The organism is Nocardioides ginkgobilobae (assembly GCF_054781275.1).
Genome location: NZ_BAAGUS010000014.1, coordinates 1 through 55,686 on the forward strand (window position 1 = coordinate 1; position 55,686 = coordinate 55,686).

Annotated in this window: 53 protein-coding genes, 1 tRNA gene and 1 pseudogene (1 of these 55 only partly in view); 29 read left to right on the forward strand and 26 right to left on the reverse strand. The window is 73.6% G+C overall.

Going from position 1 to position 55,686, the window contains the following annotated elements; translation table 11 throughout:
- Positions 1–342: 342 nt before the first annotated feature.
- Positions 343–822 (forward strand): hypothetical protein, encoded by a 480-nt coding sequence (locus ACYVID_RS13305; RefSeq protein WP_460737790.1) that lies wholly within the window; start codon positions 343–345, stop codon positions 820–822.
- 94 nt (positions 823–916) lie between these two features.
- The gene (locus ACYVID_RS13310; protein ID WP_460737792.1) at positions 917–1,420 is read left to right on the forward strand and encodes a hypothetical protein; all 504 of its coding nucleotides are present in this window, start codon (positions 917–919) and stop codon (positions 1,418–1,420) included.
- Positions 1,421–1,511: 91 nt separating this feature from the next.
- Here ACYVID_RS13310 and ACYVID_RS13315 read toward each other — a convergent pair.
- Together ACYVID_RS13315 and ACYVID_RS13320 are read right to left on the reverse strand one after the other, a co-directional pair.
- Positions 1,512–1,682 (reverse strand): annotated as a pseudogene (locus ACYVID_RS13315) (transposase); the annotation flags it as partial.
- A 170-nt stretch (positions 1,683–1,852) separates the two neighbouring features.
- The gene (locus ACYVID_RS13320) at positions 1,853–2,308 is read right to left on the reverse strand and encodes a cell division protein CrgA (RefSeq protein ID WP_460737794.1); all 456 of its coding nucleotides are present in this window, start codon (positions 2,306–2,308) and stop codon (positions 1,853–1,855) included.
- Positions 2,309–2,414: 106 nt separating this feature from the next.
- Between ACYVID_RS13320 and ACYVID_RS13325 the strand changes: the two genes are divergently transcribed.
- Entirely contained in the window at positions 2,415–3,278 is an 864-nt protein-coding gene (locus ACYVID_RS13325) for a DUF881 domain-containing protein (protein WP_460737796.1), read from the forward strand.
- 47 nt (positions 3,279–3,325) lie between these two features.
- Here ACYVID_RS13325 and pknB read toward each other — a convergent pair whose 3' ends face one another.
- From pknB to ACYVID_RS13360, 7 genes are read right to left on the reverse strand one after another with little or no spacing between them, the layout of a single operon-like run.
- On the reverse strand, positions 3,326–5,143 hold the full coding sequence (gene pknB / locus ACYVID_RS13330; RefSeq protein WP_460737798.1) for a Stk1 family PASTA domain-containing Ser/Thr kinase: 1,818 nt from the start codon (positions 5,141–5,143) through the stop codon (positions 3,326–3,328).
- Complete coding sequence (locus tag ACYVID_RS13335) at positions 5,140–6,705, reverse strand: serine/threonine-protein kinase (protein ID WP_460737800.1); 1,566 nt, start codon at positions 6,703–6,705, stop codon at positions 5,140–5,142. The genes pknB and ACYVID_RS13335 overlap by 4 nt, the downstream gene beginning before the upstream one ends.
- Positions 6,702–8,204 carry a peptidoglycan D,D-transpeptidase FtsI family protein gene (locus tag ACYVID_RS13340; protein WP_460737802.1) on the reverse strand — a complete coding sequence of 501 codons (1,503 nt, stop codon included), beginning with the start codon at positions 8,202–8,204 and terminating at the stop codon, positions 6,702–6,704. Before ACYVID_RS13340 ends, ACYVID_RS13335 begins: the two co-directional genes overlap by 4 nt.
- Positions 8,201–9,598, reverse strand: coding sequence for an FtsW/RodA/SpoVE family cell cycle protein (locus tag ACYVID_RS13345; protein ID WP_460737804.1), 1,398 nt, complete (start codon positions 9,596–9,598; stop codon positions 8,201–8,203). The genes ACYVID_RS13340 and ACYVID_RS13345 overlap by 4 nt, the downstream gene beginning before the upstream one ends.
- A 5-nt stretch (positions 9,599–9,603) precedes the next feature.
- Positions 9,604–11,016 (reverse strand): PP2C family protein-serine/threonine phosphatase, encoded by a 1,413-nt coding sequence (locus ACYVID_RS13350; protein WP_460737806.1) that lies wholly within the window; start codon positions 11,014–11,016, stop codon positions 9,604–9,606.
- The gene (locus ACYVID_RS13355; protein WP_460737808.1) at positions 11,013–11,486 is read right to left on the reverse strand and encodes an FHA domain-containing protein FhaB/FipA; all 474 of its coding nucleotides are present in this window, start codon (positions 11,484–11,486) and stop codon (positions 11,013–11,015) included. Before ACYVID_RS13355 ends, ACYVID_RS13350 begins: the two co-directional genes overlap by 4 nt.
- Positions 11,479–12,186 carry an FhaA domain-containing protein gene (locus ACYVID_RS13360; RefSeq protein ID WP_460737810.1) on the reverse strand — a complete coding sequence of 236 codons (708 nt, stop codon included), beginning with the start codon at positions 12,184–12,186 and terminating at the stop codon, positions 11,479–11,481. The genes ACYVID_RS13355 and ACYVID_RS13360 overlap by 8 nt, the downstream gene beginning before the upstream one ends.
- 382 nt (positions 12,187–12,568) lie before the next feature.
- Here ACYVID_RS13360 and ACYVID_RS13365 point away from each other — a divergent pair.
- Positions 12,569–12,652, forward strand: a tRNA-Leu gene (locus ACYVID_RS13365).
- 66 nt (positions 12,653–12,718) lie between these two features.
- Here the strand turns inward: ACYVID_RS13365 and ACYVID_RS13370 are convergent.
- From ACYVID_RS13370 to ACYVID_RS13380, 3 genes are all read right to left on the reverse strand, one after another.
- Positions 12,719–12,910, reverse strand: coding sequence for a hypothetical protein (locus ACYVID_RS13370; protein WP_300640051.1), 192 nt, complete (start codon positions 12,908–12,910; stop codon positions 12,719–12,721).
- Between the two features lie 592 nt (positions 12,911–13,502).
- Positions 13,503–13,670 (reverse strand): hypothetical protein, encoded by a 168-nt coding sequence (locus tag ACYVID_RS13375; RefSeq protein ID WP_460737812.1) that lies wholly within the window; start codon positions 13,668–13,670, stop codon positions 13,503–13,505.
- A gap of 121 nt (positions 13,671–13,791) precedes the next feature.
- Positions 13,792–14,067, reverse strand: coding sequence for an MGMT family protein (locus ACYVID_RS13380; RefSeq protein ID WP_460737814.1), 276 nt, complete (start codon positions 14,065–14,067; stop codon positions 13,792–13,794).
- A 144-nt stretch (positions 14,068–14,211) separates the two neighbouring features.
- On the opposite strand from ACYVID_RS13380, the gene ACYVID_RS13385 reads away from it, so the two are divergent.
- Positions 14,212–14,973: an SDR family oxidoreductase gene (locus ACYVID_RS13385; RefSeq protein WP_460737816.1), complete on the forward strand. Its 762-nt coding sequence runs from the start codon at positions 14,212–14,214 to the stop codon at positions 14,971–14,973.
- A gap of 132 nt (positions 14,974–15,105) precedes the next feature.
- Here ACYVID_RS13385 and ACYVID_RS13390 read toward each other — a convergent pair whose 3' ends face one another.
- The 3 genes from ACYVID_RS13390 to ACYVID_RS13400 form a co-directional block, all read right to left on the reverse strand.
- Complete coding sequence (locus ACYVID_RS13390; RefSeq protein ID WP_460737818.1) at positions 15,106–15,555, reverse strand: DUF5994 family protein; 450 nt, start codon at positions 15,553–15,555, stop codon at positions 15,106–15,108.
- Between the two features lie 146 nt (positions 15,556–15,701).
- The gene (locus tag ACYVID_RS13395) at positions 15,702–16,148 is read right to left on the reverse strand and encodes a DUF5994 family protein (protein ID WP_460737820.1); all 447 of its coding nucleotides are present in this window, start codon (positions 16,146–16,148) and stop codon (positions 15,702–15,704) included.
- A gap of 158 nt (positions 16,149–16,306) precedes the next feature.
- Positions 16,307–17,794 (reverse strand): MDR family MFS transporter, encoded by a 1,488-nt coding sequence (locus ACYVID_RS13400; RefSeq protein WP_460737821.1) that lies wholly within the window; start codon positions 17,792–17,794, stop codon positions 16,307–16,309.
- A gap of 180 nt (positions 17,795–17,974) precedes the next feature.
- Between ACYVID_RS13400 and ACYVID_RS13405 the strand changes: the two genes are divergently transcribed.
- From ACYVID_RS13405 to ACYVID_RS13425, 5 genes are all read left to right on the forward strand, one after another.
- The gene (locus ACYVID_RS13405) at positions 17,975–18,958 is read left to right on the forward strand and encodes an SDR family NAD(P)-dependent oxidoreductase (RefSeq protein WP_460737823.1); all 984 of its coding nucleotides are present in this window, start codon (positions 17,975–17,977) and stop codon (positions 18,956–18,958) included.
- Positions 18,959–19,010: 52 nt separating this feature from the next.
- A complete protein-coding gene (locus ACYVID_RS13410; protein WP_460737825.1) occupies positions 19,011–19,751 on the forward strand; it encodes a DUF429 domain-containing protein in 741 nt (246 codons plus the stop codon).
- A gap of 204 nt (positions 19,752–19,955) precedes the next feature.
- On the forward strand, positions 19,956–20,639 hold the full coding sequence (locus ACYVID_RS13415; RefSeq protein ID WP_460737827.1) for a hypothetical protein: 684 nt from the start codon (positions 19,956–19,958) through the stop codon (positions 20,637–20,639).
- Between the two features lie 58 nt (positions 20,640–20,697).
- Entirely contained in the window at positions 20,698–21,180 is a 483-nt protein-coding gene (locus ACYVID_RS13420) for a glutathione peroxidase (protein ID WP_460737829.1), read from the forward strand.
- Positions 21,177–21,650, forward strand: coding sequence for an SRPBCC family protein (locus ACYVID_RS13425; protein WP_460737831.1), 474 nt, complete (start codon positions 21,177–21,179; stop codon positions 21,648–21,650). The genes ACYVID_RS13420 and ACYVID_RS13425 overlap by 4 nt, the downstream gene beginning before the upstream one ends.
- Positions 21,651–21,788: 138 nt before the next feature.
- Here the strand turns inward: ACYVID_RS13425 and ACYVID_RS13430 are convergent, their stop codons facing one another.
- Positions 21,789–24,167: an MMPL family transporter gene (locus tag ACYVID_RS13430; RefSeq protein WP_460737832.1), complete on the reverse strand. Its 2,379-nt coding sequence runs from the start codon at positions 24,165–24,167 to the stop codon at positions 21,789–21,791.
- A 121-nt stretch (positions 24,168–24,288) separates the two neighbouring features.
- A complete protein-coding gene (locus tag ACYVID_RS13435; RefSeq protein WP_460737834.1) occupies positions 24,289–24,912 on the reverse strand; it encodes a TetR/AcrR family transcriptional regulator in 624 nt (207 codons plus the stop codon).
- A 228-nt stretch (positions 24,913–25,140) separates the two neighbouring features.
- Between ACYVID_RS13435 and ACYVID_RS13440 the strand changes: the two genes are divergently transcribed.
- Positions 25,141–26,481, forward strand: a complete 1,341-nt coding sequence (locus tag ACYVID_RS13440) for a malic enzyme-like NAD(P)-binding protein (protein ID WP_460738003.1) — start codon at positions 25,141–25,143, stop codon at positions 26,479–26,481.
- A gap of 18 nt (positions 26,482–26,499) precedes the next feature.
- Here the strand turns inward: ACYVID_RS13440 and ACYVID_RS13445 are convergent, their stop codons facing one another.
- Both ACYVID_RS13445 and ppgK read right to left on the reverse strand, forming a co-directional pair.
- Positions 26,500–27,198, reverse strand: a complete 699-nt coding sequence (locus ACYVID_RS13445) for a hypothetical protein (protein WP_460737836.1) — start codon at positions 27,196–27,198, stop codon at positions 26,500–26,502.
- A gap of 5 nt (positions 27,199–27,203) precedes the next feature.
- Positions 27,204–27,980, reverse strand: coding sequence for a polyphosphate--glucose phosphotransferase (ppgK, locus tag ACYVID_RS13450; protein ID WP_460737838.1), 777 nt, complete (start codon positions 27,978–27,980; stop codon positions 27,204–27,206).
- A 132-nt stretch (positions 27,981–28,112) separates the two neighbouring features.
- On the opposite strand from ppgK, the gene ACYVID_RS13455 reads away from it, so the two are divergent.
- The 4 genes from ACYVID_RS13455 to ACYVID_RS13470 all read left to right on the forward strand — a co-directional run bounded on the left by ACYVID_RS13455 (position 28,113) and on the right by ACYVID_RS13470 (position 30,920).
- Complete coding sequence (locus ACYVID_RS13455; RefSeq protein WP_460737840.1) at positions 28,113–28,490, forward strand: hypothetical protein; 378 nt, start codon at positions 28,113–28,115, stop codon at positions 28,488–28,490.
- A gap of 116 nt (positions 28,491–28,606) precedes the next feature.
- Positions 28,607–30,058 (forward strand): fatty acid desaturase, encoded by a 1,452-nt coding sequence (locus ACYVID_RS13460; protein WP_460737842.1) that lies wholly within the window; start codon positions 28,607–28,609, stop codon positions 30,056–30,058.
- Positions 30,058–30,264 carry a ferredoxin gene (locus ACYVID_RS13465; RefSeq protein ID WP_460737844.1) on the forward strand — a complete coding sequence of 69 codons (207 nt, stop codon included), beginning with the start codon at positions 30,058–30,060 and terminating at the stop codon, positions 30,262–30,264. The genes ACYVID_RS13460 and ACYVID_RS13465 overlap by 1 nt, the downstream gene beginning before the upstream one ends.
- Positions 30,265–30,350: 86 nt before the next feature.
- Positions 30,351–30,920 carry a TetR family transcriptional regulator gene (locus ACYVID_RS13470; RefSeq protein WP_460737846.1) on the forward strand — a complete coding sequence of 190 codons (570 nt, stop codon included), beginning with the start codon at positions 30,351–30,353 and terminating at the stop codon, positions 30,918–30,920.
- 105 nt (positions 30,921–31,025) lie between these two features.
- Here ACYVID_RS13470 and ACYVID_RS13475 read toward each other — a convergent pair whose 3' ends face one another.
- The gene (locus ACYVID_RS13475; protein ID WP_460737848.1) at positions 31,026–31,877 is read right to left on the reverse strand and encodes a GTP-binding protein LepA; all 852 of its coding nucleotides are present in this window, start codon (positions 31,875–31,877) and stop codon (positions 31,026–31,028) included.
- A gap of 107 nt (positions 31,878–31,984) precedes the next feature.
- Between ACYVID_RS13475 and ACYVID_RS13480 the strand changes: the two genes are divergently transcribed.
- Positions 31,985–33,247, forward strand: a complete 1,263-nt coding sequence (locus ACYVID_RS13480) for a M15 family metallopeptidase (RefSeq protein WP_460737850.1) — start codon at positions 31,985–31,987, stop codon at positions 33,245–33,247.
- Here ACYVID_RS13480 and ACYVID_RS13485 read toward each other — a convergent pair.
- Positions 33,234–34,052, reverse strand: coding sequence for an alpha/beta hydrolase (locus ACYVID_RS13485; RefSeq protein ID WP_460737852.1), 819 nt, complete (start codon positions 34,050–34,052; stop codon positions 33,234–33,236). The two genes, ACYVID_RS13480 and ACYVID_RS13485, sit on opposite strands and share 14 nt — an antisense overlap.
- 73 nt (positions 34,053–34,125) lie before the next feature.
- Between ACYVID_RS13485 and ACYVID_RS13490 the strand changes: the two genes are divergently transcribed.
- From ACYVID_RS13490 to ACYVID_RS13500, 3 genes are read left to right on the forward strand one after another with little or no spacing between them, the layout of a single operon-like run.
- On the forward strand, positions 34,126–35,109 hold the full coding sequence (locus ACYVID_RS13490; RefSeq protein WP_460737854.1) for an NADPH:quinone oxidoreductase family protein: 984 nt from the start codon (positions 34,126–34,128) through the stop codon (positions 35,107–35,109).
- Entirely contained in the window at positions 35,106–35,483 is a 378-nt protein-coding gene (locus ACYVID_RS13495) for a hypothetical protein (RefSeq protein WP_460737856.1), read from the forward strand. Before ACYVID_RS13490 ends, ACYVID_RS13495 begins: the two co-directional genes overlap by 4 nt.
- A 41-nt stretch (positions 35,484–35,524) precedes the next feature.
- On the forward strand, positions 35,525–37,495 hold the full coding sequence (locus ACYVID_RS13500; protein ID WP_460737858.1) for a M13 family metallopeptidase: 1,971 nt from the start codon (positions 35,525–35,527) through the stop codon (positions 37,493–37,495).
- Between the two features lie 99 nt (positions 37,496–37,594).
- Here the strand turns inward: ACYVID_RS13500 and ACYVID_RS13505 are convergent, their stop codons facing one another.
- Both ACYVID_RS13505 and ACYVID_RS13510 read right to left on the reverse strand, forming a co-directional pair.
- A complete protein-coding gene (locus ACYVID_RS13505; RefSeq protein WP_460737860.1) occupies positions 37,595–38,035 on the reverse strand; it encodes a hypothetical protein in 441 nt (146 codons plus the stop codon).
- A 37-nt stretch (positions 38,036–38,072) separates the two neighbouring features.
- Entirely contained in the window at positions 38,073–38,501 is a 429-nt protein-coding gene (locus ACYVID_RS13510; protein WP_460737862.1) for a Crp/Fnr family transcriptional regulator, read from the reverse strand.
- Positions 38,502–38,668: 167 nt separating this feature from the next.
- Here ACYVID_RS13510 and ACYVID_RS13515 point away from each other — a divergent pair, with 167 nt between their 5' ends.
- The 3 genes from ACYVID_RS13515 to ACYVID_RS13525 are packed head-to-tail and all read left to right on the forward strand — an operon-like array spanning position 38,669 to position 42,626.
- Positions 38,669–40,810, forward strand: a complete 2,142-nt coding sequence (locus tag ACYVID_RS13515) for a RecQ family ATP-dependent DNA helicase (protein WP_460737864.1) — start codon at positions 38,669–38,671, stop codon at positions 40,808–40,810.
- Between the two features lie 47 nt (positions 40,811–40,857).
- Positions 40,858–41,538 carry a hypothetical protein gene (locus tag ACYVID_RS13520; protein ID WP_460737866.1) on the forward strand — a complete coding sequence of 227 codons (681 nt, stop codon included), beginning with the start codon at positions 40,858–40,860 and terminating at the stop codon, positions 41,536–41,538.
- Positions 41,539–41,570: 32 nt separating this feature from the next.
- On the forward strand, positions 41,571–42,626 hold the full coding sequence (locus ACYVID_RS13525) for an NAD(P)H-dependent amine dehydrogenase family protein (RefSeq protein ID WP_460737868.1): 1,056 nt from the start codon (positions 41,571–41,573) through the stop codon (positions 42,624–42,626).
- Positions 42,627–42,764: 138 nt separating this feature from the next.
- Here the strand turns inward: ACYVID_RS13525 and ACYVID_RS13530 are convergent, their stop codons facing one another.
- Positions 42,765–43,262, reverse strand: a complete 498-nt coding sequence (locus ACYVID_RS13530) for a glutathione peroxidase (RefSeq protein WP_460737870.1) — start codon at positions 43,260–43,262, stop codon at positions 42,765–42,767.
- Positions 43,263–43,339: 77 nt separating this feature from the next.
- On the opposite strand from ACYVID_RS13530, the gene ACYVID_RS13535 reads away from it, so the two are divergent.
- The 4 genes from ACYVID_RS13535 to ACYVID_RS13550 all read left to right on the forward strand — a co-directional run bounded on the left by ACYVID_RS13535 (position 43,340) and on the right by ACYVID_RS13550 (position 50,193).
- Positions 43,340–44,734, forward strand: a complete 1,395-nt coding sequence (locus tag ACYVID_RS13535; RefSeq protein ID WP_460737872.1) for a NupC/NupG family nucleoside CNT transporter — start codon at positions 43,340–43,342, stop codon at positions 44,732–44,734.
- 118 nt (positions 44,735–44,852) lie between these two features.
- The gene (locus ACYVID_RS13540) at positions 44,853–47,735 is read left to right on the forward strand and encodes a DEAD/DEAH box helicase (protein WP_460737874.1); all 2,883 of its coding nucleotides are present in this window, start codon (positions 44,853–44,855) and stop codon (positions 47,733–47,735) included.
- Positions 47,736–47,740: 5 nt separating this feature from the next.
- The gene (locus tag ACYVID_RS13545) at positions 47,741–48,448 is read left to right on the forward strand and encodes an SWIM zinc finger family protein (RefSeq protein WP_460737876.1); all 708 of its coding nucleotides are present in this window, start codon (positions 47,741–47,743) and stop codon (positions 48,446–48,448) included.
- Between the two features lie 203 nt (positions 48,449–48,651).
- On the forward strand, positions 48,652–50,193 hold the full coding sequence (locus ACYVID_RS13550) for a protein adenylyltransferase SelO (RefSeq protein ID WP_460737878.1): 1,542 nt from the start codon (positions 48,652–48,654) through the stop codon (positions 50,191–50,193).
- A 62-nt stretch (positions 50,194–50,255) separates the two neighbouring features.
- Here ACYVID_RS13550 and ACYVID_RS13555 read toward each other — a convergent pair whose 3' ends face one another.
- On the reverse strand, positions 50,256–50,828 hold the full coding sequence (locus ACYVID_RS13555; RefSeq protein WP_460737880.1) for an SACE_7040 family transcriptional regulator: 573 nt from the start codon (positions 50,826–50,828) through the stop codon (positions 50,256–50,258).
- A 33-nt stretch (positions 50,829–50,861) separates the two neighbouring features.
- Positions 50,862–51,041: a hypothetical protein gene (locus ACYVID_RS13560; protein WP_460737882.1), complete on the reverse strand. Its 180-nt coding sequence runs from the start codon at positions 51,039–51,041 to the stop codon at positions 50,862–50,864.
- A gap of 167 nt (positions 51,042–51,208) precedes the next feature.
- Here ACYVID_RS13560 and ACYVID_RS13565 point away from each other — a divergent pair, with 167 nt between their 5' ends.
- From ACYVID_RS13565 to ACYVID_RS13575, 3 genes are all read left to right on the forward strand, one after another.
- Positions 51,209–52,459: a glycosyl hydrolase gene (locus ACYVID_RS13565; RefSeq protein WP_460737884.1), complete on the forward strand. Its 1,251-nt coding sequence runs from the start codon at positions 51,209–51,211 to the stop codon at positions 52,457–52,459.
- Positions 52,460–52,568: 109 nt separating this feature from the next.
- Positions 52,569–54,122 carry a carboxyl transferase domain-containing protein gene (locus ACYVID_RS13570; protein ID WP_460737886.1) on the forward strand — a complete coding sequence of 518 codons (1,554 nt, stop codon included), beginning with the start codon at positions 52,569–52,571 and terminating at the stop codon, positions 54,120–54,122.
- A 4-nt stretch (positions 54,123–54,126) separates the two neighbouring features.
- A protein-coding gene (locus ACYVID_RS13575; RefSeq protein WP_460737888.1) for an acetyl/propionyl/methylcrotonyl-CoA carboxylase subunit alpha crosses the window boundary here: on the forward strand, positions 54,127–55,686 show its 5' portion. The gene runs 387 nt beyond the window's last position; 1,560 of the gene's 1,947 nt are visible here — the first part of the coding sequence; it begins with the start codon at positions 54,127–54,129; its stop codon lies beyond the right edge, outside the window.

A 55,686-nucleotide genomic window follows, 5' to 3' on the forward strand; every position in this document is an offset into this window, starting at 1 on the left:
TCAACCTAGCTGCGCGAGAGGCGCAACCGAGCGAATCCGAGACGACATGCTTGCTCGGATCGCCGCCGTCTTGGATGCCGCCGGCAGGACACCGCGGCCGGAGCGCGAGTACGTCGCCACCAGTCGCTTCCCGATATAGCGGCAACCTTCGACGAGCGGGTCGGGGCTGTTGTGCCGTCGTCGAGCTGGAGCGGGTCCCGGCGTGCACGGACTCCGAAATCTGCACGCTCGCCCGTCCGCGCCGAAGCCGGCAGCGTGACGACTGCCAACGACACGCACCACCGATCAGTCTGACACCTCCCGGCGTGTCCGGAGGCTCCCATCGTTGGGAGGATCCAGAACATGGCACGACCGAGTGACAAGCAAGTCGGCAAGTGGGCCCGCAACAAGGTCAACTACCAAGACTTCTATATGCGCTTCTGCCCTGGCCCGGGCGGCATTGAGCGCACCGAGAGACGCCCCACCAGCCAACACTCAATCCTGGTGAAGTCCGCGAAGGGCCAGCGGCCGTTCTTCGCCACCGCCGACTGCCAACCGGTCGGCACCAACTACGCCAAGACCAAGAATGAAGTCAGCAACGCAGCGGTCAGCGCAGGGGTCAACCTCGGGGTCGTCAGCGTCTCCGCCCAGTCCGGATTCTCGGACGGATCGTCCTGGTCTGTCGACGTGTCGCGTCGTTCGAAGGTGTGCTTCAGCAACATCGAAGGCCCCGTGCAGTCCCGCTACGTGCGGTTCATGAAGCGCGGCAACAAGGCCTCGGGCAGTTGCCGACCCGCCCGCACCACCAGCGAAACTGGTCAACGTGGCTGCACCACCCCCTAGCGGCGCCAGCTTGAACCGGCGCCCGTCGCAGCGCCCGCCCCGGAAACGCAGCCCGGGGGCCGTCCTCCTCGCAGTCCTCGGTGCGAGCCTTGCCGTGAGCGCCTGCACCCAGGAAACGGCGAGTGACCCAAGGCGTGTCCAGGTCGGCGACGCTATCGAGGTGAAGTTCAGCGGCGGATCGGAGATGCAGTCCTTCGATGAGGTCCAAGCCGGCCGAGGAGCCTCCTTCCCCCTCCCGTACGTGTGTGCCCTCGCCGACGACCCCGTCCGCATCACCGGCATCGACCTCCAGGCACCAGAACCGGGGCTTTCGGTGACGGGCTTTCTTGTCGCCGACGAACCCGGTGCCCCCGGCGCCATCGTGAGTCGCCCACTCAACGAGACCCCGCAGGGCAGGCACGCAGCGCCCGACGGGCTCATCGCAGCCCGATGCCGGTCCGATGAGTCCGTCCAGGTGTGGGTAGAAGTCACCCTGGAACGACCAGGAGCTGCACAGGCCCCAGCGGTTCGCTACCGGTATCGCGTCGACGGCGAGGACGAGCAGGCCACCGACTGGTTCCCGACAGGGGTAGCTCTCTCCACCGCGGCTGCCCGCTGACCCGTCGTGGCACCGCACGCGTACGCATCGCGCAGGGTGTCGACCAAGATGCGCATGCCCCCGCAGTCCCCCAAGGGTGGACACGCCCGATACCGACGCGGGTGTCGAGGTCGCGCTGACGGTAGCCGTTGCGGGAGTTGACCCGCTCCGAGGAGCGTTCGCCGTAGCCGGCACCGCACACCGCGTCGGCCTGCGCCGACAGCAGGGCATTGATGAAGGTGGTGAGCAGGTCCCGCATCATGTCGGGGCTCGCTTGGGACAGCTGCTCTTACACCTTTCTGCTGGACCCCCCTGTTGACCTGCGGCTTTGCACAATGCGCAGGCAAAGGCCTTGCAGAACAGATGTCGCTGGGCGTGAAACCTTTGCAGGTTGCCTGCGCCGCGGCAGGTGACGGGCGGTCCGGACGGGTCAGCGGGTCCGCTGGCGCGGGCTCATTCCCAGCGCGTGGCGTAGGCGAAGCCGACCGCCATGAAGGCGATGCCGACGAACAGGTTGGACTGCTGCAGGTCGTTCAGGATCGGCACGTCGTTGAGCGTGCCGTCGGCCAGGACGTAGAAGGTGCAGATCCACAGCAGGCCGAGGACGAAGCAGCCCAGCATGCCGACGACCACGCCGCGGCCGCGGCCCAGCGGCGTCGAGGGGTGCGCGGCGACGGCCAGGCCGAGGAAGAACAGCCCGAAGCCGATGACGTAGTTCCACCGCACCAGGTCGGCCATGAAGGCGGGGGAGCCGGGGGTGGCGTCGAGCACCGTGGGGTCGGGGCGCACCGCGACGTAGTAGTAGACGATCCACGCGATGCCCAGGGCTATCAGCAGCAGGGCGATGCCGAACCGCACCGAGAGCACCGGGCCCCGGGGTCGGTCGTCGAAGGGGTCGATGTCCTTCACGGCAGGGTGCTCCTCGAGGTTCCGGGTCAGGCGGGGCCGCACCGCACCGACTGCGGTGCACGTGCGGGGGCCGGGCGGGCTGGCCCAGGCGCCTACCCTAGTGGGCGTGAGCACCGGTTCCCACGCGAGGCCGCCCGCGGGTCCGGGGGAGACCCCCGACGCCCCCCGGGCGGGCCTGCCTGCGCGGGTGCTCCAGGCCCTGCGCCGTGGCCGGGGCGGCGACACCCCCGACGGCGAGGGCGGCGGGCGCCGCCCGCGCAGCCCCTGGCGGGTGGGTACGCCGCTGATGGTGCTGCTCAGCGGCTCGCTCTTCGCCGTGAGCGCGGTCAACAGCGAGGGCACCGACCTGCGGGCCGGGCGCTACACCGACCTCGCCTCGCTGGTGCAGGCCGAGGCCGAGGCCTACGAGGAGCTGCGCGCCCGGGTCGAGGACCTCACCGGCCAGGTCAACGACCTGAGCGCCCAGGTCGGCAGCCGCGACGTGCAGCGCGTCCAGGCGCGCGTCGAGGAGCTGCGCGACCCGTCGGGCCTGACCCCCCGCGAGGGTGAGGGCGTGCGGATCGTGCTCTCGGACTCCCCGCTCCAGGCCGAGGACACCACCCAGCCGCTGAAGTTCCTCATCGTCCACCAGCAGGACCTCCAGGCCGTCGTCAACGCCATGTGGCGCGGTGGCGCCAGCGCCGTGACCGTCCAGGGTCAGCGGATCGTCTCCACCACCGGCATCAAGTGCGAGGCCAACTCGGTGACGCTCCAGGGCGTGCCCTACCCCCAGCCCTACGTCATCGAGGCGGTCGGCGACCCGGAGGTCCTCGCCGCGTCGGTCGACGGCGACCCCTACCTCTCCTTCTACCGCCAGCAGTCGCTCACCGAGGACATCCAGATCGGCTGGGAGATGAGCGTCGAGGAGGAGGTCGAGGCCCCGGCGTACGACGGCCTGCTCGACCTCTCCTACGCCGAGCCGCTCGCGTAGCCGGTCGCTGGGGTCACCGGGTCACGAGACCCCGCAGCGCCCGGGGGTCAGCGGGTGCGGCGGCGGCCGGCCGGGGACGACGGGCCACCCGACCCGCGCCCGCCCCCGAGCAGCGCCGAGGGGGACTCGGTCGGCGACGGCTCATCGGTCGGCAGGTCGGTCGGGTCGTCCGTGGGCTCCTCCGACGGCTCCTCGGTGGGCTCGACGAAGGTCGAGACGAAGAGCTGGATGTCGGTGCCCTGCGGCTGGGTCGAGCCGCCGGCCGGGGCCTGGTCCACCACGGTGCCCGCGGGCTCGGTGGAGGTGGGGTCCTCGCGGACGACCGGGTTGAACCCGGCGTCGCGGATCGCCCGCTCGGCGGCCGCCTGCTGCTGGCCCCGCACGTCGGGCACCTCCTCGGGCCCGTCGCTGACGGTGAGGGTGACGGTGCTGCCCTCGGCGACCTCGGCCCCGGCCTCGGGGGCCTGGGAGAGCACCTGGTTGCGCGGGTCGTCGGTGTCGGAGCGCACGACCTCGACCTCGAACCCCTGCGCCTCCAGGGTGGCCTTGGCCTGCCCGAGCAGCTGGCTGGTCACGTTCGGCACGGCCACCTCCGGCGGCCCGCTGCTCACGGTGATCGTGACCACCGAGCCGGGCGCCACGAAGCTGTCGCCGGAGGGGTCCTGGTCGATGACCCGTCCGGCGGGTCGGTCGGAGGTGGCGAACTCGGTGGGGGCGACCTCGAAGCCGGCTTCGCCGAGCAACCGGCGTGCCTGGTTCTCGGCACGACCCACCACGTCGGGGACGGCCACCTCGTCGGGGGCGGACGGGAAGAGCCGCGGCCACAGCAGAGCCCCGGCCACGACCAGGCCGATCACGAGCAGCCCCAGCAGCACGAGGAAGCCCACGGGGGTGCGGCGCTCGTCCTCGGCCTGCGGGACGGGCGGACCGGCGACGGGGGCGGCGATCGGACGACCCGCGACCTGGGTCGCGCCGGTCGCGGGACCGGGGACGACCGGCGGCACGGCGGCGGCCTGCACGGGCCGGCCGGCGAGGTAGCGCTCGATGTCGCTGCGCATGGCGGCGGCGGACTGGTAGCGGTCCTCGACCCGCTTGGCGAGCGACTTCATGACGATGGCGTCGAGCTCGGGCGGCAGGTCGGTGTCGTGGTCGCTGGGTGGCGCGGCCTGCTCCCGCACGTGCTGGTAGGCGACCGCCACCGGGGAGTCGCCGATGAAGGGCGGCCGGCCGGTGAGCAGCTCGTAGAGCAGGCAGCCGGCGGAGTAGACGTCGGAGCGGGAGTCAACGGTCTCGCCGCGGGCCTGCTCGGGGGAGAGGTACTGCGCGGTGCCGACCACGGCCGCGGTCTGGGTCATCGTGGAGGAGGCGTCCGAGATCGCCCGGGCGATCCCGAAGTCCATCACCTTGACGTCGCCGCTCGGCGTGAGCATGACGTTGCCCGGCTTGATGTCGCGGTGGATGATCCCCGCGCGGTGGGAGTAGTCCAGGGCCGACAGCACGCCGCTGGTGATCTCCAGGGCCCGCTCGGGCAGGATCTTGCGCCCCTCGCGCAGGATGTCGCGCAGCGTCCGCCCGGCGACGTACTCCATCACGATGTAGGGCTGGGCGATGCCGCTGCCGTCGGCGCCCGGCTCCTCGCCGGTGTCGTAGACGGCCACGATCGAGGGGTGGTTGAGCGAGGCCGAGGACTGCGCCTCCCGGCGGAAGCGTGCCTGGAAGGTCGCGTCGCTGGCCAGGTCCGTGCGCAGCCGCTTGACCGCGACCACGCGACCCAGCCGCGTGTCGGTGCCCTTGCGGACCTCGGCCATGCCGCCGCGGCCCAGCAGCTCACCGAGCTCGTAGCGTCCGCCGACCGTCTCGCTCACTGCTGCGCCTCCTCGCTGGCCTCGGGGAGCAGCCCTGCGTCCGAGCTGCTCTCGCTCGGCGAGGGAGTGGCCTCGCTGGGTGTCGGGGTCGGGGTCGGCGTCTCGGGCCGTGGGCCCCAGTAGGAGATGGTGATCTGGTCGCCCTCGGTCAGGGTGCCGGTCGGGTTGACGCCGTCGACGATGCCCGGCTCCTGGTTGCCGTCGTTGCTCAGCTCGTTGAGGACCGGGCTCAGCCCCAGGTCGGAGAGCCGCTCCTGCACCTCGCGGTAGTCGCGCCCGGTGTAGTCGGACTCGGTGATCTCCACCGTCGCCGGCGCCGACGGGGTGGTCGGCTCCTCGGTCGGCTCCTGGCTCTGCGACCTCGGGGGCGTCCGCGTCGGGTCCTCCTCGGGCTCCTCGTCACCGTCGGAGGTGAGCAGCAGCACCACGACGAGCACGACCACGGACACCAGTGCGACCACCAGCAGCAGGGTCGCCCACGGGAAGGCCTTGCGGTCCTGCTGATGCGCGGCCGGCACGGTGCCGGTCGCCGCGGTCGCAGGAGCGGCGGCCGCGCCGAGGCCGGGCAGCACGGCGGTGGCCGGGTCGTCGGTGGCTCCCAGCGGCGGCCCCACCGGAGGTACGACGGAGGTCGGCGCGTCCGCCGCGGCAGCGGCGCCGGCCCCGGCGGCACCCGCGGCGGCCGCGCCGCCGGGCGCACCCGAGCCTGCCGGGTCGCGCAGGGCGGCGGCGAGGGCTCCGGCCCCGGCGTACCGCTCGGCCGGGTCCTTGGCCAGGGCGCGCATGACGACCGCTGCGAGGGGGGCGGGGACGCTCGCGGGGAGGGCCGGCGGCTCCTGGTTGAGGTGCGCGAGCGCGGTCGCGACCGGGGAGCCGGCGTCGAAGGGGCGTCGCCCGGCCAGGCACTCGTAGGCCACGACGCCCAGGGAGTAGACGTCGGAGGCTTCGGTGGCCGTGCTGCCGCGGGCCTGCTCGGGCGAGAGGTACTGCGGGGTGCCCATGACCTGGCCGGTCTGGGTGAGGCTGACGCTGTCGGCGGCCCGGGCGATGCCGAAGTCGGTGACCTTGACCTGCCGGTCGGGGGTGACGAGCAGGTTCGCCGGCTTGACGTCGCGGTGGACGATCCCGGCGGCGTGCGCGGCCGCGATGGCGTCCGCGGCCTGGGCCATGAGGGCTGCTGCGGCGCCGGGGTCCATGGGGGAACCGGGGCGCAGCAGCGCGGAGAGCGGCTGGCCCTCGACCAGCTCCATGACGAGGTAGGGCCGGGGGACGCCGGACCCGTCGACGGACTGCGCCTCGCCGAAGTCGTAGACCGCGGCGATGCCGGGGTGGTGCAGGGAGGCGGCGTGCCGGGCCTCGGTCTCGAACCGGCTGCGGAAGGAGGGGTCGTCGGCGAACTCGCGCTTGAGCACCTTGACCGCGACGGTCCGGCCCAGGGTGGTGTCCCGGGCGCGCCAGACCTCGCCCATGCCGCCGGTGGCGATCCGCGACTCCAGGAGGTAGCGCCGGGCGTCGTCGGCGAACTCGCCGGCGTCGCCGAGGGGGCTGTCGGGCGGGGTCACCGGTTGATCACCGCTTCCATGATGGCCTTCGCGATCGGGCCGCCGAGCAGGCCGCCCGCGATCTCGCCCCGCTCGATGCCCGGCGCCTCCTGGATCATCACCGCGACGGCGACCTCCGGGTCGTCGGCCGGGGCGAAGGAGACGAACCAGGCGTAGGGCGGCACGTCGTCCTGGCCGCTCTGGGCCGTGCCGGTCTTGCCGGCCACCTGGACGCCGGGGATGGCCGCCGGGCTGGCGGTGCCCTCGTCGACGGTGGCGACCAGCAGGTCGGTCAGCTGGGAGGCGGTGGAGGAGGAGACCGCGTCGGAGAGCGCCTCGGGGTCGGTCTGCTCGATCTGCTCGAACTCCGGGCTCTGCACCTCGTCGACGAGGTAGGGCTTCATGACCGTGCCGCCGTTGGCGATCCCGGCCACGACCATCGCCATCTGCAGCGGGGTCGCTGCGACGTCGAACTGGCCGATGCCGGTCTGGCCGGTCTGCGGCTCGTTGGCCTCCTCGGGGAAGCGGGAGACCGCCTGGGGCAGCAGGTCGTCGAAGTACTCCTGGTTGAAGCCGAACGCCTCGGCCTGCTCCTCCATCCGCTCCGCGCCGACCTCGACGGCCAGCCGCGCGAACGTGGTGTTGCAGGACTGGGCCATGGCCTGGGCGAAGGGGACGGTGCTCGCCCCGCAGGAGCGGCCCTGGTTGTCGATGAGGCCGGTGTCGCCGGTGGTCTGCGGCAGCTGGAAGGTGGGCCCGCCGGGGACGTCGTCACCCACCTCGTAGAGGCCGTTCTCGATCGCTGCGGCCGCCGTCACGACCTTGAACGTCGAGCCCGGGGGCAGCGTGGTCTGGATGGCGCGGTTGAGCAAGGGCTGTGCCGGGTCCTCTTCGAGCTCCTCCCCCGCACTGCTGACCACGGAGAGGTCGTGGCTGGCCAGCCGGTTGGGGTCGAAGGTCGGCAGGGAGACCATCGCCAGCACCTTGCCGGTGCGCGGCTCGAGGGCCACGACCGCGCCCTGGCCCTCGGGGCCGAGCACCTCGCGCAGGCCGTCGAAGGCGGCGCGCTGGGCCACGGGGTCGAGGGTGAGGGCGACGTTGCCGCCCTCGGAGGTCTCGTTGCTGAGCAGGTCGACGAGGCGGGTGACGAAGAGCCGGTCGTCCTCGCCGCTCAGCAGGTCGTCCTGGGTCTGCTCGATCCGTCGCTGGCAGGTGCTGCAGGCGCCGGACTGGGCGTTGAAGTAGTTGTACCAACCGGTGACGTGCGCGTAGGCGAGCGGCTGGGGGTAGGTCCGCTGGTACTCGAAGCGGTCGTCGGACGGCACCGACTCCGCGACCGGCTCCCGGCCCACGAGGATCGCTCCGCGCGGCTGGGAGAAGGCCTCGTCGACAGCACGACGGTTGCGCCCGTCGTCGGCGAGGGAGTCGGCGCGCCAGTACTGCAGATAGGTCACGTTGGCCATCAGTGCCAGGAAGAGGACGAGGAAGGCCACCGAGATGGTGCGGATGGGCTTGTTCATCGAGCCACCCGGATCACCTGGGTGTCCTGGTCACCGGCGTCGTCGGCCGCCGTGAGGTCGGGGACCGGGCGGCGGGCCAGGTCGGAGACGCGCAGCAGCAGGGCGATGATGACCCAGTTCGCGACCAGCGACGACCCTCCGTACGACAGGAAGGGCGTGGTGAGGCCGGTGAGCGGGATCAGCCCCGTCACCCCGCCGATGACCACGAAGACCTGCAGCGCGAAGACCGAGGCCAGGCCGGTGGCCAGCAGCTTGCCGAAGCCGTCGCGGGAGATCAGCGCCGCCCGCAGGCCGCGCTCGACGATCAGCCCGTAGAGCACCAGGACGGCCATCATCCCGGTCAGCCCGAGCTCCTCGCCGATGGCGGCCATGATGAAGTCGGACTCCGCGAACGGCACCCGCCCCGGGTCGCCCCCGCCGAAGCCACGGCCCAGCAGGCCGCCCCAGGCCATGCCGAAGGTCGCCTCGACCGGCTGGAAGGCGGAGTCGTTGGTGCCGGGGCCGTAGTAGTCGAACGGGTTCAGCCACACGTTGACGCGGGTCTGCACGTGGCTGAAGAGCTGCCAGGCGACGAGCGCGCCGCCGAGGAAGAGCCCCCCGCCGACGACGAGCCACCCGGCGCGCTCGGTGGCGACGTACAGCATGAAGAGGAAGAGCCCGAAGAAGAGCAGGCTGGAGCCGAGGTCGCGCTGGAAGACCAGGATGCCGAGGCTGATCAGCCACATGCCGAGGATCGGGCCCAGGTCGCGCCCGCGGGGCAGGTCGACGAAGAGCAGCCGGCGCCCGGCCAGCGCCAGCGCGTCGCGGTGCAACACGAGGTAGCCGGCGAAGGCGATGACCAGCAGCACCTTGGCGACCTCGCCGGGCTGCATGCCGACCGGGCCCAGGCGCACCCAGATGCGCGCGCCGCGGACCTCGTTGCCGATCAGCGGGAGCATCGGCATCAGCAGCAGCACGATCGCGGCCAGGCCCGAGGTGTAGGTGAAGCGGGTGAGGATGCGGTGGTCGCGCAGCAGCACCAGGGTGCCGACGAAGAGCGCGACGCCGATCGTCATCCACACCAGCTGCTGGGCGGCGAAGCCGGTGTCCTCGGTGAGGTCGAGTCGGTGGATCACGGCCAGGCCGAGCCCGTTGAGGGCGGCCACGACGGGCAGCAGCACCGGGTCGGCGTACGGCGCGACGAGACGTACGACGACGTGCGCCCCGACCACCAGGGCGGCCAGCCACCCGCCGTACCCGATCAGGTCGGTGGGGACTGCGCCCTCGACGCCCACCCCGACGGCGGCGTAGGCACCGATGCCGACGGCCAGGGCGAGCACGAGCAGGAACAGCTCCGCGCCGCGGCGACGGCGGTGCACGAAGCCGAGGATCGGGTTGCCGGTCGTCTGCGACATGCCGCTCACCCGGCCTCGGGTCGGGCCGACCCTGAGGAGCCGGTGTCGGAGGAGCCGATGTCGCCCGAGGCCTCGGCAGGCTCGGCGCTCATCTGGGCGGCGAGGTTCTCCACGATGGTGCGGGCGTCCTCGAGGTCGTCGGCGGCGACGCCCTCGCGCACGCCGTCGGCGACGAACTCCGGGAGCCGGTCGAGGGTGACGTTGGTCGACTCGTAGGGCTCGGAGAGCTCCACTCCGGGCAGCGAGAGGTCGACGCCGCGGAAGATCTGGACTTGGCCGTCGACCTCGCCGACGTAGTACTGCTGCTGGCTCCAGGTGTACGCCGCCGCCACGCCCATCCACCCCAGGCCGACCAGCACGAGGGCGAGGAGCGCGCGGCGGGCCCAGGCGAAGCGGCGCGGCGGGCGCGGGGCGTAGCGGACCGCCTCGGGGTCGACCGGGTCGCTGGAGATCGCGTGGACGTCGGCGGGCAGGTCGGGCGGGAGGTCGGCGTCGACCGCGGGGATCTCGCCGGTGTCGGTGCGGCCGCGGAACAGCCCTCCGCCCAGCGCGTGCCGGTGCGGGCGACGGCGTACGTCGGTGGCCGCGCCGACCACCATGGGCTGGAGGTCGGCGAGCTCCTCGCTGCGCGCCGCGGCGGCGGCCTCGTCGAGCACGTCGGCCACCAGGCAGGTGACGTTGTCGGTCGAGCCGGCGTCGAGGGCACGGCGGACCAGCTCGACGGCCGCGAAGTCGGGTGTGCCGTCGCCGAGGATCGCGAGCAGGTCGTCGTCATCGAGGGAGGCGGTCGCGCCGTCGGAGCAGACCAGCAGCCGGTCGCCGGACTGCAGGGCCACGACGAAGAGGTCGGGCTCGGCCTCGTGGATGCCGTCGACGGCCTTGAGGATGACGTTGCGGTGCGGGTGGACCCGGGACTCGGCCTCAGTGATCCGGCCCTCGTCGACCAGGCTCTGGACGAAGGTGTGGTCGCTGGTCAGCCGGCTGATCTCGCCCTCGCGCAGGAGGTAGGCGCGGCTGTCGCCGACGTGGCCGACGCCGACCTGGCGGCCGTCGAAGTGCAGGACGGTGGCGGTGGTGCTGGTCCCGTTGAGGGCGGGGTCCTCGTCGACGACCTCGCCGATCCGGTCGTGCGCGCGGTGCAGCGCGCCGCCGACGCGCCCGAGCAGCTCGTCGGCCTCGAGCGGGCCCGGGGGCTCGTCGTCGAGGCGACGCAGCTGCTGGACGGCCACGCTGGAGGCGATGTCGCCGCGCATCGCGCCGCCGACGCCGTCGCAGACGGTGAGCAGCCACGGGCCGGCGTACCCGGAGTCCTGGTTGTCCTTGCGCACCCGCCCCACGTCGGAGATCGCCGACCAGTGCAGCCGCAGCGTCGCCGGGCCTGCGCTGGTCGGGTCGCTCCCGCTGCCGGGCTGGCTCACTTGCGCAGCTCCAGGATCGTCTTGCCGATCCGCACCTGGGTCCCGAGCGTGATCGTGGTCGGCTGGGTGATGCGCACGGTGCCGATGTAGGTGCCGTTGGTGGAGCCGAGGTCCTCCACGAACCACTGGTCGCCGGAGGCGGCGATCCGGGCGTGGCGGGTGGAGACGTAGTCGTCGTCGAGGCGGATCGCGGCGTCGGAGCCACGGCCGATGAGGACGGGCGCCGCGGCGAGGTCGGCGCGCTCGCCGGCGTTGGCGCCCTCGGTGACCAGGACGTGGGTGGGCGAGCCGCGGCGCTTGGAGGGCGCCTTGGCCTTCGGCTCGCGGCCGCGCGGCTCGGGAGCGCGCGCGGTCTCGGGGACCCGGGCGCCGAACATGTCGGAGCGGATCACCGAGATGGCGGAGAGGACGAAGATCCACAGGACCGCGAGGTAGGCGATCCGGATGAGCAGCAGGGTCAGCTCAGACATCGTCGCGCACCAGCCTCACGCGCAGCACGGTGTTGCCGATCTTCACCTCGGTGCCGTCGTCGGCGACCGAGCGGCTCATCTTCTGCCCGTCCACCAGCATCCCGTTGGTCGAGCCGAGGTCGCGCACGTCGACCTTGATCCGCTCGCCGGAGGCGTCGACCCGGAACTCCACGTGCTGACGGCTCACGCCGGGATCGTTGATCCGGACGTCGGCATCGGTGCCACGGCCCACGACGACCCCCGGCGGCAGCAGCGGGTGCTGGGTGCCGTTGACCTCGAGGACGGCGCGCGCGCGGCCGACCTGCGTGTGGGTGCTGTTGCTGCTCACCTTGGCGGTGGCGCGGCTGCGGACGCGGAAGCGGCCGGTGGTGAGGTCCTCGGCGACCTCGAACTCGATGGTGACCGGGCCGGGGAAGGAGTAGCCGTTGGTCTGGGCGTGCTCGGTGACCTGCTTCTCCAGCTCCGCGGCCATGGCGGTGTCGTACGGCGCCAGCCGGTCGAGGTCGCTCTGCGCGAGCTCCACGTGGAAGTCGTTGGGCACCAGGCGCCGCTGCCGCGACAGGATCTGGGCGTTGTTGTCGCACTCGCGCTGCAGGGCGGCCGCGATCTCGACGGGCTGGACCGCGGAGCGGAAGGCGCGCGCGAAGGCCCCGGAGATCATCGTCTCGAGGCGCCGCTCGAAGCGCTGGAGGCTGCTCATGTCCGACTCCTCCTCTCCTGGGTCCTGTGCCTGGTCCTGTGCCGGTGGGCGGTGCTGGTCCGGTCGGGGGTCTTCCCCGCGCAGCGCCGACCCACGCCCACGCGCGGGTGTGACGTGCGCGGGCAGGACACAGCAGTCGGCGGACGCCGGGTCGGGTGCGATGGTAACGAAGCCGGGCCCCGGCGGTGTCACCCCGCGTGGCGGGCGGGGGTGGGTGGGGCGGAGCGGCTGCGATACCCGGTTACCCGGGTATCGCAGCACATCCCCGCCGCTGCAGTCGCCGAGAAGTGCACGGAGTGCGACAGGAGTTCGGTCCCCCCGGGGGTCCCTCGCCGCGGTTTGGGTCTGCACCCCCGACTGGGATAACCTCCACACGCTTCACGCGCGAGTGGCGGAATAGGCAGACGCGCACGGTTCAGGTCCGTGTGTCCGAAAGGACGTGGGGGTTCAACTCCCCCCTCGCGCACGTGAGCGAAAGGCCCCGGGTCATCGACCCGGGGCCTTCGTCGTGCTCCCGCCGGGACCCGGGCGGTCATCCACCGCGGCGTCCGTCTGCGACGACGGCGGTGCGGTGCACGGCGGCCCCCGCCACCAAGGCGATCACCCAGCCGAGCCCGATGCGGACCGGACCGTCGTCGAGGAGCCCGACCCCGAGCAGGGCGGTGAGCAGCACGCCTGCCGCCAGGAGAGCCGGGGCCGCCAGACGGCGCAGCACCGCACTCATGCGATCAGCCCCCCTGTGGCACCGGGACGGACCGGGCCGGGCGGTGTGCGCCTGGCGCAGGCCCCGCAGGTGGGCTGCCAGGGTGCCACGCTGAGCTGGTCGGACTCGATGGCGGCGCTGCAGCGGGTGCAGCGCCCGTAGGTCCCGGCCCGCAGCCGCAGCCGAGCGGCCCGCACCTGCGTGAGCAGGTCCTCGACCGCGCGTCGGTGCGCCGCGGCGACCACGGTGCGGGGGGTCGTGGGCAGCTGGTCGAGCTGCCGCTGGCGCGCCTGCTCGAGCTCGAGCAGGAACCGCTCCAGGTGGGTCCGCGGTGTGAGCGCGCCACCTGGCAGCTGGGGAAGCGCGAGGAGCTGCCATGTCGGCCCGGGGGCCGGGGTCGGGGACGGGCGCGCTCCCCGGGCTGCTGGTGGTCGGACTGCTCCCGTCGGTACTGCGCCCGCGGGGTGGTGCCCGGGGAACGGACGGGTCTGGCTGCGGCCGTGGGCCGACAGGGGTGACGAGGTCATCAGAGGTGGTCCTTGAGCAAGGTGTGCAGGGTGCACCCAGGGACGGGTGCCGCCACGCAGGCACCCGGGGACGGTGGGCTCGAGGATCAGGCCGGTGGCGCGCGGTCGACGCTGCGACGCAGCAGGTCCAGGCCGCGGATCCCCCGCGCCTCCTCGCTCAGGCGCAGCGCGAGCAGCGCCGCCCCGGAGGGCACGTGCGAGGGCAGGTAGGAGCGATCGGCTGTCGCCGTCGCCAGCTCCCGGACCCGCGTCATGCCGCGGACCATAGCAACGTTCTCGCCTCGCGACAGCCCGGCGCGGACGACCCCCCCGACCGAGCGGTCCACCACGTGGCCGCGGCGCCTCGGCCACGTCGGCCGCGGCACTCAGCGGCATTCAGCGGCGTACGTCGACGCGCCCGTCGGGCCGCACCGGTGCCCCCTCGGCGCGCAGCAGCTCCACGGCCGTGCCCCCGTGGCAGTCGGCGGGTCGGCCGTCGGCGCGCACCACCCGCCACCACGCGACCCGGTCCCCGTGCAGCCGCATGACCGTCCCGACCTGGCGCGGGCCGCCGCGACCCACGACGGCCGCGACCGCGCCGTACGTCGTCACGTGCCCCGACTGGACGGCGTCGACCACGCGCAGCACCGCCTCGACGTACTCCTCGTCCACCGCCTCGGCCCCTCCGTCCCGGCATCCTGGCTCGTGACGACAGTGTGCCCCCTGCGCGAGTGTCCGGGCCCGCTGCCGGGGACGGCGCGGGGGCGCGCCGGCCGGTCGCTCGCGCCGCGGGCCGCTCGTCTGCAGGATGTCGCCATGCGGATCGCGGTGGCGGGGGCGACGGGGACGGTGGGCCGGCACGTGGTGGCGGAGGCCGGTGCGCGAGGGCACGAGGTGGTGCCGCTGTCCCGCGCGACCGGCGTCGACCTGACGACCGGTATCGGCCTCGAGCAGCGGCTCGAGGCCGTGGACGCGGTGGTCGACGTCGCCAACACCGCGACCCAGTCGCGGCGCCGGTCCGAGGCGTTCTTCGGTGCGGTCACCCGCGCCCTGCTGGATGCGGGGCGTGCGGCCGGGGTGGGCCACCACGTGGCGCTCTCGATCATCGGGGTCGACGAGGTGCCGTCGGGCTACTACGCCGGGAAGCGGCTGCAGGAACGGATGCTGCGCGAGTCGGACCAGCCGTGGAGCCTGCTGCGGGCGGGGCAGTTCCACGAGTTCGGCGAGCAGGCACTCGGGTTCGTACGGGTCGGGCCGTGGTCGCTGGTGCCGGTCATGCGCTCGCAGCCCGTCGCAGCCCGCGAGGTCGCGGAGGCGTTGGTCGCCCTGGTGGAGCAGGGGCCCTCCGGCCGGGTCCCGGACCTGGCCGGCCCGGACGTGCTCGCGGTCCCGGACATGGCGCGCGAGGTCTCCCGGGTCCGCGGGCTGGGCCGCCGGGTCGTGTCCGTGCCGCTCCCGGGCGCGGCCGGGCGCGCGATGCGCGAGGGAGCGCTGACGGCGCAGGGTGATGCGGGGGCCACCGTGGGCGTCACGACCTTCGGCCAGTGGCTGGCCGAGCAGCCCGGCCCGACCCGCTGAGCGGGCTGAGCGGGCTGAGTGCGCTGCCGTCGCCGGCCGCGTGGACAGGATCCGGCGTCTCCGACCCGGACCCTGCCCACTGGGCGGCCCCTGCCGTCCGCACGACGCGGAGCGAGGGACCGGTCCGAGGACTCAGCGAGCGAGCAGCTGGGCAGCGGTGCGGTGGTCGTCGGCGTCGGCGGCCGCGCTCATCATCTGCTCGGCGGCGCTCGGGTCGGTCTCCGGCGGCACGACCAGCAGGTGCAGCCGCTCGCGCGAGGCCAGCGTCACCACCATGGTGTGGGTGTCGTCGGAGGGGAAGGAGCCGAGCTTGACCGAACCGTGCTCGGTGCGGATGCGCCGCACCTGGGCCTGGTCGTCGGCACGGGGCCAGTCCGGTCCGGAGTAGAGCAGCCGCGCGATCCGACCGACCTGCACCGGGAAGGTGTCGACGAGGTGGGCGCTCTCGGACGCGAGGTCGCGCGAGTGCGGCCACCAGGCGCCGTCGAGGCCGCCGCGAGCGACGTCGTGGTCGAGGCGGAGCCGCAGCGCAGCGGCTCCGTCCTGGGTGGAGGGGGAGGAGCCTGCGGGTGACGTCGTCATGACGTCCGCCTTCCGGATCTGCCGCTGCGGGCTCGACGAGCCTGGCTCGGCAGGTGGTTGCTCCCCACGCTACGGCACCTGGGAAGCCCCTGGCCGTGTAGCGGAGACCGGGAGCCCGGAGCCAGGTAGCCCGGTGCCCGGTGCGCCTACGCCCCGCCGTCGTCGGACCAGTGGTTCAGCGGGTCCACGTCGAACTGGTCGGTGACCTCGTCGAGCAGGTCTGCCGCGGAGTGCTCGTTGCCGGCGGTCGCGGCTGCCAGCAGCGCCTCGGCCCCCTGGCCGCGGGTGAAGTCGGGTGGCACGACCAGGAGGCAGAGGGTGTCACCGTCGCCGGAGGTCAGCACGACGACGTGCCTCTCCTCGACGCTCCAGCCGATCCGCACCCCGGTGTCGAGCGACGCCTCGGCGGCGGGCGCGGCGAGGGGTTCCGGGTGGTCCCAGTCCTCCCAGGTGAGGGCCACGTGCACCACCGGGGCTCCGGTGCCCGACGCGGCCAGGGCCACGAGCAGGGAGGAGACCTCGGTCAGGGGATCTCGGCTGCGTGGCCACCAGCCTCCGTCGAGCCGATCGCCGGAGCGACCCGTCAGGCGCACTCGCACAGGGTGTGAGCCTGCGGGGGGCACGGTCGGGCTGCTGGTCTCGAGCGACGTCATCACGACGCCCACCTCTCGGCCGGCACGGTGCCCCTGGGCAGGGGCTGCGTCGCCGGCACCTGGTGCTGAGGCTACTCCTCGACGCAGGCGCCGGGACCTCAGTGCTGCGCGCCGGGCACGACGTCCTCGGCGACACCCTCCGCGGCGTCCTCCTCGCCCGACTCGGGTGCGTGGCGCGGCAGCACCAGCGCGAGCCCGACGACCGCGAGGGCGATCACCGCGCCCAAGCCGAAGGCCCACTGCAGGCCGCCGACGAGGGCCTCCGCCTCGCCGGCGCCCTCCTCGGCGAGGGCCGCCGCACGGCTGGAGAGGATCGTGACCGACACCGCGGTGCCGATCGCGCCCGCGACCTGCTGCGTGGTGCCGAGCAGCGAGCTGCCGTGGGAGTAGAGGTGCGGCGGCAGCGCACCGAGGCCGAGGGTGAAGACCGGGGTGAAGATGCCGGCCAGGCTCACCATCAGCAGCACGTGCGCGCCCACGACGAATGCGACCGGGGTCGACTCGCCCAGCATCGCCAGGGCGCCGAGCGCCACGACCATGCCGACCGCGCCCGGCACGACCAGGGGGCGGCTGCCGACCCGGTCGAAGGCGCGGCCCACGCGGGGGCCGAGCAGGCCCATGAGGATGCCGCCCGGCGCGACGACCAGCCCCGTGGCCAGCGGCGAGAGGCCACGGACGTCCTGCAGGTAGAGCGGCAGCAGGATCAGCGCTGCCAGCATCGCCATGAACGCCACCGCCATGAGCGAGATCGACACGGCGTACGTGCGGTGGGAGAGCGTGCGCAGGTCGAGCAGCGGCTCGCCGGTGCGCTGCAGCCGGAGCTGGCGGTGGACGAAGAGCCCGACGACCAGCAGGCCCAGCACGGCCGGCACCTCGGCGGGCACCGAGCCGCCTGCGCCCTCGCCCAGGCCGCTGAGTCCGTAGACCAGGCTGCCGAAGCCCAGTGCGGCCAGCACGACCGACGCCACGTCCACCCGGCCCGCGGTCGGCTCGCCCACGTCGGGCAGGCGGCGCAGCGAGACCACGGTGATGAGCACCGCGATCGGCAGGACGACGAGGAAGAGCCCGCGCCACGAGGTGAGCGCCAGGATCACGCCGGAGACGGCCGGGCCGAGCGCCGGGGCGACCGAGATCGCCAGGGTCACGTTGCCCATGACCCGGCCACGGTCGTGCACGGGGACGATCTTCATGATCGTGGTCATCAGCAGCGGCATCATCACCGCGGTGCCGGCCGCCTGCACGACCCGGCCCGCGACCAGCACCCAGAAGACCGGCGCGAGCGCGGCGACGAGGGTGCCGGCGCAGAAGGTCAGCATCGCGAGCGTGAACGCCTGGCGCGTCGTCACCCGCTGCAGGAACCAGCCGGTCACCGGGATCACCGTCGCCATCGTCAGCAGGAACGCCGTCGAGAGCCACTGCGCCGAGCGCGCGGTCACGTCGAACTCCACCATCAGCCGCGGGATCGCGTTGACCATGATCGTCTCGTTGAGGATCACGATGAAGGTCGCGAGGACCAGCCAGCGCAGCACGCCGTAGTCGACGGGCGCGTCGGCGCGCTCGGGGGCGGCTGTGGTGGGCGAGGTCATGCGGGGCTCCAGACGAGGCAGCGGGTGAGCAGGGGAGCGGGACCGGTGGTCCGGCGTCGACGGGCGTGCGAGGGCGCGGCCACGGACAGTCTGACCTGGGCCAGCCCTCGAACTCATCGGGTTATTCCGCCCCCCGCCCGGCCCTCCACCGGGTGCCGGCCGTCTGCCTAGGCTCGGGACGTGAAGCAGACACTCGCCCGACTGGTCGACAGCGCCCTGGACCGCTCGGTGGTGCTGGGCTACACCGCGGTCGGCTCCGACGTACGACGCCGGCTGCCGACCTGGCCCGCCGACCCGGCCCCGGGGTCGATGACCGGCCGGCGCGTCGTGGTCACCGGGGCCACGTCAGGCATCGGCGAGGCGATGGCGCGCTCCTTCCTCGACCTGGGCGCGACCGTGCACCTGCTCGGTCGCAACGCCGACAAGGTCGCGGCGTACGCCAGGGAGCTGCGCCAGGCCGTCCCGAACGCCGACGTGGTCGAGGAGGTCTGCGACGTCTCCGACCTCGACGCCGTCCGCGCCTGGTGCGCCGACCTGGCCGGCCGCGTCGACGCGCTGCACGGGTTGGTGCACAACGCCGGCGTCATGCCGCCCGAGCGCACCGAGAGCCCGCAGGGCCACGAGCTCTCGCTCGCCTGCCACGTCCTCGGCCCGCACCTCATGACGACCCTCCTGCGCGACCTGCTCGTCGCCGGCCCGGCCAGCGTCGTGTGGATGAGCTCGGGCGGGATGTACGGCGCCTCGCTGCACGCGCAGGACGCCGACGACGTGGAGTACCGCCGCGGGGAGTACGACGGGGTGCAGGCCTACGCCCGCACCAAGCGGATGCAGGTCGTCATGGCCGACGCGTGGGCCGAGCAGCTGCGCGGGACCGGGGTGCTGGTCGAGTCGATGCACCCCGGCTGGGCCACGACCCCCGGCGTCACCGCGAGCCTGCCCCGCTTCGACCGGCTCACGCGCCGGGTCAAGCGCACCGCCGCCGACGGTGCGGACACCGCGGTCTGGCTGGTCGCGACCCGCCCGCCCTCGCAGCCCGGCCACTTCTGGCACGACCGGCGCCAGCGGCCCACGACCTTCGGGTGGCAGCGGGGCGAGGACCCCGCCCTGCGTGCCCGGCTGCTCGCCTACGTCGCCGGGGCCACGGGTGCCGCCTCCCTCGCCTGACACCACGGCCGCCGTCCCTGCCGATGCCGCTGTCGCTCCCGCCGGGGCGACCGTGCACGTCGGCATCGACCTGGCCTGGGGCACGACGGCCCGCACGGGGGTGGCCGCGGTCGACGCCGACGGCCGGCTGCTCCGCTCGGCCACGGTCGTCACCGACGAGGAGCTCGACGCCTGGCTGGCGGGGCTGCCCGGGCCGCTCGGGGTGGTGGCCGTCGACGCCCCCCTCGAGGTCCCGAACGCCACCGGGGCCCGCGGTGCCGAGCGCGAGCTGACCTCGGCGTACGGCCGCTACGGCTGCGGGTGCCACGTCGCCAACCGCTCGCGTCCGTGGTTCGACCCGCCCCGGGGCGAGGTGCTGGCCACCCGGCACGGGTGGACGCTGGAGCCCGACGCGATCGGCGCGGGCCGACCGGTGGCGGTCGAGGTCTACCCGCACGCCGCGCTCATCGGCCTCTTCGCCCTCGGCCGGGTCCTGCCCTACAAGGCCAAGGCGCGCCGTGACCTCGCCACCCGGCAGGACGGCTTCGCCCGGCTGGTCGCGCTGCTCGAGTCCCTGCCCGAGCTGGGCCTGCTCGACGGGCCCGGGAGCGCGGACTGGGCCGAGCAGGTCGCAGCCGTCCGCGCCGCCACCCGGCCCGTGGACCTCGAGCGGGTCGAGGACCGCATCGATGCCGTGCTCTGCGCGCACCTGGCCTGGCGCTGGGCCGCCGACCCCGCCTCGCTGCACGTGTACGGCGGGCCTGGGCTCGGCCGGGTCGTCGCCCCGCCCCGCCCGACCCACCCGCGGGGCTGAGGTCGCACCTGTCGGTCACTGTGCGCCCGTCCGCTGTTGGTCGAGCAGCCCGAGCGCCAGCGAGGGCGTCGTCGAGAGCGCGTGAGCTGCCTGTGGTCGGCGACCACGGACCGGTGCGGCGGTCTCGACGACGCTCGCTGGCGCTCGCTGCTCGACCATCGGGGCCGGGCTGCTCGACCCACGGTGGGGACCGATACTGGGGCCGTGTCCCGCCGTACCCGCCTGCTGCTCCTCCTGCTGCTCGTCGTGGTCGTCAACCTCGGCCCGCTCGGCTCGTGGTGGACCCAGGAGCGGTTGGACCGCGACGGCGTCTCCGAGCGCGTGGCCGCCTCGACCGACGGCATGCCCGACGGGCAGGTGGTCGTCGCCCTGCCGCCGGAGGTGACCGAGGCGGTCGCCCCGGACGACGCGGACGGCACCGAGGACCAGCCGGACGACCGGGCGGGACTGCTCGCGCGCACCGCCACCCTCGAGCCCGCGGCGTACGACGAGGCGGCGGCCACCGGGGAGGTCGAGGTCACCTGGCTCGAGGACGACCCCGCGACGTACCGGGTCGAGGGCGAGCAGGGCGGCACCGGGCTGGCCACGCTGCTGGTGGTCAACGCCGGGGTGCTGCTGCTCGTCGCGGTCGTGCTGCTGCTGCGGGGGCGGACCCGGCCCGAGCTGCGGATGGTGGCGACCGCCGACGTCCGACGGGTGCCGCCGGGCCCGCTGCTGGAGCGGGTCGAGGGCAACGACTACGTCGTGCGCGGGGACGTGGAGTCGCTGACCGAGGACGAGCTGGTGCTGGCGGTGGCCGACCGGCGCGTGCGGGTCCTGCTGGACGGCCACGCCAACCCGGCGTCGTACCAACACTCGGTCGAGGTGCGCGGGACGATGATCGGGTGAGGCTCGGGTGAGGCTCGGGTGAGGATCGCGCTGGGCGGCCCCTGACAGACTCGGGGCCATGACCTCGCTCCAGGACTTCTCCGCGCGCTCCATCGACGGGCGCGACATCGACCTCTCGGAGTACAAGGGCCAGGTGGTCCTTGTCGTGAACACGGCCTCGCAGTGCGGCTTCACCCCGCAGTACCAGGGTCTGCAGAAGCTGCACGACACCTACAGCGCGCGCGGCTTCACCGTGCTCGGCTTCCCGTGCGACCAGTTCGGCCACCAGGAGCCGGGCGACGACGCGGAGATCGCCGGCTTCTGCGAGCGCAACTTCGGCGTGACCTTCCCGCTCTTCTCCAAGATCGAGGTCAACGGCGACGGTGCGCACCCGCTCTACCAGTGGCTGCGCTCGGAGAAGAGCGGCCTGCTGGGCAGCAAGATCAAGTGGAACTTCACCAAGTACCTCCTCGGCAAGGACGGCCAGGTCATCGGCCGCTACTCGCCGACCACCAAGCCCGAGAAGATCGCCTCCGACATCGAGAAGGCCCTCGCCGCGTGACCCGCTTCACCGCCGGCACCGAGGCCAGCGCGGTCATCACCGCGAGCCGCGAGGAGGTCTGGGCGCTGCTCGAGGACCCCGACGCGATCGCGGAGATGACCCCCTTCGTCAAGCGGATCACCGCCGACGGGGACCACTGGACCTGGGAGCTCGGCGGGATCGAGGTGCTCGGCAAGTCGGTGTCGCCGGTCTTCACCGAGCGGATGGACTTCGACGAGCCGAGCCGCATCGAGTTCACCCACGACCCGCCCGCCGGTCGCACCGAGCGGTCCGCGGTCGAGGGGTGGTACGACCTGGCCGAGCACGACCAGGGCACCCTGCTGCGCACCAGCCTGGAGATCTGCCTCGACCTGCCGCTGCCGCGGCTCTCCGCGAAGGCGGTCACCGCCACGATGAAGGGTGTCGTAGCCAAGATGGGCGACCGGTTCGCCGACAACCTGCTCGCGCGGCTGGGCGCGCGGGAGGTCTGAGCGGGGGTACTCCGAATCCATTCTGATCCTCAGCGCGAGCTGGGCATCACAGGTGATTCGGAGTACGCCGCCGCGCACCCCCCACACGGACGAGCCCGCCCCCGGCCTGGCCGGGAGCGGGCTCTGGTCCGTCGTGGCTCAGACGAGCACGTCGGAGTCGTCGGCCGCCTCGTCGAGGTCGGTCTCCGACAGCGCGTGGCCACCGGCCGCCAGGTGCGGACGCTGCAGTTTCTCGCCCTCGACGTCGACGTTGGGCAGGATCTTGTCCAGCCACGCCGGCATCCACCAGGCCTTCTCGTCCATCAGGTAGAGCAGCGCCGGGATCAGCACCATCCGCACGATGAAGGCGTCGAAGACGATGGCGGCGGCCAGGGCGAAGCCCATCGACTTCACGACGGCGTCGTCCTGGAGCATAAAGGCCGCGAAGACGGCGATCATGATCGTGGCGGCGGCCGTGACCACGCGCGCGGAGTTGCGGAAGCCGTCGACGACCGCCTCGCGGGTGCTCATGCCGTGCACGTGCGCCTCGCGCATCCGGGTCACCAGGAAGACCTGGTAGTCCATCGCCAGGCCGAAGACCAGGCCGATGAGGAAGATCGGCATGAAGCTGACGATCGGCTGGCCCTCGAAGATGCCGAAGGCGCCCTGCTGGAAGACCGCCACGGTGGCGCCGAGGGTGGCCAGCACCGAGAGCAGGAAGCCCAGGGTGGCGGTCAGCGGCACCAGGATCGAGCGGAAGACGATCATCAGCAGCAGGAACGCCAGGCCGATGACGATCGCCAGGTAGACCGGCAGCGCGTCGGCCAGCCGGTCGGAGACGTCGGTGGTGATGGCGGTCAGGCCGGTGACGCCCGTGTCGGTGCCGGTCGAGGCCTCGATGTCGGGCTCGCCGTCACGCATCTCCTGCAGCAGGTCGGTGGCGCGGGAGTCCTCGGGACCGAACTCCGGCAGCACCTGCACCAGCGCGCCGGTGGCGGGCTCGGTGACGGTGCCGTCCTCGGCGAAGGTGGCGTTGGTGGCCACGACCTGCGCGTTCTGGACGCCGTCGAGACCCGCGGCCCACGCGGCGACCTCGCCGAAGGCGGCCTGGCGGCCTTCGGCGTCGGAGATCTCGCGGCCGTCGACCACGACCAGCAGCGGAGCCTCGCGGCCGGCGCCGAACGCCTCGGAGACCAGGTCGGAGGCCTGGCGCTGCGTGGTGTCGCTGGGACGCGTGGAGTCGGTCGGGAAGGCCAGCTGCAGGTCCTTCAGCGGGATGGCCAGGGCACCCAGGCCGACCACCACCGCGAGCACCAGCGCCACGGGCGCGCGACCCACGAACCGGGCCCAGCGCACGCCGTTGTTGAGCACGCGACCGTCCTCGTCGTGGACGGGGCGGTAGCGGCGTACGCGACCGGCGAAGGCCTTGGACTTGAACATGCCCAGGACGGCCGGTAGCAGGGTCAGCGCCACGAGCACGGCCACGAAGACCGTCGCAGCGGCGGCCAGACCCATGGTCGTCAGGAAGGGGATGCCGACGACGGCCAGCGCCGCGAGGGCGATGAGCACCGTGAGGCCGGCGAAGACCACGGCGGAGCCGGCGGTACCCACGGCCACCCCCACGGCCTCGGCCCGGTCGTCGGTGTGGTGCAGCTCGGTGCGGTAGCGGGCGAGGATGAACAATGTGTAGTCGATGCCGACGGCGAGACCGATCATCGAGGCCAGGATCGTGGCTGAGGAGTCGACCTCCAGGAACGCTGTCATCGCCGTGACGCCGGTCAGACCCAGAGCCACGCCGAAGACGGCGCTGAAGATCGGCATGCCGGCGGCGACGAGCGAGCCGAAGGTCAGCACGAGCACGACGAGGGCAACGGCGAGCCCGATGGCCTCGGAGGCGAGGCCGAGCTCCGGCACGCCGGTGGTACCGGGACCGTTGGCCTCGACCTCGAGGCCGGACTCGCGGGCCTCGGCCATGACCTCATCGAGCGCCTCGAGGGTGGTGGGCTCGACGTCGGCGGAGCTCTCGACGTCCCACTCGAAGGTGATGATGCCGGTACGCCGGTCCTCGCTGAGCGGGGAGAGCGCGGCGGCGTCGGCGCGGGACTGCTCCAGGCCGGCCTCGTCAGCGCCGGCGGCCTGGGCGGCCCCGACGAGCTGTTCCTCGATGGCGGCGGCCTGCTTCACCGGTCCCACGATCTGGGGCTGCTCGGGCTGCTGTGGCAGCGCGGCGAGGTCGGCGTTGAGGTCGGCAATCGCCTGGCGCCAGCGGGGCTGGTCCAGCGTCGCGCCGTCCGGGGCCTGCACCACGACGTTGACGTTGGCGGCGTCGAAGGCGCTCTCGGAGCCGACGAAGAGCTCGGACTGAAGGTCGGCCGCCTCCTCCGAGGGGATCCCGGGGATGGTGAAGTTCTCGCTCAGCGGCTTGGAGAAGGCCGCGGCGAACGCGCCGAGCGCGATCAGCAGGACCAGCCAGCCGGCGATGAAGCGCGGCCAGTGGCGGAACGCGGTAATGCCGAGGCGGTGGAGCAGGGTGGCCATCGAGTCTCTCCTGGGTGGTGATCGGTCTGACGATCAGGTCTGGTCAGTCGGGCGGTGCGGCGGCTGGGCGGCGCGGTCTCGGCAGAGGGGCGGTGCGCCAGGTCGGGAAGTCGGGAGGCGGTCAGGTGAAGAGCTCTCCGGCCAGGCGAAGGTGGTCGGTGAACAACTCGGCGAGCTCGGGGTCGTCGGGACCGCCCTGGCTGAAGGACTCCAGCGCGGCGTCGAAGACCGCGATGAGCAGGGCGACCGCGAGCCGGGCGCGGACCGCGCCGAAGTCGGGACCCTCGCGCTCGAGGACCAGGCCGACGATCTGCTCGGCCACCTCCTCGAAACGCTCGTGGATCACGGTGAGGAGCCGGGGCGATGAGGTGAGGACGCTGCGGCGCAGCCGCGCGGACTCGCGGTCGATCGTCTGGGTGGCGAGCAGGGGCCGCGTGAGCTCACCGAGGTCGTCCACCAGGCGGCTGTGCGGCCCGCCGGCGCGGAACGCCTCCGCCACGGGGGCGAGCTCCGGGGAGGAGAACTGCGGCGGCTCGGCGCCGCCGAGCACGGCGTCGACCTTGCTGGGGAAGTAGTTGAACAGGGTGCGGCGCGAGACCTCCGCCTGCTCGGCCAGCTCATCCATCGTGAAGCCGTCGAAGCCGGCCTCCAGGCACAGCCGCTGCGCGCAGCGCACGATGCGCCGCCGCGTCTGCTCCTGCTTCTGCACCCGCCCCCCGAGGGCGCGCGCTGCACTGATGGCCATGGAGTGCATTCTGCACTATGCGTTCAAGGGTGCAAAAATGTGAGGGCGGTCACAGAGCACGCGGACCGACCGGGTGTGGCGGTCCCGGCCGCCCGCACACGAGGTCGTAGCCGTGGACGGGTCGTTGTGGTCGTGGGTGAGTTGCCGGTAACCGCGACCCGGGCAGAGAGTGGCGAGGTGACCCCGACCGCCGGCCGAGCAGCCACCACGTCGTCGTACTCGATCACCATGCGCCTGCACACCGCGCCCGACCACGGCGTGGTCGGCCGGGTGGCCACTGCGATCTCGGAGGTCGGCGGGATCGTCACCGGCATCGACGTCGCGGAGTCGAGCCACGAGCGGCTCGTCGTCGACGTGACCTGCTCGGCCGCCGACGCCGAGCACGCCGAGCGGCTCCAGGCGGCGGCCGCCGCGCAGCCCGGCGTGACGGTGCACAAGACCAGCGACCGGGTCTTCCTGCTGCACATCGGCGGCAAGATCGAGGTCTCCTCCAAGGTGCCGCTGCGCAACCGCGACGACCTGTCGATGGCCTACACCCCCGGCGTCGGGCGGGTCAGCCTGGCGCTGGCCGAGCACCCCGAGGACGTGCGGCGGCTGACGGTGAAGGGCAACTCCGTGGCGGTCGTGACCGACGGCTCGGCGGTGCTCGGGCTCGGCAACATCGGTCCCGGTGCCGCGCTCCCGGTGATGGAGGGCAAGGCGGCACTGTTCAAGCGGTTCGCCGACATCGACGCCTGGCCGATCTGCCTGGACTCCCAGGACACCGACGAGATCGTGCGCGCGGTGCAGCTGATCGCCCCCGGCTTCGGCGGCATCAACCTCGAGGACATCGCCGCGCCGCGCTGCTTCGAGATCGAGCGCCGGCTGCGCGAGACCCTCGACATCCCGGTCTTCCACGACGACCAGCACGGCACCGCGATCGTCGTCATGGCCGCGCTCACCAACGCCCTGCGCGTCGTCGGCAAGGACCTCGGCTCGGTCCGCGCGGTGGTCGCGGGTGCCGGTGCTGCGGGCACGGCCATCGTCACGCTCATGATCGCCGCCGGGGTCACCGACGTCGTGGTCTTCGACAAGGAGGGCTGCCTCTCCGCCGACGACGAGACGCTGCCGCCCGCCAAGGCCCAGCTGGCCGCCGTCACCAACCCCCGTCGCGTCCGCGGCGACCTGCGTGCCGCCCTCGACGGCGCCGACGTGTTCATCGGCGTCTCGGCCCCCGGCGTGCTCCAGGCCGAGTGGATCGCCGACATGGCCGAGCAGCCGGTCGTCTTCGCCCTGGCCAACCCCGACCCGGAGGTCGACCCCGCCGAGGCGGCGCAGTACGCCGCGGTCGTGGCGTCCGGCCGCTCGGACTACCCCAACCAGATCAACAACGTGCTGGCCTTCCCCGGCGTCTTCCGGGGCCTGCTCGACGCCCGCGCCACCGACGTCACCGTCGACATGATGCTGCGCGCGGCCGCCGCGATCGCCGGCGTCGTCACCGACGACCAGCTCAACCCGGACTTCATCATCCCGAGCGTGTTCCACCCCGACGTCCCTACCGCGGTCGCCACCGCGATCCGGGAGGGCTGAGGGCGAGCTCGGCGGTGCTCAGCCCGCCGCGTCGGCGCGCCACTCCTCGGGCGCCCGGACGAGCACCCGGCGCTCCAGCGCGCGGGCGGCGTCGCTGCGCAGCTGCGCGCGGACGGTGACGGCGTACGGACCCTCGCGGAGCAGCAGGCTCCCCTCCCACGCACCGTCGTCGGTCGCCTGCGGCGTCCAGACCTGCGCCGTCGCGCCACCGCGCAGGGTCCGCACCACCCCACGCGCGTCCTCGCCGTGGAGGTCGTCGAGGAACCGCACGGCCGGCTTCCGGGCGGTGACCTCGCTGTAGGTGACCGCGACGGGACGACCGCCGATGCTCTGCTTGCAGGTCCACATGGCCGGGCGGGTGTAGGTCGGGTTGCGCTCGAGCTCGTCGACGCAGTCGACCTGGTCGGGCCGGAAGGAGGGGAACACCCGGGTGAGGCCGTCGGTGCCCCGCGGGCGCACGCACTGCTCCGGAGCATCGACCTCCTCGCCGTCCCAGCAGGTCACGGAGCCGGTCGCCGAGGCGGGTTCGGTCTCCCCGAGGAGCAGCCGGCCGCCCACCCCGCCGGTGACCGCGAGCCCGACCAGGAGCGGCAGCACGACCAGCACGGTGCGTCGCGCACCGGGACGGGAGGCGCCCCGCGGGCTCTCGTCGAGCACGGTGTCGTCGCGCACCAGCGGGTCAGGGCCCGGGGGCTCCGCGTCCTGCGACCCGCGCACCGGTCTCACCCGGCCGCGTGGACGGCGTGCAGGGCGGCCCCCACGACGCCCGCCTTGTTGCGCAGGGTCGCCGGGATGATCTCGGTGTCGATGTCCAGCAGCGGGAGGAACTCCTCGGACCGCTTGCTGATGCCGCCACCGACGAGGAAGAGGTCGGGGGAGAAGAGCCGCTCGAGGTGGCGGTAGTAGTCCGTGAGCCGGGCCGCCCACTCCTCCATCGACAGCTCCTCGGTCTCGCGGGCCCGGTTGGAGGCCCGCTCCTCGGCCACGGCCGCCCCGGTGGACCCGCCGATGGCCCCGTCGACGAGCAGGTGGCCGAGCTCGGAGTTGGGCACGAGCACCCCGTCGTGGACCATCGCCGAGCCGATGCCGGTGCCCAGCGTGGTCAGGATGACCAGGCCGCGGTGGCCCGCGGCGGCGCCGTACCGCACCTCGGCGAGGCCGGCGGCGTCCGCGTCGTTGACGACGTGCACCTCCCGGCCGGTCGCCTCGCTGAACAGGGCGTCGGCGTCGACGCCGATCCAGGAGTCGTCGATGTTGGCCGCCGAGCCGACCACCCCGTGGCGGACGATCCCGGGGACCGTGACGCCGACCGGGCCGGTGGCCTCGGGGAACGCCGCCAGCAGCTCGACGAAGACCGCCGCCACCGCGTCCGGCGTGGCCGGGCGCGGGGTGGGGATGCGGACGCGCTCCGCCGCGAAGTCACCGGTGGCCAGGTCGACGGGGGCACCCTTGATGCCGGTGCCGCCGAAGTCGATGCCGAGGGGAGGAGGAGCACTCATCGGGTCCATCCCACCCCCACCGGCGCCGCGGGGGCAACCGTCTCCCCCGCACGGGGACCTTCGCGCGACCACCGGGCTGGACCAGTGACCAAGGTCCCTGGTGGCCGCCCGCGGGGTGCGCAGCCTGGTGCCATGTCCTACGGGGTCCTCGGCTCGCGTGCCGGCCACCTGCTGGTGGAGACGCTCCGCGGCGCCGGCACGAGCCGGAGCGACGCGGCCCTCCAGGCCTTCCTGCTGGCACGGGGGCCGGTGTGGGTGCAGGGGCGCCTGACGCTGACGGCCCTGCACGCCACCTTCGTCCCGCACCGGGTGGGCGCGGGTGCCGGCACGCTCACGCTGGACCTGGCCGACGTGGTCGGGGTCGAGCTGGGCGGCGGCGTGGTGCAACGGTCGGTGGGGCTGCGCACGGCGAGCCACGTCGCGCGGTTCCGCTGCCTGGGAGCCCTCGCGCTGGCCGAGCAGGCGGCCCGGGCCGTCGGCGCGGCCCGGCGTACGGCCCGGAAGCGGTGAGGGGTCGGCCCACGGACGGAGAGATTTACAAACACATACCTCTTGTCAACCTGCTTGACATTCTCTATCCTCTTGTCAAGCAGATGAGGTGACGCCCGTCACCGCAGGAGGTGGAGATGTCCGAGACGATCCCGAACAGCACGGTCCCCGCGGGGTCGACCGAGGCCTGGAAGGACAAGAAGCGCTACCTGTGGCTGATCGGCCTGGTGGTGCCGTCCCTGGCGTTCCTCGCCGTCGGTCTGTACGCCGCCACCGACTGGACCGTGTGGCTGTGGATCGGTCCGATCGTGATCCTGGGCGTCGTCCCCGCGATCGACCTGGTCGCCGGTCTCGACCGCTCCAACCCGCCCGACGACGCGATCGAGGCGCTGGAGAACGACAAGTACTACCGGTGGGTGACCTACCTCTTCCTGCCGATCCAGTACGCCGGGTTCGTCGCCGCGATGTACCTCATCGCCGGCGGCACGCCTTTCGGCATGGAGGAGCTCAGCACCCTCGGCAAGCTGGGCCTGGCCGTCTCCATCGGCTGCATCGGCGGCATCGGCATCAACACCGCCCACGAGCTGGGACACAAGCGCGAGGCCAACGAGCGCTGGCTGGCCAAGATCGCGCTGGCGCAGGTCTTCTACGGCCACTTCTACATCGAGCACAACCGCGGCCACCACGTCCGCGTCGCCACCCCCGAGGACCCTGCCTCGAGCCGGATGGGCGAGAACTTCTACCAGTTCTGGCCGCGCACCGTCGCCGGGTCGCTCAAGAGCGCCTGGGAGCTGGAGGCCAAGCGCTACCAGCGCAAGAAGACCCACCCGTTCCACCTCGGCAACGACGTGCTCAACGCCTGGCTGATGTCGGTCGTGCTCTGGGGTGCGCTGGTGGTCTGGCTCGGCCCCTCGATCCTGCCCTTCCTCGTGGTGCAGGCGGTCATCGGCTTCTCGCTGCTCGAGGTCGTCAACTACATGGAGCACTACGGGATGCTGCGCCAGAAGGTCGGCTCCGGCGAGCGCCAGCGCTACGAGCGGGTCGACCCCTCGCACTCGTGGAACTCCAACAACATCGCCACCAACGTGCTGCTCTACCACCTGCAGCGCCACAGCGACCACCACGCCAACCCGACCCGGCGCTACCAGACGCTGCGCGACTTCGAGGAGAGCCCCGTGCTGCCCACCGGGTACGCCGGCATGATCGTCCTGGCCCTGGTCCCGCCGCTCTTCCGCCGGGTCATGGACCAGCGGGTGCTCGCCCACTTCGACGGCGACCTGACGCGGGCCAACCTCAGCCCGCGCAAGCGCGACAAGATCCTCGCGAAGTACCCGCCGCCGGTCCGCGAGCAGGCCCCCACCGCCGCCGAGGTGGCTGCCGCGGCTGCCGCCGCCGCGCAGGCCGACGAGGTGCTGGCCGCCCGCTGCCCGGGCTGCTCCTACACCTACGAGGTCGCCGTGGGCAACGAGCTCGAGGGCTTCGCCGCCGGCACCGCCTGGAAGGACATCCCCGACGACTGGTGCTGCCCCGACTGCGGCGTGCGCGAGAAGGTCGACTTCGTCCCGCTGAGCCCGAGCGAGGTCTCCTGATGGCGCGCATCGTCGCCGACCTGGGGAAGTGCGAGGGCCTGGGCATGTGCGAGGCGATGGCCTCGGACTACTTCGAGGTCCGTGAGGACGACGACGGCGTGGAGATGGTCCACGTCCTCACCGAGGACGTCCCCGAGCCCGATCGCGCGCACGTCCACGCCGCCACACAGGCCTGCCCCGTGCTGGCCCTGAGCCTGGTCGACTGACCCTGGCGCCCCGCACCACCACCGCCCCGCCGTACGACGCCGTGCCCTCGCTCACGCTCAGCCACCCAGTTCCTAGACTGGGCCGCGTGAGCGAGGGAGCGGCGACGATGCGGGAGCGTGTCGTCGACGCCGCCGTGCGGCTGACCGGCGAGGTCGGCTGGTCGCAGGTCACCATGGCCCGCCTCGCGGAGGTCGTCGGGGTCTCCCGGCAGACCGTCTACAACGAGGTCGGCACCAAGTCCGGTCTCGCCGAGGCGATGATCCTGCGCGAGCTCGACCGCTTCCTCGGCGTGGTCACCGAGGCCTTCGACGCCCACCCCGACGACCTGGTCGCCGCGATCCGCACCTCCGCCGAGCACGTCCTCGAGCACGCCCAGGGCAACGACCTGCTGCACGCGGTCGTCTCGGCCACCCACGGCGCCGACACCGAGCTGCTGCCGCTGCTCACCACGCACGCCGAGTCCCTGCTCGTCGCGGCCAAGGCCGTCATCGCCGAGCGGATCGTCCCCTACGACGTGCCCATCGCCGGGGAGCACCTCGACGCCGCCATCGACATGGTCGTGCGGGTCGTCCTCTCCCACGTCATGCAGCCCTCGGCCCCCCCGGCGCAGACCGCCGAGTCGATCGCCTGGATCGCCGCCCGGGTCCTGGGGTAGGTCGTCGGAAGGTTCATCGGCCGGCCGATGAACCTTGCCGTTGGACGATGACCTTCCATCGGCCGGGGGCAAGGTCTGTCGGCCGGCCGATGAACCTTGCCCAGCTCAGGCGGCGGCCCGCGCCCGGGACAGCTCGAGGGCCTCGGTGAAGGCGCGGGTGACGTACGGCGGGACGGGGAGCCCCTTGTCGCGGGCCCACAACAGCTCCATCTCGACCCGGGCGATCTGGGCGGTGAAGTCGGAGTCCTCGTCGTTGTGCAGGGTGCGCATGACGTCGCCGAAGTCGGCCAGCTGCTCGGGGTTGTTGGCGCCGACCGGGGAGAAGGAGAGGCGCCTCATCAGCCGCACGAGGAAGCGCTGCCAGGGCGCCAGCTCGGACCACAGGCCCCGGGCGGAGAGCTGGTAGAAGGCGTAGTGCCCCGGCTCCTGGCGCTTGATCGGGGCGATGACGGTCTCGGCAATGGCGGTCTCGCCCATCTCGCGGACCCCGTCGTGGAGCAGGTTGTAGGCCAGCACCGCGGAGCGCTCGGTGGCCATGCCGGTGACGTAGTAGAGCATCCGGCACACGTCCTGGAAGGGGCCGAGGTGCGCGAGGGCGCCGAGCACCTTCAGCTTCAGCCCGATCGAGTCGAGGTCGGCGTCCGCGGGCGGGCGGCCGAGCTGGACCTGGAGGGCGTCGAGGATCCGGCCGTGCTGGATCTCCTGCGGCTGCCAGACGTCGCGGTAGAAGAAGACGTCCACCTCGGGCGGGTCCGGCAGCATCGTGGTGAGCTCGAGGACGTTGCGGTCGACCTCGAGCTCCACGCGCGCCATGTAGTCGAGGACGTGCCCGAACCGCGCCTCGAAGGCCAGCGGGTCCCGCACGGTCAGGTCGACGGCGTCCAGCGGGATGGGCGGGTGCTCCTCGCCCAGGCGGGCGACGTGCTCGACCAGGCGGTCGGCTGAGGTGGCGGGCACGGCGCCCACCCTAGGCGTGCGCGAGCAGTCAGGTCGGACGATCACCTGTGGCGTTCGTCGCCGCCGCCTACCCTGGATGTGAGGCAGACCAGGGGAGGACCGTGCGCGTGCGGCGACCAGGACCCACCGCCGGACCGTTCCGCGGCCCGGCGGCGATCCGTGCTGGCCTGGCCGCGTCCGTGGTCGGCGCGGTGTTCCTCGCCGCGTGCAGTGCGGGTACGACGGCGACCGACGACCCCCAGGCAGCCGGCACCGAGGGGGGCGGGAGCGGCGGCGCGGCCGGGCAGCCCTCGGCCCAGCCGAGCGTGGCCGGGCTCGACCCGGCGTACGCCGTCGAGCCGCCGGGGCGGTTCAAGAGCCTCCCCCGCACCGCCGACATCGTCGTGCAGGCGCAGGACACGATCGACGAGGAGACCCTGGCCGCCATCGAGCGGATGAAGGGCGTGGAGGCCGTCGAGCAGCTGAGCCTGCTGCAGGTGTCGGTGGAGAACCGGGTGCTCAACCTGGCCGCGGTCGACCCCGCGACCTACCGCCGCTACGCGCCCGGAGAGCTCCCGCAGAACCAGGAGGTCTGGGACCGGATCGCCGCCGGCGAGCTGGCCGTCGGCAAGGCCGTGGCCAAGCGGCTGCCCTTCGACGACGACGACTTCGTGGAGCTGACCACCGAGGTGCCGAAGATCCACCTCGGTGTCATGGCGCCCCAGATCACCAACGCCGTCGACGCGGTCGTGAACGAGAAGTGGGGCGAGGCGCTCGGCGCCACCCCCGGCAACGCGCTGCTGATCTCCACCGGCCTCGCGGCCCCCGACGTGGTCGTGGAGCCGCTCACCGAGATGCTCCCGAAGGACACCTCGGTCGAGCGTCTCGACGCGGTCGCCCGCTACGGCCTGGACCCCGACGCCGTGCAGACCGCGCAGGTCGTGGGCTCGCTGGCCGAGGCGATCGGCGTCTTCACCTATCGCCCGATCGGCGGCGGGCGGATCGCGCCCGACCCGGCGTGGGTGCGGGCCAACATCAGCACCCAGCCGGTGCCGATCCTGGGCAGCGTCACCTGCAACAACGCGATCTTCCCGCAGCTGCGCGCCGCCCTGGAGGAGATCGTGCAGCGCGGGCTGGCCGACGAGATCAACCCCGACGAGTACGCCGGGTGCTACTACCCCCGCTTCATCGCCGGCACCACGACGCTGTCCAACCACTCCTTCGGCACCGCCCTGGACTTCAACGTCCCCGGCAACCTGCGCGGGACCGTCGGGGAGATGGACCGCACCGTGGTCTCGATCTTCAAGAAGTGGGGCTTCGCCTGGGGCGGCGACTGGTCCTACACCGATCCCATGCACTTCGAGATGGCGCGGATCGTCAGGCCGGGCTGAGGGCGGCCGCCACCTCCACCGCGACCCTGCCCATCGTGGTCCGCGCGCGGACGGGGTCCTCGGTGAGGAAGTAGTGGTCGGTGCGCGGGGTGACGTCGTGCCACACCTCGACGCCGGCCTCGCGCAGCCGTCGCGCGTAGGCGTCGCCGTCGCGGCGCAGGGTGTCCCGCTCGGCGGTCATGACCAGCGCGCGGGGCAGGCCGGTGAGGTCCTCGGCCAGCAGCGGCGAGGCGTACGGCGAGCGCCGCGACGCCGCGTCGGGGAAGTAGGCCCGGCGCACGAGCGCCCGCAGCGACGGGCTGATCTGGCCGGTGCCGCCAGGGACGTCGGTCGCGAGGTCGAGCGCCGGCACGCCCAGCACCTGCAGCCGTGGCGGGAACGAGCCGGTGTCCCGGGCCATCAGGCACACCGCGGCGGCCATGCCCCCGCCGGAGGAGAAGCCGCCGACCGAGACCGGACCCTGGCCGGCCGCCCACGCGGCGACGTCGTGCGCCTCCTCCTGGGCCTGCGGGAACACGGCGTACGGCGCGGTGTGGAAGTCCACGTTGAGCACCCGCACGCCGGCGGTCGCGGCGAGGTAGCGGCACCACCAGTCGTCCATGAACGGGTGGCGCATCAGCCACGCCCCGCCGTGCAGGTGCACGTGCGACGGGCCGCCGTCCCCCCAGGCCGGCGGCTCGTAGGACCACGCCGTGACGTTGCCGTGCCGGGTGGGCACCCGCAGCCGGGTCGGCCGGGGCAGGTCGGACCCCGCGAAGCGCAGCCCCTCGCCGTACCGCACCGTCCAGCGGGCGGTGTGGTGCATCAGGGTCACGCTGAACCGGTCCGACACCCTCACCCCCGCTGTTCGGAGCGGGCGGGCCGATAGGTTGGCCCGCATGCGAGCCGTGCAGGTCGTCGAGACCACCGGACCCGAGCACCTGCAGGTGCGCGAGGTCCCCGACCCGCGGCCGGGAGGGGGCGAGGTGCTCGTCGAGGTGCACAGCGTCGGGGTGTCCTTCCCCGACCTGCTGCTCTCGCGGGGGGAGTACCAGCTCAAGCCCGAGCCGCCCTTCACCCTCGGTGTCGACGTCGCGGGCGTCGTCCTCAGCGCGCCCGAGGACTCCGGGCTCGCGGCCGGCGACCGGGTCGCGGCGGTGGGCCCGTACGGCGGCGCCTCCGAGCTCGCCGCCTTCCACCCGGACGCGGTCTTCGCGCTGCCCGACGCGCTGTCCTTCGACGAGGGCGCGGCGCTGCCGATGAACTACCTCACCGCTCAGTTCGCCCTCGACGAGCGGGCCGGGCTGCGCGAGGGCGAGACCGTGCTGGTGCACGGCGCGGCCGGCGGTGTGGGCACCGCCTCGATCCAGGTGGCGCGAGGCATGGGCGCGCGGGTGGTCGCGGTCTGCTCGACGCAGGAGAAGTGCGACTACGCGAAGGCGGCCGGGGCGGACGAGGCCGTGCTGCTCGAGGGCTTCCGCGACTCGGTCGGCGCCCTGACCGAAGGGATCGGTGTCGACGTGGTCGTCGACGTCGTGGGCGGGCCGGCCTTCACCGACTCGCTGCGCTCGCTCGCCCCCCAGGGCCGGCTGCTCGTCGTCGGCTTCGCCGCCGGCGCAGGCATCCCCGAGGTCAAGGTCAACCGGCTGCTGCTCAACAACGTCGACGTCCGCGGGGTCGGCTGGGGCGCCTACGCCATGGTGCGGCCCGGGTACATGAAGCGGCAGTGGGAGGCGCTGCTGCCGATGGTGGAGTCCGGTGTCGTGAAGCCGCCGATCGGTGCGACGTACGCCCTCGAGGAGATGGGCAGCGCGCTGGTCGACATGGACCAGCGGCGCACCCTGGGCAAGTCGGTCGTGCACGTGCGGGAGGCCCGGCAGTGAGCGACCACGACCACCCGCACGACCACGAGCACGAGCACGGCGAGGACGAGGAGCTGCCGAGCGGGGAGAAGGTGCGCCGGGCCGGGCACATCGTCCTCGACGCGGTCGTCGCCTCGGACCTCGGCGGCGACGACGCGGAGGCGGCCGAGGCCGCGCTGGAGCTGGTCTTCTCCCACCTGCTGGAGATCGACGCCATCGAGCTGCTCCTCGACGAGGAGGCCCAGGAGTTCGAGCTGGACATCTCGCCCCTCATCGGCGGCACCCTGCTCGTCGTACGCCGGCTCGTCGCCGAGCTCGCCGCCCGGGACGGGGTGGACGAGGAGGCGGTCGTGATGTCGGTGCGGGCGGCGCTGGACGCGGCTGCGGCGGGGTAGGTCGCTCCGGTCGGGTGGCCCCGCGGGCTAGGGTCGCCGTCGTGAGCATCCTCGACGACGCCCGCGCGGGCATGGACCCGGCCGTCCGACCCCAGGACGACCTCTTCGGACACGTCAACGGCCGCTGGCTCGCGGAGACCGAGATCCCCTCGGACCGCTCGAGCTGGGGTCCCTTCGTGCAGCTGGCCGACGAGGCCGAGCAGCACGTGCGCGCGATCATCGAGGAGCTCGCCGCGGCCGACGCCGCGACCATGACCGAGGAGGCCCGCAAGATCGGCGACCTCTACGCCTCGTTCATGGACACCGACGCCATCGACGCCAAGGGCCTGCGCCCGGTGCAGCCGTTGGTCGACGCGGTGGGTGCCCTGCGCGACCTGCGCGACCTGGCCGCCTTCCTCGGCGAGCTCGAGCGGGTCGGCGGCCACGGGGTCTTCGGGTCCTACGTCGACACCGACGACAAGGACTCCGACCGCTACCTCGTCAACCTCGTCCAGGGCGGCCTCGGGCTGCCCGACGAGTCGTACTACCGCGAGGACAAGCACGCCGAGACGCGTGAGAAGTACGTCGCCTACCTCACCCGCCTGCTCGAGCTCGGCGGCACCGGGGCCGACTGGCTGGGCGACCCGGGCGAGGCGGCGCGCACGGTGCTCGACATCGACACCCGGATCGCGGCCGGCCACTGGGAGCGCGCGGAGACCCGCGACGTGCAGAAGACCTACAACCTGCACACCCTCGAGCAGCTGCGCACCCTGCTGCCCGCCTTCGACCTCGACGTCTACGTCACCAACCTCTCCGCCGGGAAGCGCACCGCCGAGGACCTGCTGGCCGAGGTCAACGTGCGCCAGCCGTCGTTCTTCGCCGGCCTCTCGCAGGTGCTCGCCGAGGTCCCGCTCGACCAGTGGCGCCCGTGGCTGCTGACCCGCGTGCTGCGGTCGGCGGCGCCGTACCTCACCGACGACCTGGTCGAGACCAACTTCGACTTCTACGGCCGCACCCTCAACGGCACCCCCGAGCTGCGGGCGCGGTGGAAGCGCGGCGTCGCGCTGGTCGAGGGCGCGCTGGGCGAGGCGGTCGGCAAGGAGTACGTCGCGCGGCACTTCCCCCCGACCTCCAAGGCGATGATGGAGGAGCTGGTCGCCAACCTGCTCGCGGCCTACCGCCAGTCCATCGAGGCGCTCGACTGGATGACCGAGGAGACCAAGCTCCGCGCGTACGAGAAGCTCGAGACCTTCCGGCCCAAGATCGGCTACCCCGACACCTTCCGCGACTACTCGGCGCTCCAGGTGCGCCCCGACGACCTGATGGGCAACGTGGCCGCGGCCTCGGCGTTCGAGACCGACCGCCAGCTGGCCAAGATCGGCTCGCCGGTCGACCGCGACGAGTGGCACATGCTGCCGCAGACGGTGAACGCCTACTACAACCCCGGCACCAACGAGATCTGCTTCCCCGCGGGCATCCTGCAGAAGCCGTTCTTCTCCCCCGACGCCCACCCGGCGGAGAACTACGGCGGCATCGGCGCGGTCATCGGCCACGAGGTCGGCCACGGCTTCGACGACCAGGGTGCGCAGTTCGACCCGCTGGGCAACCTGCGCGACTGGTGGACCCCGGCCGACAAGGCCGCCTTCGAGGAGAAGTCCAAGAAGCTCGTCGAGCAGTACGACGGGTTCGAACCGCGCGCGCTGCCCGGCGAGAAGGTCAACGGGCAGCTGACCGTCGGTGAGAACATCGGCGACCTCGGCGGCCTCACCATCGGGCACAAGGCCTACGTCATCTCCACCGACGGCACCGCGACGATCGAGGACCGGCGCACCCTGTTCATGAACTGGGCCTACGTCTGGCGCACCAAGCGCCGCCCGGAGCAGGAGCGGCAGTACCTCACCATCGACCCGCACTCGCCGCCGGAGTTCCGCGCCAACATCGTGCGCAACCTCGACGAGTTCCACGAGGTCTTCGAGACCGCGCCCGGCGACGGGCTGTGGCTGGACCCGCAGGAGCGCGTCCGGATCTGGTGAGGAGGACGCGCCAGCGGACTCCTCGATGGTGGTCGAGCAAGCGGCGCGACTGAGGGACGAAGTCGCGACCCGCGTGTCGAGACCCAGTCGCCCGTCCGGTCAGTCGGCGGGGTCCGCCACCTGGTCGGGCGCGCTCCCTGGACCCACCGACCGGTCCTCGGCGCGAGCCAGCCCGCGCGCGGTGCCGAGCAGCAGCGCGGCGACGGCCAGGGGCGCGACAGCACCGAGCGTCCACGGCAGGTCGCCCCTCGCGACGCCCCAGCCGGTGAGCCCGAGGCCGAGCAGCGCCACCGCCGCCGGCACCGGGGCGAGACGTCGGGCCGTGCGCGGGGTGTCCCCGAGCCACAGCGGCGCGAGGGCCAGCACGCCCATCGGCAGGGCGAGCATGCCGACAGCGAGCGGCAGGAAGACACCCAGCACCTGCTCGGGGGCCTCGAGGGGTGCGGTCAGGAAGAAGACGGCCAGCGACAGGAGGCCCAGGCCCAGCCCGAGTCCGACCAGCCCGCCGCGCCGGACCTGTGCGCGACGGGGCGGAGCCATGGCCGCACCCTAGGTCGGTGGTCGGAGCAGTGGGTACTCAGCCCGCGAGCGGCGCCTGGTGCGCGGCGGCCGCGCCGTGGACGAGCGCGGCCATCCGGGGGAAGCCGCGCAGCAGCGAGTCCAGGTCGCGCGGGGTCATGACGCACACGGTGAGGGGGGTCAGGGCGGTCGCCGACGCCGTACGACGGCGGCGACGGTCGAGGACCGCGAGCTCGCCCACGACCTCGCCGGGGCCCAGCACGGCGAGCAGGTCGCCGTCGTGGCTCACGGCGACCGAGCCCTCGACCAGCAGGAAGGCCTGGCTCTCGTAGGCGCCCTCGGTGGTGAGGGTGGCGCCCGTGGGGAGGGTGACGACGTCCATGAGGGCGGCCATCCGGCGCAGCTGGCGCGAGGAGCAGCCGGCGAGCGCGGGGATGGTGCGCAGCAGGTGCTCGGTGGAGCGGGCGGTGCCCGGGATGCTGGTCATGGGGACTCCTGGGGGGTGGGGGAGAGTCGACCGTACTGTCGGTATGTATCGAGCGTACTCCGGGTATGTGAACTCTCAACTCCGATCGGGTGAGGGTCGGGGTGAGCCTCCCCGCACCTGTGGAGGAGGTCGCCGGCCCGTCGGCGGGCACTGGTAGACACGCACCCATGGCTCCCCACCCAGCGATGCTCGACCGCACCGCCGCCCGCGCGTCCGCCGAGGCGCACCTGCGCGCGCTCGTCGGCACCAGGGAGAGGCAGAGCGACGCGGTCCTGCGCGAGGACCAGTGGGCCGCGATCGAGGCGCTGGCCGTCGACCGCCGTCGCGCGCTGGTGGTGCAGCGCACCGGCTGGGGCAAGTCGGCGGTCTACTTCGTGGCCACGCTGCTGCTCCGCGAGGCCGGTGCCGGGCCGACCGTCATCGTCAGCCCGCTGCTCGCCCTCATGCGCAACCAGATCGCCGCCGCCGAGCGCGCGGGCATCCGCGCGGTGACCATCAACTCCACCAACATGGGCGAGTGGGAGCCGGTGCACGACCAGATCGCGGCCGGCGAGGTCGACGTGCTGCTGGTCAGCCCGGAGCGCCTCAACAACCCCGGCTTCCGCGACGAGGTGCTGCCCCGGCTGGCCGCCACCTGCGGCCTGCTGGTGGTCGACGAGGCGCACTGCATCTCCGACTGGGGCCACGACTTCCGCCCCGACTACCGCCGCATCCGCACCCTGCTGGAGGACCTGCCCGAGGGCATCCCGGTCCTCGCCACCACCGCCACCGCCAACTCCCGGGTGACCGAGGACGTCGCCGGCCAGCTCGGCTCGCTGCGCGACGGCGAGGTGCTGACCCTGCGGGGCACCCTGGACCGCGAGTCCCTCCGCCTCGGCGTCGTCCACCTCAAGACAGCCGACCAGCGGCTCGCCTGGCTGGCCGACCACCTGGCCGAGCAGCCCGGCTCGGGCATCGTCTACTGCCTCACCGTGGCCGCGACCCAGGAGGTCGCCGACTACCTCCGATCCCGCGGGCACGACGTCGCGGCGTACTCCGGCCAGACCGAGGCCACCGAGCGGCAGGCGCTCGAGGCCGACCTGGCCGCTGGCCGGGTCAAGGCGCTGGTCGCGACGAGCGCGCTGGGGATGGGCTTCGACGCCAGTCTCGGCTTCGTCGTCAACCTCGGGTCGCCCAGCTCCCCGGTCGCCTACTACCAGCAGGTCGGCCGTGCCGGTCGTGGCCTCGACGCGCGCAGCGAGTCCGCGACGGTGGTGCTGCTGCCGGCCGTCGAGGACCGCGACATCTGGGCCTACTTCGCCTCGCTGTCCTTCCCGCGCGAGGAGCAGGTGCGCGAGACGCTCGCCGTGCTCGCCGAGGAGGGCCGCCCGATGAGCACGGCCGCGCTGGAGACCCGCGTGGAGCTGAGCCGCACCCGGCTCGAGACGATGCTGAAGGTCCTCGACGTGGACGGCGCAGTGCGGCGCGTCAAGGGCGGCTGGGAGGCGACCGGCCGTCCCTGGGAGTACGACGCCGCCCGCTACGAGCGGGTCCGCGAGGCCCGGGAGCGCGAGCAGCAGGCGATGCTGGAGTACCTCCGCACCGACCGGTGCCGGATGCTCTTCCTGCGCGAGCAGCTGGACGACCCCGAGGCAGCGCCGTGCGGGCGTTGCGACAACTGCGGCGGGCTGTCGCTCTCGACGGAGGTCTCGGCGGCGGCGGTGACCGAGGCCCAGGAGCGGCTGGCCCGCCCCGGCGTGCTCCTGCCCCCGCGCAAGATGTGGCCCACCGGGCTCGACCGTCTCGGGATGGACCTGCGGGGCAAGGTCGCCGAGCAGGCCCTCGAGGGCCGGGCCGTGGCACGGCTGACCGACCTCGGCTACGGCCAGGCGCTGCGCGAGCTCTTCCGCGAGGGCACCCCCGACGGCCCCGTGCCGGTGCCGCTCGTCCAGGCGGTGATCGAGGTGCTCGGTGACTGGCGTCCCGAGGTCGACGCGGTCGTCGAGGTCGAGTCGGCCTCCCGGCCCGAGCTCGTGGGCTCGCTGGCCGACGGGCTCTCGCGCTACCTCCAGGTGCCGCTGCTGGGTCGCTGGGCCGTGCTGGACCCCGAGGTCCCGCCCGGTCGCGGCCAGGCCAACTCCGCGCAGCGGGTCGCCGCGGTCTCCCGACGCAGCGGCCTCGAGGCCGAGCCCGGGGCGCTCGAGGGTCGCCGGGTCCTGCTCGTCGACGACCTGCTCGACACCGGGTGGTCCACGACGCTGGCCGCGCGGGCGGTGCTGCGCGCCGGGGCGGTCTCGGTGCAGCCGCTGGTGCTGGCTGTGCGGGCCTGAGGCGGCTGCGAGCGCCGGTGACCCCGCGGCGGCGGTACCGTCGCGGCATGGCTCGGGACCGACGTACGACGACCGTGCTCGCGCTCGTGGCGCTGCTGCTGGGCGGGGTGACCGGCTGCTCCGACGACGCCGTCGGCGCCGAGGAGGCGACCCCGCAGTCGCTGGCAGCGGCGGCGCTCGCGCACTACGACGCGCCGCTCGTGGCCGCGGCGCCGATCTTCGGCGACGAGCGGTTGCGGCGCGGCGACCTGGCCGTCGAGCTGGCCTTCGACCGGTCCGAAGGCGACAACACCCACGTGCGCGTGGTGGTCTCCGACCGGCTTCCGTACGGCCGCGACGACGAGGACCCGTGCGCCGGGCCGTGGAAGTGCCAGGACGTCGGCACCGACGAGGTCGCGGGGACCCTCCTCTACGAGGCGGGCTACCCCGAGGAGGACCCGGGGGTGGTCCTCGCCTGGTCCGAGCGCGGAGACGGGGTCGTGTGGGCCTACGCCTACGGCCCCTTCATCGCACCCGACGACGAGGGCGGCCCGGACGAGGAGGCCACGGCCCTGGGCGACGCGCTCGCGGCGATCGTGACGGACCCCGCGGTCGGACGGCGCACGAGCGCGGGCTACGACGAGGGCGGCCAGGAGCTGTGCGGCAGCGGGGACTGGCTGGAGTGGTACGGCCAGGGCAACGGCTCGCCGCGGCCGGAGGACTTCCGCGACTGGTGCGCGGAGGACTAGAACACGTTCTAGCGGGCCGCTAGCCTCCCGGCATGACGCCTGCGCACCGCGACACGCCGATCCGGGTCCTGCAGTGGACCACCGGCAACATCGGGCGCCGCTCGCTGCACGCGATCCTGGCCCGGCCCGACCTGGAGCTCGCCGGGGTCTTCGCCTTCGGCGGTGACAAGGTCGGTCGCGACGCCGCCGAGCTGTGCGGCTGGCCGGAGCCGACGGGCGTCCTGGCCACCGACGACGTGGACGCCCTGCTCTCGACCGGCGCGGACGCGTGCGTCTACAACCCGCTCTGGCCCGACCTCGACCACCTGTGCGCGCTGCTCGCCGCCGGCATCGACGTGTGCACGAGCGCGGCCTGGATCACCGGCGGCAAGCAGTCGCCCGCGGACCTGGACCGGGTCCGGGCCGCCTGCGAGGCGGGTGGGTCGACGATCTTCGGCAGCGGCGCGCACCCCGGCATGACCAACATGGTCGCGATGGTGCTCTCGGGCGCCTGCGAGCGGGTCGAGGAGGTGCGGATCACCGAGAGCGTCGACTGCTCGACGTACGAGAGCGCCGGCACCCAGAGCGCGATGGGCTTCGGCAAGCCGCTCGACACCCCCGGGCTGGAGGAGTCGGTGCGGGTGGAGAGCGAGGTCTTCGCCGAGTCCGCGGCGATGATGGCCGACGCCATGGGCGTGACCCTGGACCGGCTGACCTTCGACGTCACCTTCACCGAGGCCACCGGCCACACCGACCTGGGGTTCATGGAGATCCCCGAGGGCACCGTCGGGGGCGTGATGGGCTACCACCGCGGCTGGGTCGGGGAGCGCAACGTGGTGAGCGTCGGCTTCAACTGGACCATGGGCGACCACGTCGTCCCGCCCAAGCCGCTGGCCCACGGGCACGTCGTCCAGGTCTTCGGCGTGCCCAACATGCGTACCGTCATCTCCTGCCTGCCGCCGCGCGACTGGGCCGAGGAGGGCTTCATGGGGCTCGGGATGATCTACACCGCGATGCCGGTGGTCAACGCGCTGCCGCTGGTCGTCGCCGCGCCGCCGGGCATCGTGACGCTGGCCGACCTGCCGCCGGTGACGGGGCGCGTCTACTGACCTCCGACCTGCGGACGTCATCCGCAGCGCAGAAGCGGACATCCCGTCCGTATGACGTCCCCGGCGGGGCGGGCTGGGACGTCATACGCCCCGCAGTGAGGGACCTCCCGCCCGCATGACGTCCCCGGCGGGCCGGTGTCAGGCGCCGACGACCTGCTCGATGGCGGTGACCAGTCGCGGGTCCTGCGGCTCGACACCGGGGCGGAAGCGCGAGATCACCGTGCCGTCGGCGGCGACGAGGAACTTCTCGAAGTTCCACTGCACGTCGCCGGCCTCGCCCTGCTCGTCGGGGGTGCCGGCCAGCTCGGCGTACAGCGGGTGGCGGCCCTCGCCGTTGACCTCGATCTTCTCGGTCATCGGGAAGGTGACGCCGTACGTCGCCGAGCAGAACTCCTGGATCTCCTCCGCGCTGCCCGGCTCCTGGCCCATGAACTGGTTGCAGGGCAGGCCGACGACGGTGAAGCCGCGCTCGCCGTAGGTCTCCTGGAGCTGCTCGAGCCCGGTGTACTGCGGGGTCAGGCCGCACTTGGAGGCGACGTTGACCAGCAGGGCCGGCTTGCCGCCGGTGATCTCGCCGAGGGTGGCGGGGGTGCCGTCGAGTCGTGCGATCGGCAGGTCGAGTAGTTCAGTGCCCATGGCCGTGAGCGTAGCCACGCCCTGCCAGCCCCGGGGGCGGGGTGTGCAGGCACGCTCGTGCGGGCAGGACACCGCCCATGATCGACGTGCTCTGGGGTGTCGGGGGGATGACGGCACTGCTGCTCATCGCCGTGCTGTGCTCGAGCGACCGCCGCGCCATCCGGCCGCGCACCGTGCTCGCCGCGCTGCTGCTGCAGGTCGGCTTCGGCATCCTCGTCCTGTCGTGGTCGGTCGGCGGCCGGGCCCTCGAGGCGACCTCGAGCGGCGTGCAGGCGGTGATCGACTCCTCCGGCGAGGGCATCGGCTTCCTGTTCGGGCCGGTGCTGCCCGCCGAGGACCAGGGCACTGTCGTGGCCTTCCAGGTGCTGCCGGTGATCATCTTCTTCGCCTCGCTGACCGCGGTGCTCTACCACCTCGGCGTGCTGCAGCGCGTCGTCCAGGTGCTCGGCGGGGGCCTCGGCCGGCTGCTCGGCACCGGCCGCGAGGAGTCGGTCAACGCCGCGGCCAACATCTTCGTCGGCCAGACCGAGGCGCCCCTGGTCATCAAGCCGTACGTCGCCGGGCTGTCGCGCTCGGCGCTCTTCGCCGTCATGGTCGGCGGGCTCTCCACCGTCGCCGGCTCGGTGCTCGTGGGCTACTCGCTGCTCGGCGCGGAGCTCGACTACCTCATCGCGGCGTCCTTCATGGCCGCGCCCGGGGCGCTGCTGATGGCCAAGATCATCATGCCCGAGCCGCGGGGGGAGGAGGCTGGCGCTGGGTCTGCTTCAGGGTCCGCGGCTGGATCCGCGGCTGGGTCCGCCGCTGGGTCTGCCGCGCCCGAGCGCGAGGTCGCGGCCGGCTGGGAGGCTGCCGTGGCGCCCGCCGACGAGTCCCGCGGGGAGGCGGGCGCTGCTCGGGGCGGGTCGACGACGTCGTACGACGAGGGCGACCCGGTCGGGGAGGCGTCGCCGGAGCGGGCGCGCAACGTCATCGACGCCGCCGCGAACGGAGCGGCCGACGGGCTGCGGCTGGCGCTGACGATCGGCGCGATGCTGCTGGCCTTCATCTCCCTCATCGCGCTCGTGAACCTGCTGGTCGGCGGGATCGGCGGCTGGTTCGGTGCCGAGGACCTCACCGTCGAGCAGGTGCTGGGCTACGTCTTCGCGCCGGTCATGGCGCTGATCGGCGTGCCGTGGAACGAGGCGGTCGAGGCGGGCAGCTTCGTGGGGCAGAAGATCGTGCTCAACGAGTTCGTGGCGTTCGCCGACTTCGGGCCGGTGGCCGGTGAGTACTCCAAGAAGTCCGCCGCCATCATCACCTTCGCCCTCACCGGCTTCGCCAACCTCGGCTCGCTCGGCATCCTGCTGGGCGGCCTCGGCGGCATCGCCCCCGAGCGGCGCGGGGACATCGCCTCCCTCGGGCTGCGGGCGATCCTGGCCGCCACGCTGGCGAACCTGATGAGTGCTGCGATCGCGGGCATCCTGATCGGCTGAGGGGTCGGGCCGGGACTACCCCGCGCGACCCCGGGAACCTCCTGTCGGCGTCGGTCGTTAGCGTCGGGTCAGCCCCGACCCAGGGGTGGAGCAGCAGCGCCGTCGAGGGAGGTCGCCCGTGGGGTTCGTGCCCGTCACCGGTACCGCGACCTTCCGCCCCGCGGTGCCGCCGCGCGACTCGGTGGTGGAGTTCGTCGACGAGCGGCGCACCGTGGCGCTGCCGGTCCGGGCCGCGATCCCGGTGCTGACCAAGGCGCACTCCCGCGACGACCTCGACCCCAGCGTCGCGCTGCTCAGCGGCGCCGCCCTGCTGGGCATGCGGCTGGTCGCGGCCGGCTCGTTCGAGCCCGCACCGGTCGAGGACGGCAGCCCGCCGTCGTGGCGGGTCAGCGAGCTGAGCGCCCAGGACGAGGACCGCGTGCGGATGCTCGCCCGCTCCCGTGCCGCCGACGGCTGGGCGGTCGAGGAGGCCGAGGCGGTCGTGCGGGCCGTGCTCGACGCGGTGGCCGACGCCGTGCCGCGGGGCGCGCCGGTCGCCGGGTCCCGGGTCGCCGCGGCGCGTCCGGCCGTTCCCCGCCCGGCCGCCGACGGCGTACGACGGGGGGCGGGGCGGGACGCGGCGGCGACCTTCCAGGAGCGGTTGCAGCAGCGGCTCGCGCGGCACCGTGACACCAGCGCGCTACCGCACCTGGTGACGGTGTCGCTGCGGGTCGAGGCCGACGAGGAGGAGCTCGTCGCGGGCTCGGTGCGCCTGGTGCTTCAGGTCCACGACGAGCGCGACCCGCTGCACCTGGCGGACGCGGCATCGCTGTGGCTGGACGAGCCGGAGGTGCACGGGTTCGGCGACCGGGCCCGCACCCACGCCACGATCGCGCTGCGGGCGGCGGCCGAGGCCTGGCCGGTGCTCGACCGGTTCCTGGAGCTGAGGGTCCCCGACCAGCTGACCCTGGACGCCGAGGAGATCGCGGACCTGCTCGAGCACGGGGTCGGTGCGCTGGCCGCGCGCGGCGTCGACGTGCTGTGGCCGCGGGCGCTGGGCCGCGACCTGACGACGCGCGCGGTCCTCGACACCGCGCCCCGGCGCGGCCAGGCGCAGGAGGCGCCGCTGCAGACCGGGCTGCTGACCCCCGACGCGGTCTTCGCGTTCTCGTGGGAGGTCGCGCTCGGCGGCGACCCGCTGACGGGCGAGGAGATGGCCCAGCTGGCGAGCGCGGCGGCGCCGATCATGAAGCTGCGTGGCGCCTGGACCGTCGTGGACCCGAGCGTGGCGCGCAAGGCGCGCAAGCGGCTGGTGCGCGAGGTCCGGCCCGCCGAGGCGGTGGCCGCCGCGCTGTCCGGCGTCGCGACCCTCGGCGGGGCGGCCGGTGACGAGCCCGCGCAGGTCGTGGTCGGGGCCTCCCTGCTCCGCGTGCGCGAGCGGCTGCTGGCGGCCGCAAGCCGCGAGCCGGTCGACCCGCCGGCCGCGCTGCAGGCGACCCTGCGCGACTACCAGCGCCACGGCCTCACCTGGCTCAGCGACCTGACCGGCCTGGGGCTCGGCGCCTGCCTCGCCGACGACATGGGTCTCGGCAAGACCCTGACCCTCATCGCCCTGCACCTGCGCCGGGCCGAGGCGGCCCGCGCCGAGGGTCGCCGACCGGCCCCCACGCTGGTCGTCTGCCCGACCTCGCTGCTCGGCAACTGGGAGGCGGAGGTGCGGAAGTTCGCGCCCGGGGTGCCGGTGCGGCGCTTCCACGGCGGCACGCGGTCGCTGGCCGGGCTGGGGGCCGCGGGTCCCGACGCCGAGCCCGACCTGCTCACGGCGAGCGAGGACGGGTCCGGCGGGGCGCCGGTCGACGACCCGGGCTTCGTGCTGACGACGTACGGCACGATGCGCGTGGACACGACGGGGTCCGGCGGCGCCGGCGGCTCGGAGCTGGCCGCCGTGCCGTGGGGGCTGGTCGTGGCCGACGAGGCCCAGCACGTGAAGAACTCCCGCTCCTCCACCGCCCGCGGGCTGCGCTCGATCCCGTACGGTGCGCGCGTGGCGCTGACCGGCACGCCGGTCGAGAACGACCTCACCGAGCTGTGGTCGATCCTCGACTGGTGCGTGCCCGGGCTGCTCGGCAGCCGGCAGGCGTTCCGGCGGGTGTGGGCGTCCCCGATCGAGGCGGGTGTCGACCCGGAGGTGACCACGCGGTTCGCCGACCTGATCGGCCCGTTCCTGCTGCGCCGGCGCAAGTCCGACCCCGGCATCGCGCCGGAGCTGCCGCCCAAGACCGAGACCGACCACCCGCTGTCGCTGACCCGCGAGCAGGTGGTGCTCTACGAGGCGTTCGTGCGCGAGACGATGGAGCGGATCGAGCGCGCCGACGAGCACGCCCGCCGCGGCCTCGTGCTCTCGCTGCTCACCGGGTGCAAGCAGATCTGCAACCACCCGGCGCACTTCCTCAAGCAGGGCGGCGGGCGGATCGCGGGGCGCTCGGAGAAGATCGACCTGCTCGACGAGCTGCTCGGCACGGTCCTGGCCGAGGACGGCGCGGCGCTGGTCTTCACGCAGTACGTCGAGATGGCCCGCCTCGTCGCCCGGCACCTCACCCATGCCGGGATCCCGCACCAGCTGCTGCACGGCGGCACCCCGGTGCGCGAGCGCGAGGCGATGGTGCGGCGATTCCAGTCCGACGGCGAGGACCGGGTGCCGGTCTTCCTGCTCTCGCTCAAGGCCGGCGGCACCGGGCTCAACCTGACCCGCGCCGAGCACGTCATCCACCTCGACCGCTGGTGGAACCCCGCCGTCGAGGACCAGGCCACCGACCGCGCCTACCGGATCGGCCAGACCCGCCCGGTGCAGGTGCACCGGATGGTCACCCGCGGCACGATCGAGGAGCGGGTCGGGCTGCTGCTCGACCGCAAGCGCGCGCTCGCCGACGCCGTGCTCGGGCGCGGGGAGGCGGCGCTCACCGAGCTCAGCGACGCCGAGCTCCGCGACCTGGTCACGCTGCGGCCCGAGCCGCTCGGGTGACGGCCGTGAGCGGGGAGCCGGTGGCCGTCACGCACCCCCGGCTGCCCGCGCGCACCCGCACGGCTCGCGCGACGAGCTGGTGGGGGCGCGCCTGGGTGCGGGCCGTCGAGGAGGCGGCGTACGCCGAGGAGGACCTCGTCGCCGCACGCCGGCTGGCCCGCGCCGCGAAGGTCGGCGGGATCCGGGTCGAGCAGGGCCGGGCCTGGGCCGCGGTCGAGGACGCCGGCGGGCTCTGGGCGGCCGACGTCGTCGTACCCGTGCTCGACGACGACCTCGCCGACGCCCTCGTCGAGGCCGTCGCCGCCGCTGCCGGGCGGATCACGTCGCTGCTGGCCGGTGACCTCCCGTACGAGCTGGTCGAGCACGCCGAGGAGGCCGGCGTCGAGCTCCTGCCGTACGGCGGGGAGCTGGTCGCCTCCTGCACCTGCGACGCCTGGGTCGACCCGTGCGTCCACGCGCTCGCGCTGCTCCAGCAGGTCGGGTGGCTGCTGGAGGCGGACCCGTTCGTGCTGCTGCACCTGCGGGGGCTGCCGCGCGAGGAGCTGCTGGCGCGGCTGCACGCGCTGGGGCCCGCCTCGGCCGGCGGCCCCGCGGCCGAACCCGCCGCCCCGGACGACCCGGACCTCGACGCGGCACTCGACGCCGCCGCCCGGGCAGCCCGGTTCCTCGAGCGGCTTGAGGCCGGGGATCCTGCGGTCGAGCACCTGCTGTGACGGGTGGTGCTGGTGGGAGGTGTGTGGGGGGTGGAGGTGTGAGTTTCAGCGGGGGGCCGCTGAACCTTCGGCGCGGGGCGCCCCGGGGTGTGTGAGTTTCAGCGGGGGGCCGCTGGACCTCACGGTCCGCCGCTGCACCTGCGTGCGGGTGCCGTGAGTTTCAGCGGGGGGCCGCTGAACCTCACACCCGTACCGTGGTGGGGATGACCCTCCACCTCGACCACCGCTTCGCCGACGCCCTGCCCGAGCTCGCGCTCGACTGGCGGGCGGAGGCGGCGCCGGAGCCCCGGCTGCTGGCGCTGGACGAGGGGCTGGCGACCGAGCTCGGCCTCGACCCGGCCGTGCTGAGGACCCCCGACGGGCTGCGCCTGCTCACCGGTGAGCGGCCGCCGGAGGGCGTGCGGCCGGTGGCGCAGGGGTACGCCGGGCACCAGTTCGGCGGGTACTCCCCGCGCCTCGGCGACGGCCGCGCCCTGCTCCTCGGCGAGCTCACCACTCCCGACGGTCGGCTGCTCGACCTGCACCTCAAGGGCTCCGGCCGCACCCCCTGGTCGCGTGGCGGCGACGGCCTGGCCGTGGTCGGCCCGATGCTGCGCGAGCACCTGGTCTCCGCGGCGATGCACGCCCTGGGCATCCCGACCACGCGCAGCCTCGGCGTCGTCGGCACCGGTCGGGTCGTCCAGCGCGAGGCCCCCATGCCCGGGGCGGTGCTCGCGCGGGTCGCGGCTAGTCACCTGCGGGTCGGGACGGTGCAGTACGCCGCCGCGCACGACGCCCAGCAGGCGGCGCAGCGCGCGGCCGCGTCCGGCGGTGCGGCCCGGGACGTCACGGCAGGCGTCGCCGCGGCCGACCACGACGGGCTCCTCGCCCGGGTCGTGACCTTCGCCGCCGAGCGGCACCACCCCGAGGTCCTCGACGCCGACGTCCCGGCGCTTGCGCTGCTCGAGCGGGTCGTGGAGGTGCAGGCCCGGTTGGTCGCGCGGTGGATGTCGGTCGGCTTCGTCCACGGCGTCATGAACACCGACAACGTGACGCTCTCCGGCGAGACCATCGACTACGGCCCGTGCGCGTTCCTCGACGGGTTCGACCAGGCCGCGGTCTTCAGCTCCATCGACACCCAGGGCCGCTACGCGTTCGGCCAGCAGCCCGCGGTCATGCAGTGGAACCTCACCCGCCTCGCGGAGGGCCTGCTGCCGCTCGTCACGGCGGCGAGCGGCGACCAGGACGAGGCGATCGCGCGGTGCGTGGAGGTCCTGGAGCGCTTCCCGGCGCTCTACGGGGAGGAGTACGCCGCCCTGCTGGCCGCGAAGATCGGGCTGCCGCCCGCCGTCTCGGCCGGGCTCGACCCGGTCACCCGGACCGACCTCGTCGGCGACCTGCTCTCGGTCATGGCCGGGGCCCGGGTCGACCACACCGGCTTCTTCCGCGACCTCGCCCGGGAGCTGCGGGGCCGGGGGACCCCTGCGCGCGACCGGGTGCTCGACCTGCCGGCGTACGACGCCTGGGCCGAGCGGTGGCGGGCCCTGGGCCCCGACCCCGACGCGATGGACCGGGTCAACCCCGTCCACGTCCCCCGCAACCACCTGCTCCAGGCCGCGCTCGACGCCGCCGACACCGGTGACCTCGCGCCGTTCGATCGCATGCTCGAGGTCGTCACCCACCCGTACGACGAGCGTCCGGAGTGGGCGGAGTACGCGCTGCCCGATCCCGCGGGCGGGCCGTTCGTGACGTACTGCGGCACCTGAGCGGGGGTACTCCGAATCATTTCTGATGCTGGGCACGCGGCGAGCATCACTTCTGATTCGGACTACCCGGCCGCAGCCCCCGCCCCCACCGGCACCCCGAGAGCCCCGAGCGCCATCGAGCGCAGCACCTCGCGCATCTGGTCGTCGGGCAGCAGGCCGGAGTGGGGGGTGGAGTTGATCAGCCCGAAGGCGACGTGGGCCATGGAGCGGGCGCGGTCGAGGCCGAGGTCGGGGTGGAGCAGCCGCAGCTGGTCGGCCCAGACGTCGACGTAGGCCCGCTGGGTGCGCCGGACCTCCTCGCGCGCCTCGGCCGGGAGCGAGGACCAGTCGCGGTCCTGGACGACGATGAGCGGTCGCCGCTCGAGGGCGAAGCCGACGTGGTGGTCGACCAGGGCGGCCAGCGCAGCGGCCGGGTCGGGGGCCGAGGCCACGCACGCCCGTCCGCCGTCGAGCAGCCAGCGGCTGATCGAGACCAGCATCTCCGCGAGCACGGCGTCCTTGGACGCGAAGTGCTTGTAGAGCGCCGGCCCGGAGATCCCGCAGGCCGCCCCGAGGTCGGCCACCGAGACGCCGTGGAACCCCCGCGCGGCGAAGAGCTCCGCCGCGGTATCGAGGATCTGCTGGCGCCGGCTCACCGGCCCAGACTAGGACGCGGGGTCAGCGGTCGCTCATTGCTCGTCACCGGCGCCGAGCCGCTCGAGGAGCCGATCCGCGTACAGCGAGGAGGAGAGCGACACCACGACGGCCACGCCGAGGGTGCCGCCGAACCCGCGGGTGGGTGTCGTCGACCGCGGAGCCGACGCGGGCTCGGGCGGGCGGGAGGACCTCGGCACGAACGTCGCGGTCATCGGCCACTGCCACCAGCCCGACCGGCACCCCGGCCGCGACCGTGAGCAGGCGCTGGCCGACGCCCTCGCCCACGTGTCCCGCGCGCTCGGCCCCAGACCTCCCTCGGGTGACCGGGCGGCCCGCCCGAAACCCTGCCGATCCTGGAGCGATCGCCGATCATGGACCCATGTCCGGGGGGAGCAGGCGGTCCCGGCGTGCGTCGGCGCTGATCGCCACGTGCGCCGCGCTCGCCGCGACCGGCGGCTGGCACGCGGCTCGGACCGCGGGCGTCGAGGAGACGGCGGCCGGCCCCTCCGGTACGACGCCGGCGGCCCGTCCCGTCTCGACGGCGTCGCCGTGGCCGACCCCGGAGCCGTCCGCGACCGCTCCGACGTTCCCCGCGACGGCGCCCACCGGCACCCCGTCCAGCGCCCCCGCCCGCACCTGCGCCCCTGACACACCGCCGGTCGACCCCGACGCCACGGCCGCCGCTCGGTGCGCGGCCGAGACCCTCGATCGCTGGTTGGCCGACGGGGCGACCGCGGTCGGGCAGCAGGTCAACATCTCCGACGACCGCTGGGACGCCCCGCTGCGCGCGTGGCGGGCCGGCTCGCCCGCGGTGGTCGGCTTCGACCTCGACGAGCTGGTGGACGCAGCCCGTCGCGGCCAGGACCGCACCGAGGACCTCGCCCTGCTCGCCGAGGACGGGGCACTGCTGACCGCCTCCTGGCACGCCCGCAACCCGTGGACCGGTGGGAACTCCTTCGACCGCACCGGCTCCGAGCGGCTCGCCGAGCTGCTGGACCCCGACACCCGTGCGGCGCAGAGGTTCGCGGCGGACTGGGCCGAGGCGCTGGCCCTGCTGGCCCCGCTCCAGGAGCGCGGGGTGGCCGTCGTGCTGCGCCCGCTGCACGAGGCGGGCGGGAGCTGGTTCTGGTGGGGCCGCCCCGACCCGACGACGTACCGCGCCCTCTTCGCCCAGCTCCAGCAACAGGCCGCCGACGCCGGGTTGCACCACCTGCTGTGGTCCTACGGCGCGGCGGTGCGCACCTGGGAGGGCGTCGACGAGCCGCGCTCGCTGCTGCCCGACGCCGTCGACCTCGTGGGCCTGGACACCTACGACTGCGAGACCGTCCACCCCGACTGCGGCGGCCGCGGCTCCGAGGAGCTGGCCGTCGACGAGGTCGACCTCACGGGGTACGCCGAGCTGGCCGCCGCCGCCCCGCGCGCGGCCCTCACCGAGGTCGGCCCGGCGCACTCGCCCGACGGCGACTGGGACCCCGCCGTCATCACCCGCACCCTGCGCACGCGGGGCCTGCCCGCGGCGTACGCGCTCCTGTGGTTCGACGACGCCGCCGGGCGCAAGCAGCTCTCCTCGCTGCGGGGCGGTCGGGCGTGGCTGGACTCGTGCCCGGGCGGGGTGTGCCCGGTGCGCTGAGTCCGGATACTCCGCATCAGAAGTGATCCCGGGCGCGCGCTGAGCATCAGATGTGATTCGGACTATCCGCCGCCTGGCGCCCCCGGTTAACGATCGCTAACCTGGCGCGGTGAGCACCCAGACAGCCCCGCCGGACCTGAGGAGCCTGGTCGCGCAGCTGCGTGAGCGGCTGGCGCAGGTGCGCCGGGGCGGCAGCGAGGCCGCGCGCGAGAAGCACATCAGCCGCGGGAAGCTGCTGGTCCGCGACCGGGTCGACCGGCTGCTCGACCCGGGCAGCCCGTTCCTCGAGCTGAGCCCGCTGGCGGCGTACGGGATGTACGGCGCGCCGGGGGAGACCCCCGTGCCGAGCGCGGGCGTGGTCGGCGGGATCGGGCGCATCCACGGCCGCGAGTGCGTGGTCGTCGCCAACGACGCCACCGTCAAGGGCGGCACGTACTACCCGATGACGGTCAAGAAGCACCTGCGCGCGCAGACGATCGCCGCCGAGAACAACCTGCCGTGCATCTACCTCGTCGACTCCGGCGGCGCCTTCCTGCCGATGCAGGACGAGGTCTTCCCCGACCGCGAGCACTTCGGCCGGATCTTCTTCAACCAGGCCACCATGTCCGCCCGCGGCATCCCGCAGATCGCCTCAGTGATGGGCTCCTGCACCGCCGGCGGCGCCTACGTGCCGGCGATGTCCGACGAGACCGTGATCGTCAAGGAGCAGGGCACGATCTTCCTCGGCGGCCCACCGCTGGTGAAGGCCGCGACCGGCGAGGTCGTCACGGCCGAGGAGCTCGGTGGCGGCGAGGTGCATGCGCGGCGCTCCGGTGTCGTCGACCACCTCGCCGAGGACGACGCGCACGCGCTCGCGATCGTCCGCGGCATCGTCGACACGTTCTCCCGGCCCACCACGCCCCCGCCGTGGACCACACGCGAGGTCGAGGAGCCCCTCGAGGACCCCGAGTCCATCTACGACGTCGTCCCCGCCGACGTCCGCACCCCCTACGACGTCCGCGACGTCATCCGCCGCGTCGTGGACGGCAGCAGGTTCCAGGAGTTCAAGCAGCTCTACGGCGAGACGCTGATCTGCGGCTTCGCGCACGTGTGGGGCCACCCGGTCGGCATCGTCGCCAACAACGGCATCCTCTTCAGCGAGTCCGCGCTCAAGGGCGCGCACTTCGTGGAGCTGTGCAACCAGCGCGGCATCCCGCTGGTGTTCCTGCAGAACATCTCCGGTTTCATGGTCGGGCGCGAGTACGAGAACAACGGCATCGCCCGCGACGGCGCCAAGCTCGTCACCGCGGTCGCCTGCTCGGTGGTGCCCAAGCTCACCGTCGTGATCGGCGGCTCGTACGGCGCCGGCAACTACGGCATGTGCGGGCGCGCCTACGACCCGCGGTTCCTGTGGATGTGGCCCAACGCGCGGATCTCCGTCATGGGTGGCGAGCAGGCGGCGAGCGTCCTCGCGACCGTCGCCGGCCGGCCCGACGACGAGGAGTTCAAGGCCCCGATCCGCGCGCAGTACGAGGAGCAGGGCTCGCCCTACTACGCCACCGCCCGGCTGTGGGACGACGGGATCATCGATCCCGTCGACACCCGCCGGGTGCTGGGCATGGCCCTCTCCGCCGCCGCGAACGCCCCGGTCGCGGACCCCTCCTACGGCATCTTCCGGATGTGAACCGATGACCCAGCACACCCTCCTCATCGCCAACCGCGGCGAGATCGTCCTGCGCGTCATGCGCACGGCGACCCGCCTCGGCATCCGCACGGTCGCGGTGTTCACCGAGCCCGACGCCCACGCGCTGCACGTCCGCGCAGCCGACGACGCGGTCCAGGTGCCGTCCTACCTCGACGTCGAGGCGATCGTCGCGGCCGCGGTGGCGACCGGCGCACAGGCCGTCCACCCGGGCTACGGCTTCCTCTCCGAGCGCGCGCCCTTCGCGCGAGCCCTCGAGGCGGCGGGCATCCGGCTGGTCGGCCCGAGCGCGGAGGTCATCGACCTCATGGGCCGCAAGGACGCCGCCCGCGAGGTCGCCGAGCGCGCCGGGGTGCCGGTCGTGCCCTCGTACGACCCCGGCGCCGACCCGACCACCTTCACCTTCCCGGTCCTGGTGAAGGCCGCGGCCGGCGGCGGCGGCAAGGGCATGCGGGTGGTGCGCGAGGCGGGGGAGTACGCCGAGGCGATCGCCGCGGCACGCCGCGAGGCCGCCAAGGCGTTCGGCGACGACGCGATGCTCGTGGAGCGGTACGTCGAGCGCGGCCGACACGTCGAGGTGCAAGTGGTGGGCGACGACCACGGCGGCGTCGTGCACCTCTTCGAGCGCGACTGCTCGGCCCAGCGCCGGCACCAGAAGGTGCTCGAGGAGGCGCCCGCGCCCGGCATCACCGCCGAGCTGCGGCACCGCATCACCAGCGCCGCGGTCGACCTGGCCCGGGAGGTCGGCTACTCGGGCGCCGGGACCGTGGAGTTCCTCCTCGACACGCAGTCCGACGACTTCTACTTCCTGGAGATGAACACCCGTCTCCAGGTCGAGCACCCCGTCACCGAGGCGATCTGCGGCGGCGTCGACCTGGTCGAGGAGCAGCTGCGCGTCGCCGAGGGGCACCCGCTGTCGCTGGAGCAGGGCGACCTGGTCATCCACGGCCACGCGATCGAGGCGCGCGTCTACGCCGAGGACCCGTACGCCGGGTTCTTCCCGCAGGCCGGCACCGCCTCGATCGTGCGCTGGCCGAGCGGCGCCGGCGTGCGGGTCGACCACGCGCTGGAGTCCGGCCAGGTCGTCTCCACGAGCTTCGACCCGATGCTCGGCAAGGTCGTCGTGCACGCCCCGGACCGCGAGGCCGCCCGGCTGGCCCTGGTCGACGCCCTCGACCGCACCGCCGTGCTCGGCCTGACGACCAACACCGGCTTCCTGCGCGCGCTGGCCGCCAGCGACGCCTTCCGCGACGTCGGCGCCCCCGGGGGGCTGGACACCGCGTGGCTGGACCGGGTCGACATCCCGACCGAGCTGCCCGCACCGACCGAGGACCTGCCGCGGGTGCTCGCCGCCTGGACCGCCGCGATGGTGCGCGCCTCCGACGGCCACGGCACGGCGTACGTCGCCGACGGGTTCCGCCTCGGTGCCGACCCGGCCCCGACGACCGTCGAGCTCGACCGGCCGGTCGTCGTGCACCGGCGACCCGACGGCACCGGCACGGTCGACGGGCTCGAGGTGCGCCAGCTCTCGGCCGCCGACCACGTC

Bases quoted from the DNA above. Each gene is read 5' to 3' on its own strand.
- ACYVID_RS13305 (WP_460737790.1), top strand. From the start codon at position 343: ATGGCACGACCGAGTGACAAGCAAGTCGGCAAGTGGGCCCGCAACAAG.
- ACYVID_RS13340 (WP_460737802.1), bottom strand. From the start codon at position 8,204: ATGAACAAGCCCATCCGCACCATCTCGGTGGCCTTCCTCGTCCTCTTC.
- ACYVID_RS13345 (WP_460737804.1), bottom strand. From the start codon at position 9,598: ATGTCGCAGACGACCGGCAACCCGATCCTCGGCTTCGTGCACCGCCGT.
- ACYVID_RS13355 (WP_460737808.1), bottom strand. From the start codon at position 11,486: ATGTCTGAGCTGACCCTGCTGCTCATCCGGATCGCCTACCTCGCGGTC.
- ACYVID_RS13360 (WP_460737810.1), bottom strand. From the start codon at position 12,186: ATGAGCAGCCTCCAGCGCTTCGAGCGGCGCCTCGAGACGATGATCTCC.
- ACYVID_RS13370 (WP_300640051.1), bottom strand. From the start codon at position 12,910: ATGAGTGCGGTGCTGCGCCGTCTGGCGGCCCCGGCTCTCCTGGCGGCA.
- ACYVID_RS13375 (WP_460737812.1), bottom strand. From the start codon at position 13,670: ATGACGCGGGTCCGGGAGCTGGCGACGGCGACAGCCGATCGCTCCTAC.
- ACYVID_RS13385 (WP_460737816.1), top strand. From the start codon at position 14,212: ATGCGGATCGCGGTGGCGGGGGCGACGGGGACGGTGGGCCGGCACGTG.
- ACYVID_RS13390 (WP_460737818.1), bottom strand. From the start codon at position 15,555: ATGACGACGTCACCCGCAGGCTCCTCCCCCTCCACCCAGGACGGAGCC.
- ACYVID_RS13400 (WP_460737821.1), bottom strand. From the start codon at position 17,794: ATGACCTCGCCCACCACAGCCGCCCCCGAGCGCGCCGACGCGCCCGTC.
- ACYVID_RS13420 (WP_460737829.1), top strand. From the start codon at position 20,698: ATGACCTCGCTCCAGGACTTCTCCGCGCGCTCCATCGACGGGCGCGAC.
- ACYVID_RS13430 (WP_460737832.1), bottom strand. From the start codon at position 24,167: ATGGCCACCCTGCTCCACCGCCTCGGCATTACCGCGTTCCGCCACTGG.
- ACYVID_RS13435 (WP_460737834.1), bottom strand. From the start codon at position 24,912: ATGGCCATCAGTGCAGCGCGCGCCCTCGGGGGGCGGGTGCAGAAGCAG.
- ACYVID_RS13440 (WP_460738003.1), top strand. From the start codon at position 25,141: ATGCGCCTGCACACCGCGCCCGACCACGGCGTGGTCGGCCGGGTGGCC.
- ppgK (WP_460737838.1), bottom strand. From the start codon at position 27,980: ATGAGTGCTCCTCCTCCCCTCGGCATCGACTTCGGCGGCACCGGCATC.
- ACYVID_RS13455 (WP_460737840.1), top strand. From the start codon at position 28,113: ATGTCCTACGGGGTCCTCGGCTCGCGTGCCGGCCACCTGCTGGTGGAG.
- ACYVID_RS13460 (WP_460737842.1), top strand. From the start codon at position 28,607: ATGTCCGAGACGATCCCGAACAGCACGGTCCCCGCGGGGTCGACCGAG.
- ACYVID_RS13465 (WP_460737844.1), top strand. From the start codon at position 30,058: ATGGCGCGCATCGTCGCCGACCTGGGGAAGTGCGAGGGCCTGGGCATG.
- ACYVID_RS13485 (WP_460737852.1), bottom strand. From the start codon at position 34,052: ATGCACCACACCGCCCGCTGGACGGTGCGGTACGGCGAGGGGCTGCGC.
- ACYVID_RS13490 (WP_460737854.1), top strand. From the start codon at position 34,126: ATGCGAGCCGTGCAGGTCGTCGAGACCACCGGACCCGAGCACCTGCAG.
- ACYVID_RS13505 (WP_460737860.1), bottom strand. From the start codon at position 38,035: ATGGCTCCGCCCCGTCGCGCACAGGTCCGGCGCGGCGGGCTGGTCGGA.
- ACYVID_RS13510 (WP_460737862.1), bottom strand. From the start codon at position 38,501: ATGACCAGCATCCCGGGCACCGCCCGCTCCACCGAGCACCTGCTGCGC.
- ACYVID_RS13515 (WP_460737864.1), top strand. From the start codon at position 38,669: ATGGCTCCCCACCCAGCGATGCTCGACCGCACCGCCGCCCGCGCGTCC.
- ACYVID_RS13520 (WP_460737866.1), top strand. From the start codon at position 40,858: ATGGCTCGGGACCGACGTACGACGACCGTGCTCGCGCTCGTGGCGCTG.
- ACYVID_RS13525 (WP_460737868.1), top strand. From the start codon at position 41,571: ATGACGCCTGCGCACCGCGACACGCCGATCCGGGTCCTGCAGTGGACC.
- ACYVID_RS13530 (WP_460737870.1), bottom strand. From the start codon at position 43,262: ATGGGCACTGAACTACTCGACCTGCCGATCGCACGACTCGACGGCACC.
- ACYVID_RS13535 (WP_460737872.1), top strand. From the start codon at position 43,340: ATGATCGACGTGCTCTGGGGTGTCGGGGGGATGACGGCACTGCTGCTC.
- ACYVID_RS13550 (WP_460737878.1), top strand. From the start codon at position 48,652: ATGACCCTCCACCTCGACCACCGCTTCGCCGACGCCCTGCCCGAGCTC.
- ACYVID_RS13560 (WP_460737882.1), bottom strand. From the start codon at position 51,041: ATGACCGCGACGTTCGTGCCGAGGTCCTCCCGCCCGCCCGAGCCCGCG.
- ACYVID_RS13565 (WP_460737884.1), top strand. From the start codon at position 51,209: ATGTCCGGGGGGAGCAGGCGGTCCCGGCGTGCGTCGGCGCTGATCGCC.